Origin of the sequence: Hyphomonas sp. UBA4494 (assembly GCF_002388935.1) — a bacterium.
Taxonomy (GTDB): domain Bacteria; phylum Pseudomonadota; class Alphaproteobacteria; order Caulobacterales; family Hyphomonadaceae; genus Hyphomonas.
Genome location: NZ_DGNK01000042.1, coordinates 12,324 through 69,177, shown reverse-complemented (window position 1 = coordinate 69,177; position 56,854 = coordinate 12,324). Strand labels below are relative to the sequence as shown.

The window sequence follows — 56,854 nt, the reverse complement described above, 5'->3', positions numbered from 1 at the left end:
CGAGCATTGATGGAAAGCCAGTCGACCTTGAAGCACTCGATGCAAAGGCGATCCTCGTCGTGAATACAGCCTCCAAATGCGGCTACACCAAACAGTATGAGGGCCTTCAGGCACTGTATGAAGCGAAGCGAGCGGAAGGGCTCGTCATTCTAGGCATCCCTTCAAATGATTTCGGCGGGCAGGAACCCGGGACCGAGGAAGAGGTCCAGACGTTCTGCCAGCTGAATTTCGGCGTGACATTCCCGCTGACAAAGAAATACGCTGTGACGGGCGCTGATGAGCACCCATTCTATTTGAATGCCGTGGACATGCTTGGCGAGGCCGCGCAGCCGAAATGGAATTTCCATAAAATTCTCGTCGATGGCGACGGCACACCGCTCAAGGCCTACCCCTCTGCCACTACCCCATCGGATCCGGAACTCGTGGCAGATATCGAGGCGGCCCTCGGCGGATGACGCCTATCAGGCGCGCCACTTCACGACCGGAGTGATCCTGCCGGTACGGCAAGTTCGGGAATGGATCGCAGAAAGGCCCGCGCCTGCTCACCGGCTGCAGCACACGCTGTTTCAAGCTGCCCTCTATCCAGGCGCACTGCGCGAATACGTGCCCACGGGTGTCGTTGGAGATAGTAGTCGAGATTGTTCAAAAGCTCGAATTCAACTCGGTCTATCTGTTCGCTTTCGCTTGCTTCAAAGAAATACATTCGAGTTTGGGCCGCGCTCCAGCCCCGCTCGAAATGCGCGTGATAATGGCCCTCATCCTCGCCGAAACAATCGAAGCGGAGGACTTCGTCTTCGTGGATGAAAAGCGAAAACGCGGGCCCGCGCCCAATGGGCAGGACTTTCCAGAAGACGTGCAACTCTGCGTCTGGCGATATCGAGAATATTTTCAGATCGCGTCGGCTCGGAAATTTCGCGGTATAACGTTCGTGGAGACGGAACTTGCGGAGGCGCCGGGACAATTGCCGACCAGCATAGAACATCCGAGATGGAAGCATTCTGCGCGCCAAGGCATAAGTCGAACTTGCCATTTAAGGTACCCATCCCCAGCGACATTTTCACCAGATTGCTCTCGTGGCTTTCATTGAAGCCGAAAATGCACTGGCATTACAATAGAACGGCGACAACTTCTCGATTGCGCGCCCCGTTCGATGAAAAAATCTCCGCCAATCGCGTTTCGTGAACTCTTGACGAGTGAGGCCCGGACGCGCTTTGTGTTCGCACCTGCAAAAAAAAATCCATAGCGGAAGGAAACTCCATGTCTGAACAAGATCCCGTCGTCATCGTCGGTATGGGCCGCACGCCCATGGGTGGCCTGCTCGGCGACCTTGCCAGCCTGACTGCCAGTGAGTTGGGCGCCATTGCCATCGAGAAAGCTGTCAGCGAAGCAAAGCTGGCCCCCGGCGAGGCGAATGAAATCATCATGGGCAACTGCCTTCCCGCTGGCCAGGGCCAAGCTCCTGCCCGTCAGGCAGGTTTCAAATCCGGTCAGGACAAGGGCCTTGAAGCCACAACGATCAACAAGATGTGCGGCTCCGGCATGCAAGCTGCCGTCATGGGCCGCAATGCCATTCTGGCGGGCGACGCAAACATCGTGATCGCTGGCGGCATGGAATCCATGACCAACGCACCGCACCTGCTGAACGTCCGCAAGGGCCATAAATACGGCACCATGAACGCTCAGGACCATATGGCGCTCGACGGCTTGTCCGACGCCTACAAGGGCGGCCCCATGGGCGAATTCGCCGACATGATCGCGGGTGAGTACCAGTTCACACGCGAGCAACAGGATGCCTACGCGCTGGAAACGCTGTCGCGCGCACAGAACGCAACGAAAGAAGGCAAGTTCAAGCGCGAGATTGCCCCGGTCACCATCAAGACCCGCAAGGNNGGCCTGTGGGACGCCTTCAACGGCTACCACATGGGACAGACCGCCGAGAACGTCGCCGCCCGCTGGCAGATCACGCGCGACGAACAGGACACCTTCGCCGTCGCTTCGCAGAACAAGGCAGAAGCGGCGCAGAAGGGCGGCAAGTTCAAGGACGAAATCGCGTCCGTCACCATCAAGACCCGCAAGGGCGAAACGGTCGTCGACACTGATGAACTGCCTCGCACTGCGATGCCGGAAAAAATCCCGTCGCTGCGCCCGGCCTTCTCCAAGGACGGCACCGTTACCGCAGCCAATGCCTCAGCTATTTCAGATGGCGCAGCTGCGCTCGTCCTGATGCGCGAATCTGAAGCCAAGAAACGCGGTCTCAATCCGCTGGCCAAGATCGTGTCTTCGTCCAGCCACGCTCACGAGCCTGAATACTTCACGACCGCACCAGTGCCTGCCATGAAGAAAGCCTTGGAAAAGGCTGGCTGGAGCGTCGACGATGTCGAGCTTTGGGAAGTCAACGAAGCCTTCGCGGTCGTTCCAATGATCGCCATGAAGGAAATGGGCATCTCGCACGACAAGCTGAACGTGAATGGCGGTGCCTGCGCCATGGGTCACCCGATCGGCGCTTCCGGCGCTCGTTTGATCGTCACACTGCTCGCGGCCATGGAAGATCGTGGCCTGAAAAAAGGCATGGCCAGTCTCTGTATTGGTGGCGGCGAAGGCATCGCGATGGCGCTCGAACGCTACTAGGGGTCCGGCATGCTGGATGAAACCCGGATCCTCGACCATTTCACCGAACAGGCGAGATGGTGCGAGGATCTGGGCTCTCCTTTCACTGCGGCCCTGCTCCGGAAATTTGCCGAAGATTTTGAGGCCAATGGCCCGGTCGCGGATATCTGCGCCGACTGGACCGGCAATCCCCGCAAGGATGCCCTTGGCCTCAGGCTGGCCGGTGCCCTTCACCATGCCGTGCTAACCAACGCAGCACCTGCTCTTGCCGCGACTTATCCCGGCCATCTGGCGGAGTGGAAGATGGAGGCTGTCTGGGCCGAGGCCCAGCCTTGGCTTGCGGCGCACATCCCCGACATCCGCACCTTCATCAAGAGTCCCCCGCAGACCAATGAGACCCGCCGGTCGATTGCGCTCCTGCCCGGTTTTCTCGAACTTGCCGCAACCTACCGTATGCCCATGCACCTGCTTGAGCTCGGCGCGAGTGCGGGCCTCAACCAGAATTGGGATCGGTTCACCTATGATGGCGGAATCTGGCAACGACCGGGCGCGAGCGACGTCACGATATCCACGATCTGGAACGGACCCGAGCCCGCACATCTCGACGCCGCTCCAGTCATTGCTTCACGCGCCGCTTGCGACCTGAACCCGATTGACCTGACAAATGAGGCCGCCTTCCTGCGGCTCAAATCCTACACTTGGCCAGACCAGGCTGGACGACTGGCCCGTCTGGATGCGGCGGCAGAATTGGCCAGACATATGGGCGTTCGCGTGGAACAGGCGGATGCGGTTGACTGGCTCGCCCAGAAACTGACCAAACGCCCCTCAGAGGGCCTGACAGTCATTTATCACTCAGTCTTCCTTGTCTATCCGTCAAAAGAAGATGTTGCACGCATGAAGCGACTGATCGAAGAAGCGGGCGCAGCTACCACCGAGACTGCCCCCCTCGCCTGGCTTTGCTTTGAACCGGAATCCCTGTTTGGAGGAGACCGCGCGTCTCCGCGCATGCAGACCCGACTGCAAGTCTGGCCGGGTGGCGAACCCCGCATACTGAATGAGTCTGATGGACACGTCACATATGTGGACATGCCGTAAGACTATTCGGCAAATGCGTCTGCCAGTTCCCGAGCGAGCTTATTGACCGCCGCAACGCCCTCATCACTGAAACTGTTTGTGTTCACAATTACGACAAGACCTGCATCTGGCAGCAGGTAAACCGACGACAACCACATCGTATTCGACCCGTTATGGGCGAAGAGACGTCCATGCGGACACGGCGCTGAGACGCCCCACCCCAACGCATAGTCGGATCCCGCGGTTGGATATGGCGTAAGCAGTTTCTGCTCGGTCTCATCTGCTTCCAGAAAGCCGCTGACAAAGCGCGCATGCGCGGCCAACGGCACATGTAACGTGCCAGCGGGTGCCAGCGCGGCCGGGTTATCCGCTCCGCTGCCTGTGCCCTGGCCTTTCAAACCTCCGAACAGGCCTTTTGCGTGGCCTTCAATCCCCGTCGGCGGTGGTCCGAACCCCCAACCTTCATTCCGGGGTACAAGCGTGAACAGGAACAATGTCTCGTAATTCTCGTGCCCTAGCCGCAAGGCTATCCGGTCCAGTGCTGCCCCCGCAATCATGTAACCAAGATTGGAATAGGTAAATGTTCCCGTTTTGCCAGCAGGCGGCTTTGTCAAAAAACCTCGCGCCAAAGCAGTGCGCTGAGTTTCAACAGGACCATTGGAGCCGCGACTGGTCAGGAACCACATCATACCGGGATTGGCGGCAAGTCCGCTCCGGTGAGAAAGCAGATGCTCAATCGTCACATCGCCCCAGGCCGGATCCATCTCGTCGGCAAGGTCTGGCAACAACTCTGGCAGGGTCGCACCCCAACTCGCTTCACCCTGCTCTACGAGCCGACCGTAAAGCAGCGCGGTCAGCATCTTCGTGTTGGAGCCGATATGCCAGGCGTCGTCCTGCTCGACAGCATCCCGGCTGCCCTTCACGCGCTCTCCATCGACCGCGAGACCAAGAATGTCCCCATCGGCGTTGGCGATGACAGCCCCAAGAGCCACCAGCCCGGCATCTTCCCGAACCGTTTCGACCTTCTGTTGTAACTCCTCTGGCGATAGCGGTGCGGCCGATGATGGCAGCACCAGTACGGCAAGAAGTGAGAGGGATATCGCGGCGCGGATCATGGCATCCATAGTCCAGGCGCTAGCGTCATCGGTCAAGCAGAGGCAGGCTTCTTGATATCTTCAACCAGATCAAGCGGCAGGGCAGTCGTACGCTTTGCGACCCGGATCACGATACGTGATTGCACATCCGACACGAGGGCTGAGCCTAGCAGATTGTCCCGCAGGAAATTGTCATAAGCGTGCATGTCGGTCGTGATGATGTGGATCATGTAGTCGACCGCACCTGTAACCGTCATGCATTCGATGACTTCCGGCCAAGCCTGAACCATCTGTTCGAAAGCATCGAGATTTTCCCGGCTCGGAAGCGCCAGTTTGACGCTCGCCATGACTTCGAAATTCAGCCCGAGTGAGTTATTGTCCAGCAGGGTCACCCGGCCTGTAATGAAGCCGGCCTCTTCCATGCGCTTGATACGCCGCCAACAAGGCGATGAGGACAAGCCGACCCGGTCGGCAATTTCGGCGACAGACAAGCCGGCATCATGCTGGATGATGTCCAGTATTCGCGCATCTACAGCATCTAATTCTTGGGCCAATTTTGCTCGCTCTCTTAGGTTATCCGGTAAATTTTACCCCGGAATAGCAAAATTTGCGCAAGATAGGCAAGCAATTTCACGCGGTTTGACCAATAATCTGCCTAAACCCATCAGATAGGCATGCTATGCAACACCGCGAAGTCACGCTGGACGACAAATACGAGCTTGTCGAGGGAAAAGCCTTCATGACAGGGATTCAGGCGATTGTTCGCCTGCCACTTGATCGAAAACGCCTTGATCTGGGCATGGGCCTCAACACAGCCGGTTTCATCTCTGGATACCGCGGATCGCCGCTGGGCGGTTACGATCAACAGCTTCGCGCCGCTCAAAAATGGCTGGATTCCCATGACATCAAATTCTGGGAAGGTCTGAATGAAGACCTCGGTGCCACCGCTGTGTGGGGCAGCCAGCAGCTCGGCCTGTTCCCCGGCGCGAAGTATGATGGCCTGTTCGGCGTGTGGTACGGCAAGGCCCCTGGCGTAGACCGGACGGGCGATGTATTCAAACACGCCAACGCCGCTGGCGCCTCCGACCATGGCGGCGTACTCGCCATCATCGGCGACGACCATAATTGCAAGTCCTCCACCCTGCCCTCGCAATCAGAGTTCGCGATGGCCGACGCGGAGATCCCGGTACTGAACCCCGCCTCCATCCAGGACGTGCTGGACTACGGCATCCATGGCTGGGCCATGAGCCGCTTCTCCGGAGCATGGGCCGGACTGGTCGCTCTCGCAGACACAATGGATTCCGGCGCTGTGGTAAGCGTCGATCTTGACCGGTTCAGTTTTGTCTCTCCTGATTTCCAGCTGCCTGAAGACGGCGTTCATATGCGCCGTGGCGACAGCCCGCTCGATAAGGAGCGGCGCCTGCGTCAGGTGAAGCTGCCGGCTGCACAGGCCTATGTGCGCGCCAACAAGCTGGACAATGTCATCCTGCCTTCGCCGAAACCCCGTGTCGGTGTTGTCGTGACGGGCCAGGCTGCCCGCGACGTGTTCGAGGCGCTCGCGGCGCTCGGCCTGTCACCGCAGGATGCAGGACGCCTGGGTCTCTCCGTGTACAAAGTGGCCATGCCGTGGCCGCTTGAACCCGAAGGGATCCGGGCGTTCTGCAAAGGTCTGGAACGTGTGGTCGTGATCGAGCACAAACGCCCTCTGATCGAAGATCAGCTACGCTCGGTGCTCTACGATCTGCCGGATGGCCAACGTCCGACTGTAGAAGGCAAGCGCGATCGCGAGGGACGCCCCCTGCTCTCCGATATCGCCTCCATCTCCATCCCGGAAATGGCTGGCGCGCTGATGAAGATCCTTCCTGAAGGTTGGGATACCAGCCGCGCCAACGCCTATTTTGATCGGATTGGCCGGACTGGCGAAGCGGCGCGCATCAATGCCTCCGAAACCATTCGCACCCCGCATTATTGCTCCGGCTGCCCGCACAATTCCTCCACCGTTGTGCCGGAAGGCTCGCGCGCGCTGGCCGGGATCGGCTGTCACTATATGGCGAACTTCATGCCGGACCGCAAAACCGACATGACCAGCCAGATGGGCGGCGAAGGTATTGCCTGGGTTGGTCAGCACTGGGCGACTGAAGAAGGCCATGTCTTCGTCAATCTCGGCGACGGCACCTATTCCCATTCGGGCAGCCTCGCCATCCGCGCAGCGGTGACTTCCGACGCGAACATGACCTACAAGATTCTCTACAATGACGCTGTCGCCATGACCGGCGGCCAGACAGTCGAGTCTGGTCAGACCCCGGCCCAGATCGCGCAGCAGGTGGAAGCTGAAGGCGTGGAGACGATCGTGATCGTCACCGAAGACCCGACCCGCTATGCCAATGTGAAAGACCTGCCGCGCCGCGTGAAGATCTTTGATCGCGAAGAGCTGGACGAGGTTCAGGTGATGCTGCGCGCAACTCCGGGCGTCTCCGTCATGATCTACGATCAGATCTGCGCCACCGAAAAGCGCCGCCGGTCCAAGCGCGGCCTTCGTGCACCGGACCGTACGCGCGTCGTCATCAACACCGAAGTCTGCGAAGGCTGTGGCGACTGTTCGATCAAATCCAACTGCCTGTCAGTAGAGCCGGTCGAAACCGAACTCGGCCGCAAACGGCGCATCAACCAGTCGACCTGCAACACAGACCTCTCCTGCTTGCGCGGCTTCTGCCCGAGCTTTGTGACGATCCAGGATGGCGAACCTGCCTGGCAGGATCAGCCCCGTCCGGAGTTTGACGATGCAGGCCTGCCAATGCCGGAAACGCCCAGCCTCTCTGAGCCGTGGAACGTGCTGTTCACCGGCGTCGGCGGCACAGGCGTCACCACGGTCGCCGCCGTACTGGCCATGGCCGCGCATGTGGACGGCCATGCGGCCTCCAGCCTCGACATGACCGGCCTTGCCCAGAAGGGTGGTCCGGTGCTTAGCCACATTCGCTTTGCGCGTGAGCCGGAGCTGATTTCGACCGGCAAGGTTCCGCCTGCCAGCGCCGACCTCATCATTGCTTGCGATCTGGTCGTGGCGGCGGGGGGCGATGCACTGAACCTGATGGATGTTGGCCGCACGGCAGCCTATGCAAACTCCGACGTAACGCCAACCAGTGAATTCATCCGGGACCGGTCAAAACGGTTTGAAAGCGATCTCCTCGCCGCGCGCGTGAAACGGCAGGCCCGCGACTTCGCTGCCTTCGATGCCGAGGCCCTTGCGGTCGGTTATCTGCATGATGCGATCTATACGAACATGATCATGGTCGGTTTTGCCTGGCAGAAGGGGCAGGTGCCGATCAGCCTGCGCGCGCTCTACCGCGCGATCCGCCTGAACGGCACCAAGGTGGAAGACAACATGTCCGCCTTCAATATCGGCCGGATCGCTGCGGCGAACCCGGAACGACTCCTGCCCCAGCATGACCCACGCGGTCATATCGAAGAGAAGACGCTGGACGAGCTGATAGATGACCGGGCAGCGCGCCTCACCGCTTATCAGGATGCCGCCTATGCGGAGACCTATCGCAACATCGTCGCTCAGGTGCGCGCCGCAGAACATGGCGCTGGCCTCGGCGAGAATCTGAGTCGCGCAGCCGCCACCTATGCCTACAAGGTCATGGCCTACAAGGACGAGTATGAAGTGGCCCGTCTCTACACGGATGGGAAATTTGCTGAATACATTGCCAGCCAGTTCAAGGGCGGCAAACTCCGCCTGATGCTGGCCCCGCCCATTCTGTCAAAGACGGATGCAAACGGGCACGCCAAGAAGAAGCATTTTGGCCCGTGGATGTTCCAGGTCTTCAAGCTGATGGCGAAGTTCAAGGGCCTGCGCGGCACGAAGTTTGACCTGTTCGGCTACACGGCCGAGCGCCGGATGGAACGCCAACTGCGTGACGATTATCTCGCCGGCCTTTCCCGCATCGCGCAGGAACTGACCGCAAAGAATCATGAGCTCGCCGTGGCGCTCGCCGAAATCCCAGACGATATTCGCGGCTATGGCCATGTGAAGGAAGCTGCCGCCGAAGTCGCCAAGGCGAAAGAGGCAGACCTCTGGAAGGGCTGGCCGGACGGCAAGCTGCCCAAGGCAAAGACCACGCTGATCGCGGCGGCGGAGTAGACCCCTACTCTGCCGGCTCGACCTGCACGTCGATAATGGTGCCCTTCTTGCCGATTTTTTCGAGCGTCTTCTCGATATCGTCGGACTCGACGGTGCGCGTATAGGTCTTGGTGCCGCCGCCAAATTTCTTCACTTTCACCTTCAGTTTCACGTCCTCCTCTGGGCCGTCCAGCGCATCTCCGGTGACGTGCACGACCCCAGAGCCGACCGCATAGGCGCCCTTCGCGGTGCCCTCGACCACGTCGCCCGCCACGCTGACGGGCACGGTCACGATCTTGGTGGCAAGGCAGGCGGGCAGCGTGGCAAGCATGCCGGCGATCAGGATTAGGCGAATGGCAGGCATGGCAAAGGCTCCTCTGGCTCTGGCCAGACTAGAGCAGATGAATGTTTAAGCCGTGTTACGAAACGTGCAGACTAGTCCCGCGCCAGCGCCTCATCCATCAGGCGGGCCGTATTGGCGACGCCGTATAGCGCCGCGAAGCTGCCGAAGCGCGGGCCCTGGCTCTGGCCGAGCAGGACTTCATATAGCGCCTGGAACCATTCGCGCAGATTCTCGAACTCATGCTCCTTGCCGACCGAGAAGGTCAGCGTCTGCAGGTTTTCCGAGGTCGGCTCACCGTCAAACGCCTTGAGGCGCGCGGAGAGGTCTTCCATCGCCGCGCGTTCCTTGTCCGTCGGCGCACGATAGGTCTTCTGCGGCAGGACGAAGTCCTGATAATAGCTCATCGCATAGCCGGCGAGTTCATCGAGCAACCGGTTCTTCTCGGGTGAGGCGTCCGGCGCATATTGCGAGATGAAGCCCCAGAGCTGGCTCTTGTCTTCCGGGTTCGCCACCGCGACGAGGTTCAGCAGCAGCGCAAAGCTGACCGGCGTGGTCACGGCTGGCGGGTTGCCGGAATGGATGTGCCAGACCGGATTTTCCAATTGGCGCGCAGGCTCCTCACTTGGATACTTCTCAAGAAAAGTCAGGTATTCGTCCACAGCTTTCGGAATGACGTCGAAATAGAGCTTCTTCGCCACGCGCGGCTTCTGGAACTGGAACAGGCCGAGGCTTTCGTCGGGGGCATATTTCAACCAGTCCTCGACCGAGATGCCATTGCCCTTGGTCTTGGAGATCTTCTCTCCTTTTTCGTCGAGGAACATCTCATAGACATATTGCTCCGGCGGCCGCACGCCCAGGATGCGGGTGATCTTGGAATAGATCGGCGCATTCGCCTGATGGTCCTTGCCGAACATTTCAAAGTCCACGCCGAGCGCGGCCCAGCGCATACCGAAATCGGGCTTCCACTGCATCTTTACATGACCGCCGGTCACCGGCAGCGTGAATTCCTTGCCGGACGCATCCTCGAACGTGATGGTCCCCTTCTCTCCGTCTACGGCCTTCATCGGCACATAGAGCACTTCGCCCGTGTCCGGATGGATTGGCAGGAACGGGCTGTAGGTCGCCTGACGCTCCTCGCCCAGCGTGGGCAGCATCACATCCATGATGTCCTGATATCTCCGCGCAGCCTCCAGCAGCATGGCGTCGAACCGGCCGGACTTGTAACATTCCGTCGCCGACAGGAATTCATACTCGAATCCGAACTGGTCGAGGAAGGCACAGAGCCGCGCATTCATGTGCGCGCCATAGGAATCATGCGTGCCGAACGGGTCCGGCACAGCCGTCAGCGGCTGTTGCAGGTACGGCTCCAGCTTTTCCGGGTTCGGCACGGTCGGCGGCACTTTTCGCATCCCGTCCATGTCATCCGACACACAGCCCAGGCGCGTTGTGTACTTGCCGCCGGTCAGCACTTCAAAGGCGTGGCGCACCATCGTCGTGCGCACGACTTCGCCGAACGTGCCGATATGCGGCAGGCCTGACGGGCCATAGCCGGTCTCGAAGGTCACAGGGTCGCCAGCCTCACGCTGGCCGGCCTTGATCTGCTGCTCCACGCGCTGTTCCAGCTTGCGGGCAAGCTCGAACGGCCAGGCCTTAGCGGAATGGGCGAGCGTGGAGAGATCGGTCATCGGAAATGTCTGTCTTTACTGAGAAATGAAAGGTCCGCCGGACCTAGAGGCCGCAGGGGTTCCGGTCAAGCGGTGCGAACTTTCTTGTAAAGAATATTTGACATGTCAAAAATCTTTGACCATATGGGTCGTGTAAGAAATTTTTGACATGGAGACATCAAATGTCCTTTCACGAAAAATCGGCCTGGATCATGGGCCTGCTGCTCTCACTCACCGGATACTGGTACCTGTCGAGGGTCTGGGCCCTGTCGGATGCGCTGGGGGAAACCGCGCCGCCCGTCATCGGCCTGATCGCCGGGGCCACGATCATGCTGATCGTCGGGGCCGTGATCAGCCACATTATCATCGGCGTCATCAACCCGGACGAGGCCAGCGGCGATGAAGATGAGCGCGACAAGCAGGTGCTGCGCCGCGCGGGCAATATTGCCGGTTATGTGCTGGGCTTCGGCATCTTTGCTGGCCTGTGGAGCTATTACTTCCAGCGCGACGGCAATCTGTTGTTCCACATCGCGGTGGCCAGCCTGATCGCCTCGCAGGTGGCCGAATATGCCCTCACCATCCTGTTCTATCGCCGGGGCGTGTAAGCATGGCCAAACGCCCCCCTATCCTCAACCGCGTAAAGGCCCTGAGAGAGGCCCATGACGGGATGAGCCAGGCGGCCCTGGCAAAAGAGATCGGCGTGACGCGGCAAACCGTGATCGCCATCGAACAGGGCCGCTACTCCCCCTCCCTCGAAAGCGCCTTCCGCATCGCACGGGTCTTCGGCGTCGGCCTCGAAGACGCGTTCCAATGGGACGACACCGCCGAGGCCTGACCGCAGGCCCGGCGGCCATTCCGCATGTGCAACAAAGCGCAAAAACCGGATTGACAATCATTCGCATATTCGTGCAAATGGTTCTCATGATCATTTGTGTCTGCAACCGCATCAACTGCAAGAGCGTCCGCACCGCCGTCGACGCCGGGGCGCGCAGCCCCAAGGCCGTGCAGGCGCATCACGGGTGCAAGTTCCAGTGCGGAAAATGCAGCTGCTCCATCGGCGAAATCATCTCCGAAGAGATGGACCAACGCCCGGCCGCGCCAGCGCTCGTCGCCGCCGAATAGGCAGCTACTCCCTGAAATTGCAGGCCTTTGCGCGATCACCCGCCATGCACGCCTGATTCAAACCGTTCTCAGGCGCCGCTGCAACTGTGTCGCACTTTCATATGCAATTGTTTTTATTGGATTTTTTGTTGATCCCATGACACAATCACCCTAGGTGCTGGCCCGTACGAAATCCACAAAGCAGGAGCTCCCCATGAAAGGCGACCCGAAGGTCATCGAATTTCTGAACAAGTGTCTCAAGAACGAGCTGACGGCGATCAACCAGTATTTCCTGCATTCGCGCATGCTGCACGATTGGGGCGTCAGCAAGCTGGGCGATTATGAATACAAGGAATCCATCGAAGAGATGGAGCATGCCGATTGGCTGATCGAGCGCATCCTGTTCCTCGGCGGCCTGCCGAATCTCCAGGACCTCGGAAAGCTGCGTATCGGGGAATCAGTCTTCGAAATCCTCGAATGCGACCTGAAACTGGAAAACGACGCGATTCCGTTGCTCAAGGACGCGATGGAATATGCTGAGAGCGTCCGCGACTATGGCAGCCGCGACCTGTTCGGAAAGATCCTCAACAATGAGGAAGAGCATGTGGATTATCTTGAAACGCAGTTCGACCTGATCGAACGCATCGGAATCGAGCGGTATACAATGCTCCAGTCCGAAGCGAACGGCTCAAAGGCCCAGGACTAAACGGCTCAGGCGCTGCTCTCTTCGGGAGCAGCGCCGGCTTGCGCTTCGGCCGCCTCGACGCGGTCCTGAAGCTTCTGCAACTGACGCTCGCGCAGCTCGTCCGAAAAGGCACTGGCGAACACGCCTGCCGGCAGTGCGACCACGCCGATCCCCGCAATAGCAATTACAGACGCCGCAATCCGCCCCAGCGTGGTGACGGGATAGATGTCGCCATAGCCAACCGTGGTCAGCGTCGCGATGGACCACCAGATGGCGCGCGGGATGGAGCCAAACTCCTCACGCCCCTGCCCCACACCTTCGATGAAATAGAGCAGCACCGCCGCCACATAGACGAGCGCCAGCGCCATGGCGAGCGTGGTGAGAAGCTGCGTTCCCGCCCGCTTCATGGCCGCACCCAGCACGTCAAAAGCCGGCACGAAGCGCGCAATCTTGATCAGTCGGAACAGGCGGAAGACGCGCAATGCAATCAGCGGAATGCCCCCGCCAACCACCATCACGATCAGTTCCGGCAGAAAGGCCAGCAGGTCTGCGATGGAATAGAAGCGCGTAATGTAGCGAAGACGACCAACAAAGCCCGCATATTCCGGCCTGAGACCCGCAATGGCGACGCGCAGGACATATTCGACGGCAAAGATGATGACAACCGCAACATTGAACCAGTCAAATACCATCTTCCATTCGGGAATGGCCAACAGGTTCGGCTCGGTCTCGAGCGCCAGGAACAGGAAACTCGCCAGAACGAGGCTGATAATGATCCAGTTGGTAACCGAGATACCGGACTTGCGGGCTTCGGGCACCAGCTCATTATGCAACCAGCGATACAGCCCCATGCGAGTGCCCCTAAGAACGGTTCTTGTTGCCTAGCCTCTTAGCACGCCGCCTGTGCCCTTGGCGACAGAGGCTACCACCTTGTCCATCAGGGCCTGGATGTCTTCATCTTTCATCTTTTCCAGCGGCTGGACCGTCATTTCAAAGGCGACCGATTTCTGCCCTTCGGGCACTCCGGTGCCCTCATAAACATCGAACACGTCCACCTTCGAGATCAGCTTCTTGTCGGCGCCTTGGGCATGGCGCACCAGATCTGCAGACGCGACAGACTGATTCACCACAAAGGCGAGGTCACGGCGGATCGGCGTCAACTCGGCACGTTCGAAGACTGGCTTGGTCTTGGTGTTCTTTGCCTTCATCTGCGGCAGCGCATTGAGGTTCAGTTCGAAGCCAAACATCGGCCCATCGACACCCATCTGTTTCAGAACGCCCGGATGCAGCTGGCCGAAATGCGCCACCGTCACTTTCGGGCCGAGCTTCAAGCTGGCCGCCTGCCCCGGATGCCAGTGCGGTTGAGCGGGTGCGGCTACCTGAAAGCGCTCGCCCGGCTGGCCGAGCGCATCAAGCACTGCAAACAGGTCCGCTTTCGCGTCGAAGGAATCATATGGTTCAGGCGCACCTTGCCAGTGCCGCTCATTGAGCGGACGCACGAGCGCCGCCACGACGCTGCGCTGGTCTTTCGGGCCATCGCCCAGATAGATTGGCCCAGCCTCGAACAGGCGAACGCCGCGCTCGCCATGATTGGCAGCGCGCTGGGCGGCCTTGGCCAGATTTCCGAGCACGGATGGGCGCATATAGTCCAGGTCGCTTGCCACCGGATTGGCAACCGTCAGCGCGTCATTGATCTTGCCGAACAGCGCCGCGTCAGCTTTCGCCATGAAGCTCCAGCTGACAGTTTCCAGGAAACCCCGTGACGCCATCACCCGGCGGGCCGCGCGCACGCGGGCCTGCATCGGGGTGGTAATCGCTTTCACGCCGCCCTGGGGCGCTGGCAGGGACGCGGTTGGGAGCTGGTCAAACCCGACCAGGCGCGCAACTTCTTCCACGATGTCGGCCGATTGTTCCATGTCAAAGCGGAAGGTCGGCGGGCGAAGATACCAGGCATCGCCAGCATCCTCGATATTGAACTCAAGGTCTTTCAGCATGCGGCGCATGTCAGCGGGCTTGACGGTAAGCCCCGTCAGGCGCTCCACATCGGCCGGATAGAAAGTCACCTTGTTCGGATTGACCGGCGCTTCGCCCGCAACCTTCGGCTTGGAGACGACCCCGCCGCCATATTCCACGATCAAGGCGATGGCGAGGTTCAACCCGTCCAGGCAGCTGTGCGGATCCACGCCGCGCTCGAAGCGATAGCGCGCATCAGAGTGGATACCGGTCGCGCGGCCTGTGCGGGCCGTGCGCAGCGGGTCGAACCAGGCGCTTTCAAGGAATACATCCACAGTCTCGTCAGAGACTGCCGTGGATTGTCCGCCCATCACACCGCCCAGGCCGATGACGCCGCTGTCATCGGTGATGACGCACATCTCTTCGCCGACCTTGTAGGTCTTGCCATCCAGCGCGTCCAGCGTTTCGCCCTTGCGGCCAAGGCGGGCCACGACGGGGCCCGCCAGTTTGGCGGCATCGTAAGCATGCAACGGACGAGCCCGGTCAAGCGAGATGTAATTCGTCACATCCACCAGCAGGGATTTCGGCTGGATGCCCACCGCCTTCAGGCGCTGCTGCATCCAGTCTGGCGATGGACGGTTCTTGACGCCCACGATCACAGCTCCGGCGAAGACCGGGCACGCCTCAGGTGCCTCCAATCGGATTTCGACCGGACATTCCTTGTTGCCAATGACTTTCTTGACGTCCGCATGCAGGAAGCGTCCTGCCCCGGCCGCAGCCAGGTCACGGGCGATGCCCTGCACGCCCAGCCAGTCCGGCCGATTTGGCGTTACTTCGAAGTCGATCACCGGGTCATTAAGACCGAGCGCATCGGCAGCTGGCGTCCCAAGGGGAATGGAATCATCCAGATCAGCGATGCCGTCATGGTCCTCACCCGCTTCGATCTCCTTGGTGGAGCACATCATGCCATAGCTCTCGATGCCGCGGATCTTGCGCGGCTTCTTGTCGAGCGCGAAGTCGAGCCCCGGAATGAACGTGCCGAGCGGCGCATAGATCGCGGTCATGCCAGCCCGCGCATTTGGCGCACCACAGACAATCTGCTTCTCGCCATCTACCGTATCCACCGTGCACACGCGCAGCTTGTCAGCATCCGGATGAGGCTCAGCCGCCTTGACCTTGCAGACCGTAAACGCCGTCAGCTTCTCGCGCGGGTCTACAACCTCCTCCACCTCGAGGCCGGCCTGCAGCATGAGGGCCAGAATATCGTCCAGCGTCGCCTTGGTGGCGAGGTGGTCGTTCAGCCAGGACAGGGTGAATTTCATTGTCTATTCCACTTCCGAAATCGTTTCGGTGCCTGAAGCGCGCGGCGCGTTTGCCACTGCTTCAAAAAGGTCTACCTCACTGCGTTCGCAGCGTTTAACGCGTTCCGCGCGGCCCATCGTGCGCCCCATACCCAGGCCCCGGGTTATCCAGCATCTATCGAAAACCGAGCAGTAGCAGATCTCGGCGTCCAGCTGGCTCCACTCTGCGGCAACGGCGCCAAGTTGATCGCCCGAAATATCGTCACGAGACCAGTCGACCCTGAGCGGCTCCACGTTGGAACCTGGTGCTATGGCCCGGCCGATGAGGCTCGTCCAGGAAAGGTCATAACCGGACGGGAAACGGTCAACATAAAGGTTGAGGCTCGCGACCGGCTCACCATTCCTGAGCATGCGGACCTGCTCGATCAGGGCTGGACCGACGCCGCTATTGGAAACACGGATACCCATAGAGGCTGTGTCGACACTCGTTGAAACAAATCCGTCGATCTGGATCACGGGATAGACAGCACCATGCTGCTGCGCGCGCATGACCCGGCCCTGGTCCCAGGCGATGAAGACGGCAATTGCACTGGTCAGCACCGCGCAGATCGCAATCAGCATTTCCACTTTATTGCCGGTACCCATGCCCCCTGCTCCCTAGCTCAAGCCGCCACTGACGGACGGTGTCGACCAGGGCGCGAAGCCGTAATGGCGAGTCCATTGCGGGTCGGCTTCGAAGTATGGGCGAAGGTCCGGCATGCCATATTTCAGCATGGCGAGGCGGTCGACGCCCATACCGAAGGCGAAGCCCTGATATTCGTTCGGATCAATCCCGCAATTGCGCAGCACATTCGGATGCACCATGCCACTGCCGAGAATCTCCATCCAGCTGTCGCCTGCGCCAATCTCGATCGTCTCGCCCTTGCGGGTATATTTGACGTCCATTTCTGCCGACGGCTCAGTGAACGGGAAGAAGTGCGGACGGAAGCGCGCCTCGACATCATCCACTTCGAAGAACGCCTTCACGAAATCGATCAGGCAGCCCTTGAGGTGGCCCATATGAATGTTCTTCTCGATGACGAGGCCTTCGACCTGATGGAACATCGGCGTGTGCGTCGCGTCCCAGTCATTCCGGTAGACCCGGCCCGGCACGAGAATGCGGATCGGTGGCTTCTGGCTCATCATGGTGCGGATTTGCACGGGAGATGTGTGCGTGCGCAGCACTTTCGGCGCATCGCCTTCCAGCGCATGCATGAAGAAGGTGTCGTGCGTCTCGCGCGCCGGATGGCCTTCGGGGAAGTTCAGCGCGGTGAAATTGTGCCAGTCGTCTTCAATGTCCGGGCCTTCGGCCACCGTGAAGCCCATGTCGCCGAAGACGGCGGCGACTTCTTCGAACACCTGCATGACCGGATGCAACGCGCCGGCCTTCGGGCCCGGCGCCGCTGGTAGGGACAGGTCAACCGTTTCGCTGGCCAACTGAGCCTCCAGCGCGGCCGCTTCCAGCGCCTCCTTGCGGGCGCGGACGGCGGCATCGACGCGGTTCTTCAGCGCATTCAGCTTCGGGCCATTTTCCTTGCGCTCTTCCGGGCTCATTTTGCCCAGCGAACTCATCAGGCCGGACACGCGGCCCTTCTTGCCCAGTTCGGCCACGCGCACATCATCCAGCGTAGCCAGGTCGCCTGCCGCTTCAATCGCCGCAAGGGCCTCTTTTTCAATCGTACTGATATCGGACACGGGGGTCGCTTCCCTTTGCTGTTCCAGCGGGCTTTTTAGGCGCTTCGCGCCCGCATGCAAACGCCCTTAAAGAAAAAGCCCGGCTTTGAGGGCCGGGCTTTGTCACTTGTGCCTTGCGGGCAGGTTAAGCGAGGGCAGCCTTGGCCTGTTTGACCAAGGCGCCAAATGCTTCCGGCTCGCGGATGGCGATGTCGGACATGACCTTGCGGTCAACTTCGATACCGGCTTTGGTCAGGCCGTTGATGAACTGGGAATAGTTCATTTCGTCGTCGTGGATTCGCACAGCGGCATTAATGCGCTGGATCCAGAGCGAGCGGAACTTCCGCTTTTTGACCTTACGACCGACATAAGCGTACTGACCGGCTTCCCAGACGGACTGGTGCGCGATGCGGAACGTATTCTTGCGGCGGTTACGGAAACCCTTTGCCTGCTTCAGAATCTTCTTGTGGCGGGCGTGGGCGGGAACTTTGTTACGTGAACGGGGCATCTTAGGCCTCCTAAATCAAGATCTTGAAGGATACGGGCCTAGAGGCCGTAAGGCAGGAATTTCTTCACAACGCGAGCAACATCAGCGTGAGAAGCGACTTTCGTGCCGCGGTTCTGACGAATGTACTTCGAATTGTGGCTCATCAGGCGGTGACGCTTACCAGCGACGCCGTGCTTGAGCTTTCCGGTTGCCGTGATCTTGAACCGCTTTGCAGCGGCCTTTTTGGTCTTCATCTTCGGCATTTCATCTCTCCTGTCGTCGAGCTCACACCGTATAGGCGGCCCAGGGTTCATGAGCTGGAGGGCATGCCGTTCGCCCAAACCGCTCGGAAGAGGCGGCTTATGACGGATCAGGGGCAGAGAATCAAGAGGCCGACATGCTGTTACTGCAGGCGATTTCGCACCGCACGGCGGCGTGCTTCGCGTTCGGCTCGCCGCTTTGGCATTTTGAGGCCTACCCAAGCCCGCCAGACAAGGAAAGGCAAAGCAAGCAGACCTAAAAGCAAGACGATATCCATAGGCTTTCCCCTGCCTGAAAGCGTAACTCCGAAATGCGGAAAACTCAAACGGGTCCAGGACCGTGCGGCTATTGCCCTTGCGCCCTCGCCTGAATAAAGTCGCAAATTGTTATAAAGTTTCAGGGGCTGTTTTCATGCGCACGCTACTTCTCGCCGCCTGCATGGCGATCTTTGTCATGCCAAGTATAGCTGAAGACGCCGGGAACGGGCCGAAAGACGCGCCTGAGGTGCCGGAGGCGCGGGTCTTCACCTCTGACCATTCGCTCCGGCTCGGCAGCAAGATGGTGAAGTACGAGACCGTCGCGAGCGAGACCTATCTGCGCGACGACAAGGACGAGCCAACCGCCTCAGTCTTCTCGGTCTCCTATATCGATACCAGCACGACCAGCGCCGCCCAGCGCCCGGTCACTTTCGTCTTTAATGGCGGGCCCGGATCAGCTTCGCTCTGGCTACACATGGGCGCGTTCGGTCCGAAACAGGTGATTACCCCGTCCGATGCGTCCGATGTCGGTGCGCCGCCCTACACAATTCGCGACAACCAGAACTCCCTGCTTGATGTCACCGACCTCGTCTTCATTGATCCTGTCGGCACCGGCTATTCGCGCCCACTCGGCGAGACCGAGGGCAAGGAATTCTATGGCGTGAATGAAGACGCCGAGAGCATCGCCGAATTCATCCGCATCTGGCTGACCGAGAATGGCCGCTGGAACAGCCCGAAATACCTGGCTGGCGAAAGCTACGGCACCACCCGCGCTGCAGCGCTGACCGAAAAGCTGCAAGGCGGCTGGAACGGCATCGGTCTCAATGGCGTGATCCTGATTTCGGCCATCCTTGATTTCCAGACTGCGCGCTTTGCGCCTGGCAATGACACGGCCCATCTCGCCTTCTTCCCGACCGAGGCCGCCACCGCCTGGCATCATGACAAAGCCAACAAGGCAAAGTGGAATAATGATTTCGATGCCTTCATCGAAGACGCCCGCACCTATGCCACCGACACTCTGGCCCCTGCCCTGATCCGTGGCTCAACGCTGAGCGAGGCCGACGAGGCCCGGATCGCCGGCGAAATGAGCGATTTCATCGGGCTCTCAGCGGAATGGATCCGCCTTGCCAATCTCCGCGTTGATCCAGCTCGCTTCCGCAAGGAGTTGCTGCGCCGAGAAGGCTTCACGGTTGGCCGTTTTGATAGCCGGTACCGGGGCGTCGACAGTGAAGGTACGGCCGACACGCCCGAAAACGACCCGTCCGGCTATGGCATGGATGTCGCCTATGTCGCTGCGATCAATGACTATCTGACCCGCGAGCTGAATGTGGACTTCACCCGCCCGTACAAGGTGTTGACGGGAGAACCCGGCTCGCAATGGAACTGGGATGTGAACCAGCGCGGCTGGCCATCCTATGTGAATGTCACGCCATGGCTCGGCAAAGGCATGCGCGAAAATCCTGATCTGCGCGTGCTGCTCGCCTCGGGATGGTACGATTTGGCAACGCCCTTCTTCGGCGCGGAAATGTCCCTGCACAAGAACGGTGTCGTGCTCGACCGGGTCCAGTTCGATTATTACGATTCCGGTCACATGATGTACCTGGCCGAAAGCGACGGAAAGAAACTCTCCGACGATGTACGCGCCTTCATCGAAGCGGGTCAGTAAATGCTTGGCGGCGGGGATGCAGATAAAGCTTTCCCCCGCCGTTTGACTGTCGCTGCTGCAGAAGTGGGGCCGTGAACTCGACAGGGACCCACAGGCAATAATCTGTGAAGGTCATCCCGGGGCGCAAATTCTCCGGGATGGGGACCTGACGAGTCCCGGCAGGCGGAAGAGACAGGGTCGCAACCTGCTCTGCTCCTGAACGCCCCTTCCCTGCGGCCTTGTCTCTCCGCACGCCACACACAAAAAAACCGGAGGGCGCAGGGCCCGTCCGGCTTATTGTGCTGGAGTCAGCAGCGCTGGCTTTAGCGCGGTGCGAGCACCATGGTCATCTGACGGCCTTCGAGCTTCGGCTCGAGTTCAACCTTTGCCATTTCATCGAAATCGTCGCGGACGCGTTTCAGCAATTCCATGCCGAGATGCTGGTGGGCCATTTCGCGACCACGGAAGCGCAGGGTCACTTTCACCTTGTCGCCACCTTCGAAAAAGCGCGTCATCGCTTTCGTCTTCACGCCATAATCATGGGTGTCGATATTCGGGCGCATCTTGATTTCTTTGAGTTCTGAAGACTTCTGCTTCTTCTTCGCAGCCGCCTTCTTCTTGCGTTCTTCGAAGCGGAGCTTGCCATAGTCTAGAATCTTGACGACGGGGACTTCCTGGTTCGGTGAAACCTCCACCAGGTCCATGCCTGCTTCGCGGGCCGCGTCCATGGCAGCCATAATGGGTATCACGCCCTGCTTTTCACCATTCTCATCAATCAAGAGAACCTTGGCGGCGCGGATGTCGTCATTGATACGTGGGCCAGCGGATTTCTGTGGTCCACCGGTGTCTGGTCTGCGAGCTATGGCGAATCTCCTTTGTCGCTATTTCGGTAAGCTTCAATATGCCTGTAAATGCAGGCATCTTCAAGGCGGACGGGCATTCTATACTTCCGCGATCCCGTCAAGATGGCAGCACACCCAAAGCCCGAACCGATTGCCAGACATCGTCGACGCTCAACTCGGCCAGCGTGGGCGCTGAATTGATAATGATGGTCGTGTCGCCGCGCGGGGCCGCATGGTCAGGATTGCTCTCGGTCAGCGCGAACAGAGCAACGCCCGGCGCGCCGGCAATCGCCGCCATATGCATCGGGCCGGTATCATTCCCGACCACAAACAGCGCCTTTTCCGCCAGGGTCACGATCTGGAACAGATCGGTGCGCGTGGTCAGACTCTTTGTGCGCGGCTCCTTACGCACGATGTCATGCGCCAGGGGGCCCTCATCCTTGCCGCCAATAATAACCGGCGTAATGCCTGCATCGGCCACCCGTTTTGCCAATTCCGCATAGTTTTCAACGGGCCATCGCTTGGCCTCCCGATGGGCCGAGGCGCCCGGGATCAACAACATGTAAGGCTCTTCAAGGCTGAAATAGGCTGGCTGCAATCGCGGTGCGTCGCGCAGTTTTGGCCGCACCCAGGAAAGATCTGGCTTTGGCGCGGAATTGCCCAGCCAGCGGCCGCCCGGTGCCACGCCAGCCACTTCGAGCTGTTCTGCCAGTCGGTCAATCGAATGCATGGTGGCGCGCTCGCCATTGTCGTGGAAAAACGCCGCCTTTTCATGATGGCCCGACCAGAGCGGCGCCTTGCCGGTCTTGCTCAGTGCGGTGAAATAATTCTTCGTGCGTCCGCTGGTCTGGAAATCATAGATGATGTCGTATTTGGCTTTACGGATACGGGTAATCAGCGCAGCCGTTGCCTTCATGCTATCCGGCCGCCCGTCGGTCTCCACCGCGTCCACATAAGGGCAAAGTTCGGCAAATTCCTTGAAGAATGGCGTGGTCAGCAACGTGATGCGCGCCTTCGGGTGCATCTCGCGCACTGCTTTCATCGCGCCCAATGCCAGCACAAAATCGCCCAGTGCGCTGAGTTTGATGACCAGCACATTGAGGGCTTTTGCGCCCGGATTGACGGGACTTGCCGGTTTGACCGGTTTTGCCATGCGAGCCTCGATTTCCCCTACTCCAGCAAGGTCTTATAGACTCCCAGTGTCGCCGCCTGAAGCCCCTGCTTTGAGAAATGCTGTCGAACATGTGCCTGTCCCGCCCGGCCCATGCCATCGCGCGCCAGTGGACCGACCGACAACAGGGCCCGAATAGCGCCTGCAAGCGCCTGTGCATTGCCCGGCTCCACCCGTGCGCCCGTCTCGCCTTCGATCACGGTTTCCCGCCCGCCGCCATGGTCAGGCACGATCACCGGACGCGCCATGGCCGAGGCTTCGGCGGCCACACGCCCGAACGCTTCGGGTCGCACCGATGGCGCCAGCACGATATCGCTTGCCAGATAGGCCGCGGGCATATCGGTAATGTGTTCAGACATGATGACACCCCGGTCCAGCCCGTGCGCCACCACAGCGTGCTCCAGCCGCGTAACATAAGCATTACGCCCCTGCGCGTCGCCCGCCAGCACGAGCACCAGCTTGTCGCGCTCATCCGATGCCAGCATGGCCAGCGCCTCGATAGCAATGAGTTGCCCTTTCCATTCGGTCAAGCGTCCCGGCAATAGCAATATCTTCCGCGGATCATCCGCAAGTCCGAGCGCCTCGCGAATGGCTTTCACCCGCGCGACCGGCACAGTGGTCGGATCAAACGCCTCCAGGTCGACACCCCGCGGAATGGTCACCACGCGTTCGAATGGCACACCATGCTCCGTTTTCACATGCTCGGCGATCCAGTTGGAGTTGGCGATCACGATGTCGCCCTGCGCCATGACCGAATTGTAGCGCTTTTTGAGTTTGGTCTTGCCCGAATAGGCCCCGTGATAGGTGGTCACAAACGGCACATCCATCGCTTTGGCGGCCCAATAGGCGCTCCAGGCTGGCGCGCGCGACCGGGCATGGACCAAGTCTACCCCTTCGCGCGCGATCATGCGTTTCAGTTTGCCTTCATTCCGTTTCAGCGTGATCGGATTCTTGGATTTGGCGTCCATCCGGAACAACTCACCGCCCAGGGCCTCGAAGGCAGCTTCCTGGCGACCGCCCCTGCTGGCCAGCAGAGCCCTTCCGCCAGCCTGTATGATGGCTTCGGTGACTTCGAGCACGGTACGCTCCACCCCACCAGCCGACAATTCAGGGGCCACCTGGAGAATGGTCTTGCCAGTCAAATCCGGAAAATCGGGCAAGTCGTAATCCCTCCACTCGCTTGACAGGCGAGACAGATGACGGAACGGGAGAGGAATGACAACGACCTATTTCACCTCTCCCGAGGGTCGCCGCCTCGCTCATCGCGCCTCGGCCCCGACCCATTCGCCCCTCACGTTTGTCTGGCTGTCGGGATTCAAATCCGACATGAGCGGCACCAAGGTGACCGAACTCGAGGCCTGGGCCACCGGGGCCGGGCACGGCTTCCTCGCCTTTGACTATTCCGGGCATGGCCAGTCCGATGGCGCCTTCGAGGACGGCACCATCTCGGCCTGGCGCGCGGACGCGCTCGCCGCCATTGACGTACACAGCACCGGGCCGATCGTGCTTGTCGGCTCCAGTATGGGCGGCTGGATGGCCCTGCTCGCCGCTCTCGCCCGCCCTGCCCGCGTGGCGGGTCTTGTCCTGATCGCTCCCGCACCGGACTTTACCGAAAAGCTGATGTGGCCGGAATTCTCCGCCGAAGCGCAGTCAGAGATCATGGAACAGGGCTTCACACAGCGGCCCTCGGACTATGATGAGCCCTACACCATCACTCGCGCCCTGATCGAGGATGGCCGAACCTGGCAGATCCTTGACGCGCCCATCGAGCTCGACATCCCCGTCCGCATCCTGCAGGGCATGCAGGACGCCGACGTGCCGTGGAAGCATGCGGAACGACTCGTCGACACGATCACGAGCGAGGATCTCGTCTTTACCCTGATCAAGGATGGCGATCATCGCCTGTCCCGCGAACAGGACATCGCGCGACTGAAGACGACCTGCGCCGAAATCGCCACTGCAACGCGTCCCTGACCTTTCCGCGAGTTAATCGGAACGATGGCCCCGGCCAGTCATTGATCTTGTGCAGGACGGGATGTTCCGTCCGCCCGCGCTCCCCCACCAAAGGTCGCAGCGCGGTGACCACACCAGATCAAGGAGACATGTTATATGTCAAATCAACGCGCCCAAGGTCGGAAAATGGCAATTCTCGCTGCAGATGGATTCGAGGAAATCGAACTCACCAGCCCGAAGGAAGCTATTGAGGCAGCTGGCGGCGAAACGATGATCGTTTCGACAGAGAAGGGTTTCATCCACGCCAATCAACACCGCGAACATGGCGACAAATACCAGGTCGACTTGTCCCTCGACGATGCGAAGGCAGAGGATTTCGACGCGCTGCTCATTCCCGGCGGCCTGTTCAGCCCGGATGCGCTACGCACCAATGACAAGGCGAAGTCTTTTGTGTCGGACTTCTTCACCCAGAAGAAACCGGTCTTTTCGATCTGCCACGGCCCACAGGTTCTTATCTCGGCCAATCTCGTGAATGGCCGCGAAGTCACCGGCTTCCCGGCGATCCAGCAGGACCTCAAGAATGCCGGCGGCATTGTGAAGGATCAATCCGTCGTCGTCGATGGCGGCCTCGTGACTTCCCGCTCCCCGGATGACCTTGGCGACTTCAACGCCAAGATCGTTGAAGAGATTTGCGAAGGCAAACACGAGCGCCAGCGCGATTCCGTAACGGCATAGTCAAGAGAAGAAAATATCCCCTGCAACTGCCCCCTCCTCACGGAGGGGGCTTTTTCGTGCGTGAGGCTAGAGCCGGGAGCCGTCCAGTTCGATATCGGAATGGCGCCAGACAATCGCGAACGTCTTCTCTACCTCTTCGGCTGCTTCGGTCTTGCCCTGGCTTTCCAACGCCTTGACGAGACCCGACATGGACCACCCATTTCTCGGATACTCTTCAAGGTCTTTGCGATACACGCTTTCGGCCTCGGCGAACTTGCCCGCGGCAATGTAAGCCTCTCCGAGCGACTGCCGGGTCGGATAATACCAGAAGGGCGGCTCCATATAGGGCAGCGAATCCTGCGCGGTGACGGCCGCCGCAAAATGCGGGATCGCCTGTTCAGGGTTGCCCTCTGCCATGGCGATTTCCCCTTGCAGGAGCGCATCGGCAATGCCGAGCAACACGCTTGCCGGATAGTCCGCCGTATCGAGGAAGCTGATCTGGACACTGTCTTTCAGACCGGCCAGCACAGCCCGGTCACCTGAAGCGCTTGTCACATCGCCCGAACGAGCCGCCGCTACGCCCCGGGCGTAACGCCAGATGGCATTTGAGTAATCAAGCGACTCCGGCGGCGCATCGGACGCAAGAATGTCATCCCATTGGCCGAACTGGACCTGAGCCAGAATCGGAATGGTCTTGAAGAATTCCACGGTCGGGAATTGCTCAATCTGCTCCAGCCTCACATTGTCTGCAACCTTTTGCGCGGCGTCGATGGCCATATCGCGTTGACCTGACATGCTGGCCGCCGCCCACAGGAAGTGGATATTATGGGGATAGTACATCGCCGGATAAAATCCCTGCGCGTTGCATTGGGCGATATAGGCTTCATCCACGGAGGCCGCCGTGATGTTCGCCTTTGCGGCATCATCATAACGCCCGACACGCCAGTAGATGTGCGCCGGCATATGTACGAGATGGCCAGACCCCGGCACCAGATCGGCGAGCTGGTCGGCCGCGTCCTCCGCACGGCCCGGATCCTGGGAAGCCTCGACCGCATGAATATAGAGGTGCAACGCCAGAGGATGCTCCGGCGACCGCTCAATAATGCCTTCCAGAGATTCGATCACCTTCACCGTGTCCGGCTTCGGCGCGCCATCAGCCGACCAGTAATCCCACGGCATCGTGTTCATCCAGGCTTCGGCATACATTGCCGCGGCATCATCATCCGCCGGATTTGAGTCCACATAGTCGCCCATCGCTTGTGCATAGGCGACATCCAGCGGCTCACGCGACGTGGACGGATCACCATTGTAACGCGCAGCCATGGCAACGATCAGCGCCTTCTCCTGCTCCGTCGCACCACCTGACAATTCCTGAGCCCTGACAATTGCCGCGAAAGCCGACTGCCGGTCTGCGTCCGACATCACGGCCTTGCCCTTGCTGGTCACATTGATGTTGGGGCCGGTGGCCATCGCCTCGCCCCAGAAGCACATGGCGCAGGTCGGGTCGAGCGTCTGAGCCGCCCGGAAAGAGCGGATGCTTTCGGCATGGTTGAAGCCAAATGCCAGCACCATGCCCTGATCGAAATATTTCTGCGCATACGGATTCGACGTGGTGATGGGGCGATGAAAATCCCCCATGCCGTCGAACAATGGCGCGCCAGCTTTCTCTGTGATCTCGGCCAAGCTCATCTCGGCGTCAGCCGCAGATGCGGTTTCAGCCGCTACCGGCTCCTCCGCGCTTCCAAACTTGTCAGTATACGCGCAGCCTGATAACGCGATCAGGCTTGCCGCGAGCAGCAAATATCTTGAAGTCATTTTTGTCCCTCATGTGGCCAGAAGCTGACGAACATTCGTCACGGCCACACCCTGAGAGGGAGCCTACCACAATCCCGCGAAAGTGGAGGAAAACATCAAAAAATTTTCAATCCGTTCCGCATTCTGCAGTCAATACAGCAGATAACCCCTCTCGATAGGTCGGATGTACCGGCCGCCAGCCGAGCGCCGCTTTCGCGCGCGCATTGGAGACCCGCTTGCATTCGGCATAGAAACTGCGCGCCATCGGGCTGAGGTCTGCCTCGTCGAACGGGACTTCCGGCGGCGGCGCAATGCCGAGGAGGGTCGCCGCAAACGCCGTCACATCCTGCGGTGGCGCGGGCTGATCATCACACAAATGGAAAATTCCATGCAGATGCGGTCGCAGGACCAACGCCTCCAATCCGCTGGCAATGTCGTCTACATGCGCACGGGAGAAGACCTGCCCCGGCTTCACCGCACGATGTGCCCTCCCATCTCTCAGCTTCTGAAAGGGCGAGCGACCGGGCCCGTAAATGCCCGGCAGGCGCACAATCCGCGCCGCGCCATCGGTCGCGTCCATCCACTGCCGCTCTGCCAGCACACGCGCCTTTGCCCGGTCGGACCCCGGATTAACGGGGCTCCATTCCATCGCCCAACCACCGCCAAGATCACCATAGACCCCAGTAGTAGACAGATAGGTCATGCTCGCGGCGCCCGGCTCCGAATAGGTCGCGACACGCGCCGCCGGGCATCCGCCCTCATCCGGCGGCAAGGTCACCAGCCAATGGGCGCCGTCTGGAATATCCGGCAGCCCCTGCCCGGACCAGACCTGTGCGGCAATACCTTCGGCCCGCAGGGTCGCCGCCTTGTCCTCGCTTCGCACGGTGCCAGAGACCTGTATTCCCTTTGCTTTCAGCCGTCTGGCCAAGTGCAGGGCACTATAACCAAGCCCAAAAACAAAAAGCAGAGATGTCGTATCTGTCATTTGCGCTGGTCGCTCCTGTCGGGTCTAAGACCCGTGTACAGTTTCCGGAGCGCTTGATCCATGTCCATCCTTGCCCTGGCCATCGCAACACTGGCGATGACGCAGTCCTCAAGCGCCACTATTGAGGCGCGCGAAGCCGACCGGCTCGAAGCCTGCGTCGCCAAGATCGAAGTGGATGCCGAGGAAGCCTATGAGGATGGGCTTGCCTGGATCTATCAGGGCAACCGGCCGGGCGCGCGCCAGTGTACGGCCATGGCGCTGATCGCGCTTGGCCGTCCAGATGAAGGTGCGGCGCGCTTGGAACAGCTCGCCAATTCGGTCGATGGCGGGTCGGTCGAGCAGCGCGCCGAATATCTCACCCAGTCCGGCAACGCCTGGCTTCAGGCTGGCGCGCCGGAGGCAGCCATCGTGACCTTCACCAATGCGCTGAAACTGAAACCCGGCATCCCTGATCTGCTCGTGGATCGGGCTAGCGCCCATCTGATGCTGGAAGATTGGGCCGAAGCCAAGGAAGATCTTGACCGCGCCATCACGCTCGCGCCGAACATGAGCATCGCTCGCCAGCTGCGTGCCGAGGCCCACCTCAACCTCGACCAGTTGAATCTCGCCATGGCGGATATCGACGCCGCAATGGCTGCCGACCCGGAAAATATCGACACGCTCGTTCTGCGCGGCCGCGTCCGCGAAGCCATTCGCCTGTCGAAAGTACGCGTGCTGAGCCCTGAAATCATCGACTGACAAGAGCGAGAGCGTGCGGATTACTCCTCGACTGGAATGTCCAGCAGGCCCTGCGCTTTCATCCAGCTGATGAACTGATCAAACCAGCCATCAGCCGTCACACCGCGCTTGTACGATCCGAACCCATGCCCGCCGCTTGCATAATAGTGCAGCTCTACGGCTCCCCCACCATCTTTCCAGGATTCAACAAGACCAAAACCCTGATCTCCAAACAGGGAATCATCGGCCGCCAACGCCGCGAACATGGGCGGGACTTCTCCTGAAATATCGACCGGCGTCATGGGCCCATAAATATAGCCGATAAAATCCGGACGCGGCGCGTCGCCGTCTTTCAACGTGATACCGAGTGTTGTCATGGCCCCGGCTGAAAAGCCGAGCATACCGATCCGCGACGGATCGATCCCCCACACCTCGCTGCGGGCTTCGACAAGTTCCAACGCGGCCTGTGCATCGACGACCGCTACAGATAGTCCTTCGCGAATGTCGATTGGCACCGTCTCAGGGGTTGGGGCGAACATGCGATCCATGTGTACGGAGAATTCGTCTTCCGGCACCGGCGTTTCCATCACTCGATACTTCAGCACAAACGCCGCAATACCCCGGTCCGCCAACCATTGCGCGATCGGATAGCCTTCATTGTCGATGGACACGAACTGAAACCCGCCGCCCGGCACCACGATGACTGCCGCACCGGTCGCGACTTCTTCATCTGGCAGGACCGGCAAGAGTGTCGGCTGAGTGACATTCCGCACCCATCTTTCGGTCCCGACATCTGTCCAGATTTCCCCGCCATCCGCGCCGGGTGCATATCCGCCATGAAGAGGAATAGCACCCTCATCAATTTGCGCAGGCACACGGACCATGTCCGAACTCTGAGCAAAGGCACTGACCGGCAGCAGGAAAGCCGTCAGGGCCAACCAATATGTTCTTAACATGATTTCGTCCCTCGAAAATACGAAGACTAACTGTACCGCGTCTGGAGCATCTGCCAAACCGCCCGCAGGCCGCAAGGCGCGCCCCCTTCCGGACGACCATATTTGCCGAGCCGCCAGGCCCAGACATCAAAGTGCATCCAGCTCTTGGCGTCGACAAACTCCTTCAGGAACAGGCCCGCCGTAATGGACCCGGCAAATCGCCCGCCCGAATTGACGAGGTCGGCAATCGGGCTCTTCAGATCCGCGAGATAAGGGTCCCAGAGCGGCATGCGCCAGACCGGGTCGCCGGATGCCTTGGCACCCGCTTCCATTGCGTCCGCCATGTCCTCGTCATCGGTGTAGAAAGGTGCAAGATCCGGCCCCAGCGCCACGCGCGCGGCGCCCGTCAATGTAGCGAAATCGATCAGCAGGTCCGGCTCTTCCTCACAGGCCCGCGCAAGTGCGTCCGCAAGGATCAAACGTCCCTCGGCATCTGTATTGTCGATCTCGACCGTCAGGCCCTTGCGACTGGACAGCACATCGCCCGGTCGGAAAGAATTGCCGGCCACGGCATTTTCCACCGAAGGCACGTAGAGCTTCAAATGAACCGGCAAATTCGCGCTCATGATCAGTTGCGACAGCGCAATCACGTGCGCCGAGCCACCCATATCCTTCTTCATGATCCGCATGCCCGATCCAGGCTTGAGATCCAGTCCACCGGAATCGAATGTCACCCCCTTCCCCACAAGGGCAAGGCTTGGATGGGACGGGTCGCCCCATTCCAGCTCCATGAAGCGTGGCTCGAACGTCGCGGCCCGGCCAACCGCATGCACCATCGGATAGTTCGCCTCCAGAAGTGCATCCCCGACAATTGTGGTGAGTTTCGCGCCAAAGCGTTCCGCAAGGTTTGAAATCGTGGCCTGAATGTCCTGCGGGCCCATATCGGCGGCAGGCGTGTTGACCAGATCGCGCAGGAGCGCGCAGGCATCCGCCTCGCGGCTCAGCGCGTCGGCATCTTCGTCTGCCGGAATCACCAGCTGAGGCGGCGTCGCCTTGTCTTTGAGATATCGGTCGAACCGGTACGCACCGTCTGCCCAACCGGCCGCAACCGAGCTGAACGCCATGCCACCTGCCTCGGCTATGCGATACGATCCTTTTGGCAGTTTTGCCGACAGGCCAGCCACAGCCAGCGCATCCTGGCCCTTGCCCAGTCCATACAGCACCCGGGCAAGACCGCCTGCCTCCCCCGGCACCAGAACGACTTGCCCTGTTGCGCCTGTAAAAGTCTGCCCTTCAGCAATGGCACGTGCGGAGGGGAACGGATCGTTCTCCAGTGATTTGAAGGCTTTGGAAGTGTAGAGGAAGACGTCAACGGCGCCCTTCGGGTCGGCGGTGAAGCTCTTGTGCATGGAATTCAGCCCTTTCAGGGGGAAGAGTTAATGGAATCTGCTGAGGCGTTAACTGATCCTTGACGCCATTCAGTCCAGACTCGCTGGCAGTGTCTCAGATACAAACCCGGAGCCTGCTCATGTCCAGAGCCAAAACGTCACTGACTGCGCTGATCCTCGCGCTGGGCGCCTGCGCATCTGCCCCAGACCCTGAAGCAGAGGCCCAGGCAGAGATGGCCCGCGCAATTGAAGATGCGATGAAACCCGCCACCCCGGAAGAGATTGAAGCGGCAAACAATTCAGATCCGCTGACCAAGGCCAATTTCTGGGCCAATGAGCACACCAAGGATCCCAAGAATCTGGACGTGGCGATGACGTTCGTCTCTGCGCTACGCGGCATCGGCTCGAATGAGCGCGCGATCGAAGTCCTTTCTCAGACCCTGGTCATGCATCCGGAAAATCCGGATCTGCTGATGGCACTCGGCAAGGTATTTTCCGCCGAGGGCAACCTGAACGGCGCCGCGCGTGCCTTTGAAAAAGCCGCCATTGTAGCACCTCAACGCCCCGACACATGGTCAGCCTTCGGCATCACGCTGGACAAGATGGAACGCCACGGCATGGCGCAGGCCGCCTATGACAAGGCGCTGGCATTGGAACCGACTCGCACTGTGACACTCGCGAACTACGGCCTGTCTCTGGCACTCGCCGGAGACTTGCCGGGCGCCGAGGCGAAACTGAGACTGGCCGCCGACCAGCCCGATGCTGATTTGCGCGTGACCGAAAACCTCGCCCTGGTACTGGGACTGCAAGGCCGGTACGAGGAAATGGCTGAGGTCAGCAGCCGCTATGCGCCCGAGAGCATCGTAAAGAAGAATACCGCCCTGCTACAGGAAATGGTCCAACCAGTCCGGTCGTGGGATGCGCTGCAAGAGGCGCCCGAGGCCGTGGAGCCCCCTGCTCCTGCAAAGACGACCCAACCAAAAGCCAGTGTCACCAAACCCGTCAAATCAGAGACTCTCGCCTTGGCAGGCCCATCGTCTGAAGCGGAGAGCGACGATAGCGCCCCTGCTCCGGCTGCAACCGGCCTGCGGTTGCGCAGAACGCCTGGCTGACGAAACCATCCCTTCAGAAACGAAACGCGCCCGCCGGACCAGCCAGCGAGCGCGCTTCACTGAAGTCACCCGGACCTCAGCCCCAGTTCGTATCCGACTGCTCGATCGATGGCACTGACGCCTCGTCGCTGGCTTGCGAAGCCTTGAACCCGATATAAGCCGGGCCAAGCACCACGAGGAAAAGCACGGGCAGGAAGAACAGGATCATTGGCACGGTCAGCTGAGCTGGAAGGGCTGCTGCCTTCTTCTCCGCCTGCGCCATGCGCATGTCCCGGTTTTCCTTCGCCATCACACGGAGCGCATCGCCCAGCGGTGTACCGTAGCGTTCGGCTTGGCCCAACGCCATACAGACTGCCTTGATACCTTCATTGCCGGTTCGCTTGGCGAGGTTTTCATAGGCTTGGCGACGTTCGGGCAAATAGGATAGCTCCGCAACCGTCAGGCCAAATTCCTCAGCAAGTTCGGAAGATGCCGAGCCGACTTCCTGACTGACCTTGGAAAAGCCGAGTTCGATGGACATGCCTGCTTCCACGCAGATCAACAGCATATCAAGCGCATCCGGAAATGCCCGCATGATGGATTGCTGACGCTTCTGGGCGACATTGGAAATATAGATATTGGGGGCGTAGAAACCGGCCGCCGCGCCAAACAGCAATGAGCCATATTTCAAGACTGGTGCAAAGCCATGATCGTTCACGAAAAAGATGTAGAAGAACATCAGCAACGCGCCGACAAACGGCATGGTCATCCGTGCAAAGTAGAATGCCGACAATGGCCCAGGGCCGCGAAGGCCCGCTTTGGCAAGATTGTTGACGATGTTGGGATCTTCCAGCGCCTTCGCTAGGTTCAGTTTCGACGAAATGTTTCCGACAACAGAATCGTCCTTTCGACGAAGACCTTTGGGATTGTCCAGAGCTGCGCGGCTCTGCTTGCGCAGCTTTTCCCGCTGATCGGTGACCGCCTTCAGGCGCGTCTCAAGCTTGTCGGTCTGCAAGTAGGGGAGCAACACGGATATGACCGTACCAAAGACAGCGAGCGCGATCAGCAGGGCTGCGATCGCGTCAGGCTTGGCCAGTGATGCAAGAATGTCCGTCATCTCTGTCCCTTACAAATCGAAATTGATCATCTTGCGCATGACCAGGATGCCCATGGACATCATCACCACACCGATGGTTAGAAACAGATGACCCGTATCCGTCGTGAACAACTGCATGATGTAGGCGGGTGTCGTCATGTAGACGAGAGAGCCCACGACAAAGGGCAACGCCCCAATGATCATGGCCGATGCCTTGGCTTCGGACGACATGGCCTTGACCTTCTCGCGCATCATCTTGCGAGCACGAATGACGCTCGACAGGTTGCCTAGGGCCTCAGACAGGTTGCCCCCAGCCTTCGACTGGATCATCAGGACGATCATGAAAAAGTTCACTTCCTGAAGCGGCACGCGCTTGTAGAAAGTGTTCAGCGACCGCTCCAGCCCTGCCCCCATGGACAGGTTGTCGGTCAACATGGCGAATTCCGAACGCAGGGGTTCAGGTGATTCCTTGGAAATGATTCGAACGCACTCGTTCAGCGGCAGACCGGATTTCACACCCCGCACAATGATGTCCAGCGCGTCCGCAAACTGGTTGATCATTTTCTTGTTTCGCCCATTGGTAGCCATGCCGAGCAAAATCCGCGGCAAGCCGACGGCGCCGAAGAAGAAGGCACCTCCGACCAGCGCTGGCCGGCTCTTGAACGAAATGCCGCTGATCACGAGCCCGTCGAAGCCGAGGATATAGACTGTGCCGCCGAGCGCCATGCCGAGCACAAGTGAGAAAATCCAGAAGGCGGAAACAGGCACATCCAGCCCTGCCTGCGTCAGGCGAGAGCTGAGATTCTGTGGACGAATGGACTTGCGACGCTCCTTGTCCTGCTTGCGCATCGTATCCAGCATTTCCTGAGTCTTCTGCCGACGCTTCGCATTTTCGTCCATTGCCTTGTCGCGCTTGCTCGCGCCGGATCCACCCGTGCCAATCGCCCTGGCCCGCTTGCGCGCGGCGTCGGATTTGTCACCGGTCAAGGCGATGCCAAGACCAGCAATTGTCAGAAAAGCGAGCCCGCCGATGACGTAGATCAACATGTTTGCGTCCATGCGTCAGGACCCCAATGCATCGAGCGCTGCGGCCAGGTCGCGCTCCATATTGTAATAAGAAGCACGCTCCCAGAAGCGCGGACGGCCAACACCTGTGCCTCTATGCGTGCCAAGTACCTTGCCGTCTTCGTCTTCGCCGTCGATCTCGTATTTCAGGACATCCTGCAACACGATCGTTTCGCCTTCGAGGCCCATGACTTCGGTGATATTCATGATACGACGCGAGCCATCCCGCAGGCGTGACGCCTGAACGACCACGTCGATTGAACCAACAATCATTTCCCGGATTGTTTTGGCTGGCAGCGAAAAGCCACCCATCGTAATCATGGATTCAACACGGCTGAGGGCTTCGCGCGGGCTGTTCGCGTGCAGCGTACCCATCGAGCCGTCATGGCCGGTGTTCATGGCCTGCAACAGATCGAAGGCTTCGGGTCCACGCACCTCGCCCACAATGATCCGTTCAGGACGCATACGCAGACAGTTCTTGACCAGTTCGCGCATCGTGATCTCGCCGGAGCCTTCGATATTGGGCGGGCGGGTTTCCAGGCGCACCACATGTGGCTGCTGCAACTGAAGCTCTGCCGAGTCTTCGCATGTAATTACGCGCTCAGTCGGATCGATAAAGCCGGTCAGACAGTTCAACAGCGTGGTCTTCCCGGAACCGGTACCGCCCGAGATCAGGATGTTACAGCGCGAATGTCCGATGATACGCAGAAGTTCTGCGCCTGGCTCTGAAATGGACCCGAAGTTCACAAGATCCTGCAGGCGCAGCTTGTCCTTTTTGAACTTACGAATTGTGAGCGTTGGCCCATCAATCGCCAGCGGCGGGGCAATCACGTTCACACGTGAGCCGTCCAGAAGGCGGGCGTCACAGATCGGGGAAGAGTCATCTACGCGGCGGCCGACCTGGCTCACAATGCGCTGACAAATATTCATCAGCTGGGCATTGTCACGAAACCGGATATTGGTGCGTTCAATCTTGCCGTTGACCTCGATATAGGTCGTATCGGCACCGTTCACCATGATATCGGCGATATCATCGCGCGCCAGCAATGGCTCCAGCGGGCCGTACCCCAGAACGTCGTTACAAATGTCGTCGAGCAGTTGTTCCTGCTCGGAAATCGACATTACAACATTCTTGATACTGATAATCTCGACGACGATGTCGCGGATCTCTTCACGCGCGCTTTCGGCATCCAGCTGAGCGAGTTGCGACAGGTCGATCGTGTCGATCAACGCATTGAAGATGGTCATCTTCGTCGCATAATACTGGTCTGACTGCTGGTTCACCTTGCGAACCGGTTCCGGCTTGGCTTCCGGCGCCTGCACGCGCACGGGTTTGGAACCACCCGCCGACGGAGGTTTCGGCGCGCCCTTCACCGGCACCGGGTCGGGCACAGGTGGCTTTTTGGGCGTCGGCTTCGGCTTCACCTCAGCCGCCGGGGCCGGCTTTGGAGCTGGCGCTGGTGCTGTTAGTTGCGCGCTTGAGGCAGGTCGTTTTCCAAAGGCCATATGAAATTCCCCCTAGGGGTCACTTTCCCAGCAATTTCTTAAGGAACGACTTCTCCTGAGGCTCCACCGCCCGGCCTGTCAGCGTGGATGCCAGATGGTCGATCGCCTGCGCCGACTTCGACGCCGGATCCGTTTCAGAGATCATCTGACCGTTATTCGCTGCAGTACCGAAAAGTTCAGGATCGAAAGGCAGGATAACGTCTGGCTCTACACCAATGGCGGCCGCAAAATCCTTGACCGGAATTTCCGGTCGCTTTGGCACTCCGCTCATATTCAGGACGAGGCGCGGTGGGTGGTCGTTCGGCCGCTTCGCCTTGAGCTGGTCAATCATGTTCTTGCCATTCCGAAGCGATGCGAGATCTGGCTGGCAGACCACAATCACTTCATCGGATCCAATCAATGTGCTGAGCATCCAGCTTGACCACATGTGTGGCAAGTCAAGCACCAGATAGGGCACATTGCGCCGTACACCCTCGATCACAGTCGTGTAGGCTTCGTCCGGGATATCCATAATCTGGTTGATCGTCGCAGGCGCTGTAAACAGGGACAGGCGGTCTGTCGGCTTGGCCAACAAACGTTCAATAACGGATTCGTCGGCGCGCTCCGGTGCGAGCAACGCATCAGCCACCGTTTGAGGTGTCTCCTGATTGAAGTCCAGAGCCGTCGTTCCGAAGGAAAGGTCCAGGTCCACGAGCGTGGTATTGACCTTGACGTTTTCAGCAAGCGCCCAAGACAAATTGTGCGCGATTGTCGAGGCCCCTACTCCGCCCTTTGCGCCCACAACAGAGATCTGCTTTCCGACAAATGGCGAGTCCGGGTTGACGAACAACTCACCGATTGAACGGATGATCTGCAAGGGCTGGAACGGCGGCACCAGATATTCACTCACGCCGCGCGCAATGAGCTGTCGATACAGCATGATATCGTTGACGGCACCGATCACCATGACTTTGACAGTCTCGTCGCAATGCTCAGCAAGCGCATCGATTTCACGAACAACCTGACCAGCCGATTCCGACGATTCAATCATCAGCAGATTGGGAGTCGGATTCTCGCTCATGTACGCAATGGCCGCGGGAATGCCGCCGGGGATGCATTCGACCGTAGCTCGGCCCATACGTCGGTCTTGCGCGCTGACTTCCAGCAGACCGCGTGTTTCCTCGCGCTCATAGAACAGCTTGATGGATATGGCGGGCAACATGACGTCGCCACCGCTCGGCTCTGAATGTCCGAGGCCATGCGTATCATTGTCTGCAGTCAGGCCCATGGGTGCGCCTTCGGCAACAGCCTGGTCCACGCTGTCGTCAACCTCATTGAGGTCGATATCAGACGGTGTGTGGTCGGACATCGAATCTTCGGAAAAGACGTCCTCGAAATCGTCGTCGAACAATGCGTTTTCGTTTGACATTATCTACTAAGTCCTTCTCGTCCCCACTAGTTGCCGACCGCAGTCGACACAGAACCTGACTCGGCATCGCTCCGCTCGGCGCCGGTTGACTCGCCCTCGCGGAACTTTCCAAGGATTGTGCTTCGGCGTACGGGATCGCCCTCATCCAAAGCGCGCTGGCCCAGCAAGTCGCCGGGATCCGATATCATCGCCGCAAGATTGGTCCGGATTGAGCAGCCAAGAGTAGGCAACTCATTGTTGGATGAAATGTCTGCCATGTTCAGGGAGGCGAGCGACGGGCAATCCGGCGCAATCGCATCATAGGCCTGATAAGCAAGGATCATCGGTTCCGACACAGTCGATTCTGCACCATGGCTGCTGCCCGAGATCTCTTCGTACTCCACGCCATTTTCCCACGCGATTTCGCGGGCTTCAGCAACGGCGGATACCGCGAGCTGGGGATTGGATGACGATTCCGGCAGCGACATGATCAGCGGGCCGTGGCCAACCGATCGGTAGCTGGCCACAAAGTTCTGGATGCGAGCCTTGTCACTCAGGCTCAGCTGGCTGGCCTCCGGGTGAATGTCGATCTCAAGAAATTCCGTGCGCTTTGCAACAGTAATTGGATTGCGATCAAGCGGCGTACCCTGAAGATATGATGCCGGCACGGCTGTCGGTGCCGCGCTGGAACAACCCGTCACGGTCAGGGCGCCGAGCGCCGCGGCAAGAGCAAGAGGTGAAGTCAATAGCCTGGTCATCCTGGGTCCCCTACTCCTCAATAAATCCAACGGGTGCACGATAGTCGGAAGCGTCTACCTTTGCGCCGTTCTTGCCATATTGCTCATTGATCTTTCCGAAGAAGATGGTCTTGGCGTCCGACGCATTGGCGAAGCCATCTGCCGGTGTCCGCAACTGATCCTTGGACGTTGGGTCCACCAGATACGGAGTGACGATCACGACCAGCTCGGTCTCTTCCTGAATGAAGTCACGTGATTGGAACAAAGCCCCAAGGATCGGCAACTTCTTCAGGCCTGGAACTTGGTCAAGGCTCTGACGTGACCGTGTCTGGATGAGACCTGCCATCATCATGGAGCCGCCGGACGGAAGTTCAATCGTCGATTCAGCGCGCCGCACTGACAAGGCTGGCAGCGTCACGCCCTCCACTGTCACAACATTGCCGGAATCATCAATCGTCGTTGTGCTGGTTCCCTGAAAGGCACCTTCTGACGAGAGCTCTGATACTTCAGTCGACACTTTCAGCGAAATACGCCCTTCAGACAGCACGACCGGTGTGAAGCCAAGACCGACACCATAGGGTTTGAACTCGACGGTAATGCGTCCGTTATTGTCTTGACCGACAGGAACCGGGAACTCACCCCCGGCAAGGAATTTCGCGGCTTCACCAGACATGGCAACAATATTCGGTTCGGCCAGCGTGCGCACGACGCCGATCCGTTCCAACGCGTTGATTTCGGCCCCGATACTCGATTGCAGATCCGTGCCGACATAGTTCTGGTAACCGATCGTACCACCGAACCCGCCAAGGCTCTGTCCCTGAACCGGATAGCTCAGTGAACTGCCGATATCACCATTGAAAGAATAAGGCAGGCCCGGCGCAAGTGCGGTGGTTCCGGAATCCACCGGTACACCGCTTCCATTATCCACAAATAGCTGCCGCTCCACCAATGCAGCCAGATCTCCGAAACCCGGCGATCCGGTCAAATTGATGCCCAACTGCTTGACGGCATTGCGCTGCATCTCGACGATGCGCACTTCCAGAAGCACCTGATCTTTCGCAGCGATGCTGATCATGTTGATGACTTGCGTGTTTTCGCCAGCCTGCACATAGGCAGAGACGAGACGCTCAACCGCATTGGATGCGCTCAAACTGTCTGCCGAACCGGTCAGAACCACGCTGCCATTCATGCCCTCAATACGCACACGGGCGCCGGGCACATGGCGTGCCACGAGCTGCTCCAGCGATGCCATGTCCATCTCGACCCCGATTTCGAGATTGAGGATCTGATTGCCGGCACTGTCGAATACGAACGCGTTGGTCTGTCCAAAGCTCACGCCCCGGAAGATGATACGTTTCGCTGTCTGCACGACCGCGTCGGCAATGTCTGGATTGGTGATGACGACATCGGCGGCCGGAGTGTCGAGTTCGACAATCATCGACTTGTTCAGGCCGAGTGTGACCTGTTGGCTGTATTCCGATTGACCCGGATGCGTGATCCGTGTCCCGAAACTATCTGATTGGGCTTGCGCCACCGGAACGAGCGCAATGGCTGATGCCAACGCTGCAAAACCCGGTAAAATCCTGGACAATTTCATATTCAGCTTCCCCCCGGCCCGGCATTTGATGCTTTGCCGTTCCGATAAATCAGAATGCCACCATTGCTGTTGCCGCCATTCTCAAGCATGTCGATCCGCGCTGCCCGGTCATAGCTATCCCCAACATCCGACCAGGGACGCAGGGAGAGCGAAAGCGCGCCTTTGCGCTGCGAGAGCGCAATCAGTTCGGCTTCCTTGCTGTCCACTTCCAGCGTGGCCGTATTGCCCACTTGAGAGGCGCCGCCTTCATCATATGTCAGGTAGACCTGGTCGATCGCCAGTACACGCACGTTCTGAATAATGGTTTCGGTGGCAGTCTGCGGCACCATTTCGCCATTCATCTGCATCGTGGCTTGATATGTCAGGATCACATCCACCCGATCATTCGGCAAAATAAAGCCGCCGGATGCCGATTCTGTAGATATTTCGACGGACATGGCGCGCATGCCGGGCTCAATCAGCGCGGCCATCGTGCCCGTATCACCCTTCTTCACCAGCTTGCGAGGCAGGATCGGCTCATTCTCGAATATGGGCACCCGCACGACACTGCCGGCCAGCTCCTCTATCGCCTCCGGTGAATCGGTCTCCGTGCGATAGCCAGCAACAATACTCTTTTCCGGCCAATCCGCCCATTCCAGATCATCCACGGTCACGAGGTCACCGATATCCAGGTCACGGCGTGCAACAAGCACTTTCGTCTCGGACACTTCGCGCGTTTCGACCACGGTCTGCTGCTCAGTCTGGATCGTCGGCGCAGGTGCCTGCGCGAGATTACGGACAAGGAAAGCCGCCGCAATTGCGGCAACCGCAGCGCCGATCAGGATGATTAGACGAATTGGCGACATGAGGCCCCACTCCTCTGGAAACAAGACTCCGCGGACTGCCCTGAGGGATTCAGAGTGGTCCGGTCAAAGGCGACCTTTTCACAAGGCCACTAAAGCATCGTTAACTGAAAAGACTGATCCGGCTTAAGACATCGGTAAGAAATGGCGACTGCGAACCGGCGGCAAAAACCCCCGCAGCGATCGCGACACCATAGGGAACGCCTGCCTTTTCCTCGAATGGTGCGCGAACAGCTCCCGGAACCACTTCAACCGGCATGGTCTTGCGAACCAGAATGATGAGGATTGCGCATGCGCCACCCGCCACAGCCATCACGAACAAGAATGTGATGCTGGCACTCGGCCCGACCCAAAGCATCACGGCAGGGATCATCTTGGCGTCCCCTCCCCCAACGATATTGAACGCGAACAAGCCGAACGCGATCAGGAAGGCACACAAGGCAGTAATAAGGTGTCCCCCGATGATTTCCATCGGAACGCCTGAAACGAACGCTGCCGGCACGAACAACACTGCGAGCGTCACGTTCAACCAGTTCGGAATCGTCAGGCGATTCACATCATGAAGCGCTGCAAAAACGCACAAGGCCAGGAACAGGCCGGCAATCATGGCCAGGATCATTGAGGGCTTCCTTCAAGTCTGTTGCGAAGCATGCTGACCCAAAAGTTTGAAGGAAGTTTTTATGCCTCGCCGCATGATCAGAAAAAAAGAAGCCGCCAGGTTTCCCCGGCGGCTCCATTTATATAGCAAGACTAAATAAGTCTTGGTCTTAGGCTGCGTTCATGTCGTCGGCAACGCCCTGGAACTTTTCGTTCACAGAATTACCGAGGGCGGTAGCACCGCCGATGATAGCAACAGCGATAAGCGCAGCGATCAGACCGTATTCAATGGCCGTAGCGCCGGACTCGTCTTTCAGAAAACGTGCAAACATTGGAAACTCCCATCATGCAATTGTTATTGCCCCGGCAATAATCCTCTACCCGGAACATGACTGACACTACCGGTTCATTCTCAATATCGCGTGAAAGAAAACAGAAAATCCGTGAAGGCAAAACAGGGTTTCGTTTACCTTCTTAGTACCTGCAACTATTGGGCTTTTGGTGATTCGGAATTTGCCCGACTTGTCCCATATAATGACTATAGCAGCGAAATCTCGTCAGAGCGGGCCACCTATTAGGAAACGTGCAACCTTATTGGAAGAATGTGCGCGGGCTGAATTAAGTCTGGAGACAGCAAGATGAATCTGTTCGCGAAAATCTGCACACTGCCGGTTGCCGCTGCGCTTGTATCCCAAATCGCAGTCGCGGGCCCTCTGTCGGTAGAGGTGAACAAAACCATACCGGTTCACTTGCGCAGTGCAGCTGCCAGCGTCGTCCTGGGCAATCAGACAATCGCAGACGTTGCGGTCCATGATGAGAAGCTCATCTTCATTACAGGCAAGACGTTTGGCACCACCAATTTGCTGATTTTCGACAAATCTGGCCGCCAGATCTATTCCACGGACATCCTTGTTGTCGCGAATGAAGCGAATGTGGTGACGATCAACCGGTCAGGATCCAACTATACATATGACTGTGCACCTACCTGCCGCTCAACCCTCAGCGTTGGCGATGCTCCGGAGCACTTCGAACAGTATATCGATCAGCAAACGGGCGTGAAGGCACTGTCCGACAGCAATTGATTGACGGTTCGTACCGTTTCTCTGACCCGAATACATAAAATTCGACAGATTCGCGAAACTGGCTGATCACCCACATCTGGTAGACACCTCACCTGATCAAATGGGTCTGTGTGGGTGACGACAATGACATTACAACTTGGCATTCTTGCGCCACGACTGCGCAGCAAGTTCAAGGCATGGTGTGAAAACCGGCGCGGTGCGACCGCCGTCGAGTTTGCGCTCGTATCCGTCCCTTTCTTCTTCCTGATCTTCGGCCTGCTGGAAATCTGCCTGATATTCATCATGTCCACAGTACTCGAACATGCGCTGGCGGAAGCCTCCAGAAAGATCCGTACCGGACAGGCCCAGGACAACAGCTTCACAAAAGTCGAGTTCCGGAACGAAGTCTGCTCAAAGTTCTACAATCTGCTCAATTGCGATGATCGCCTCTATATTGACGTGCGCTCGCTCGACAAGTTCAGCCTCGCCGACCTGACCACGCCGTTGGCCGGTGACGGTGAAATTGATGATACCGACTTCAAATATGATCCCGGCTCGGCCAATGATATTGTGGCTGTGCGTGTCTATTATGAGTGGTCCCTCATGACCCCGTGGGTATCGACACCTTTGTCCAACCTTCCAAACAATCGCCACCTGCTTCAGGCCAATGCGGTGTTCCGCAACGAGCCTTTCGGAGATTGATGACCATGACCAAGAAATCCCTGCTCTCTCGACTCAATCCCCGTCTCAAATGGCGCGGTGTGCGCGGCATTCGCTATAATGAGGAAGGCGTCTCTGCGGTCGAATTTGCGTTGATCGCACCGATCCTGATTTTCATCTATCTGGGCGCGGTCGAGCTGAGCCTGCTGATGCGGGTGGATCGCCGCGTCACATCAACCACCGCGAGCCTTGGCGACCTAACCGCACGTCTCGCAACGGTGACCGACGAAGACATGGAAGAAATGTTTGCCGCCGCAGAAGTCATGATGCAGCCATATGAGGCACAGAGCGCCACCATGCGGATCACCAGCATCGTCGACAGTGGAGACGGCAAGGCCGTTGTCGCATGGTCAGACGCCTACAAGATGACCGCCTATTCCAAAGGCGCGACGGTCACGGTCCCAAGCGGGATCATCTCGTCGCCAGGATCGATCATCTTGTCCGAAGTCGTCTATGAGTATGACAGCAAGATTGGTGGCTTCCTCAACACAACGATGACGATCGACGATGAATTCTATCTCCGTCCTCGCCGTGTCGACGCGATTGCCCGCGTGACCCTCGGAACAGGCGACTCTTTCGGCCCGACCAGCTAGGCCCCCTGCCCTCTATTCAGCAGGTGTCTTGGACACTTTCACGGTTGTCAGTACGGCAAAGCCGCAAAAGAACAGAAGCGCGATGGCAGACATGCCGACCCGCTGGCTGTTCGACCATGTTGTGAACAATTCGATCAGCAAGGGCCCGATCCAGACGGTGACGGTGCCCGCAATCGCATAAAGCCCGAAGAACTCCCCCCGCATATGCGTTGGTGCAATGTGAACCAGCATCGACCGGCTCGACGAAATGTTCGCCGTAGCGAACACGCCGATCAGCGCCCCGTTCAGCAGGTAGGTGACGTCAGACAGGCTGGAGAAAACAGGTGCCTGCCACAGTTCGCGGTTCTCGATCAGGCCGAACAGGATGGAATCCCGCGTCACGGACAAGCCAAAGAACAAGATGATGACGATTGCCATAAGCTCCATCAGGAGCGCGTTCTTCGGGCCGAGCTTTGAGTCGAACCAGCCGCCCGCCACACCGCCAATCGCCGCCCAGATCGAGGCCCAGATTGCGTAGACGGTCAGCTCGACAATGCCCCAGCCGAGGAACAGGCTGACATAGACGGCCGCCAGTGCCAGCAGGGCAAACATGCCATCAGCATAAATGGTACGCGCAATCAGGAATTTGAACGCCTCGCGATATTCAGCAGCCTTGCGCACGGTGCGGATAACCCCTGCAGCCCCTTCTTTTACCGATGGGAAAAGCGGGGTCCCCTTCACACCCGTATCTTTGGCGTAAAGGAAGAACGGAACGATCATCACGACCAGCCATACCGCGCAGATCGGTCCGGCAATGCGGAAATGCTGGTACTGTGCGGTATCAATACCGAACAGGGGCTCCGCGAATGGCCAGTTCAGCATATCTGGCAGGGCAAACATGAAGACGATTGCAACGAACAACAGCGTCGCCGCCGCATTGCCGAGTGCCAAACCAAAGCCCGACACGGCCGGGAGGGCGCTTGGCCGGGCGGCGTCGGGAAGCATGGAGTTATGCGTCACCTCACTGAATGTGTAGGTGACATAGGCTGCGATGAGGATGGCGATGATTGTGCCGGTGGAAAATCCGGATTCGCCAGGCACGGCCCACCAAAGCAGGAAGCTGAGCACAGACAGGACACCGAGGAACAGAATCAGGAGCGGCTTGCGCCTCAGGCCCCGGTCGAATGCCGCTCCGAGGAAGGGGGCCGTCAGCGCCGCAATCGCGCCCGCCCATTTCGACAGGGACGCCACCACAGCCTGTCCTTTCGCACCAGCAACCTGCCGAGCGGTTTCCGGGTCCATCCCCTCCAGCTCTCCGCTGGCCAATATGTCCGCGCCAATGATGTCGCGGGCGAAATAGGGCGCAAACACATAGATGATAATGAGGATGTAATAAGGATTGCGCGCCCATTCGAACCAGGCCCACGCAAAGCCCGTCTTGCCGAGCGCTCCGCCCTCCCCGGCCGTGTGCGCGCCTTGCGCAGCTACAATTGCAGCTTCTTCGTCCTGGCCGGGCGAAATGGATGTCTCGGTCATGCGGTATCCTCCCAAGTGCCGCTTGCCGGCATCTGTCGACTAGCGTGCACATTCGGAAAGAAAGTGAAAGCGGTTTTGCCGCTGTCGCAACGTCAGGCCGACAGCTTTTCCGCCAATTCGGCCGCGTACTTGGTGATGTCTCCCGCGCCGAGACAAACCACCATCGCGCCGGGCTCAGCCAGGGCTTTCAATGTCTCTGGCAACGCCTCCATGGACGGCATCGTTGCAGCACCGCGATGGCCATTGCGGACTATGCTGGCGACAAGGGTCTCATGGTTGAACCCGTCAATCGGGCTCTCGCCCGCCTCATAGACGGGTGCGACCAACACATGGTCAGCCTGATCGAAACAGCGGGAGAAATCCTCGAACAGGTCACGCAGACGCGTATAGCGGTGCGGTTGGCAAACAGCGATCAGCTGGCCTTGCCCCTGCATGGCGCGGGCAGCCTTCAATACGGCCGAAATCTCTACCGGGTGATGACCATAATCATCAATGATGCGGACGGGCGGCTGACCTGCGACCGGCACCCATTCGCCAACTTGTGTGAACCGGCGCTTCACCCCACCAAATCCGCCCATGGAGTTGCGGATCTGGTCGTCCGTGGCGCCTAGCTCCAGCGCGACCGCAACGGCGGCCAGCGCGTTCTGGACATTGTGCTCGCCCGCCATTGGCAGGGTCAGGTCCGTGATCATCCGCGGCTGAGCAGAGCCCGGACGGCGCAACGCGACATCGAAATGCGCGCCCGACAGATCGGTTTTCAGATTGATGGCGCGGACATCGGCCTGGCGGTTGAAGCCATAGGTGATGCGGCGCCGGTCCGTAACGCGCGCAGCCAATCCCTGCACTTCAGGATGGTCCGTGCACAGGACGGCAAAGCCATAGAAAGGCAAATTCTCGACAAAAGTATCAAACGCCTCGCGGAGTTTCTCCATGGAGCCGTAATGGTCCATGTGTTCGGCGTCGATATTGGTTACCACGGCGCAGGTTGGGTGCAGCTTGGCAAAAGTGCCGTCGCTTTCGTCGCTCTCGACCACCATCCAGTCGCTCTCGCCTGCCTTGTAGTTCGACCCATACGCATGGATGATCCCGCCATTGATGACGGTCGGGTCGATATTTGCGCCATCCAGCAGCGCCGCGACCATCGAGGTCGTCGTCGTCTTGCCATGTGTGCCCGCAATGCAGACCGTATATTTCAGCCGCGTGATCTCGGCCAGCATGTTAGCCCGGCGCACGACCGGAATACCTGTGGCGCGCGCCGCATCAACCTCTGGATTGCCAGACTTGATCGCGGTGGAGATGATGACCGTGCCAGCCCCCTCCACATTCTCGGCAGCGTGCCCGATGAAGATCTTCGCGCCCCGATCGCGCAGGCGCTGGATATTGTCGGACTCGCGTATGTCAGAGCCCTGCACCTGATAGCCCATCGTGATCATGACATCGGCGATGCCAGACATGCCGATGCCGCCAATGCCGACAATATGCGCGGGACCAAGATCAAACGGAGTGGGAGAAGTCATGCAGGATCGTCCAAATGAGGAAACGGGAACGCTTAGCGATACCGTGACGCGGGAGCGCGAAGCAAGGACTGCTTGCGCATGACGCATTCATGAAATCCGAGGCGTTTTTCTTGAATGGGCATCGTGCGATCCCAAAATGACTGTAATGAGGCACAATTCGGGTGCTTCGTTGCGAGGGGAACCGCACTCATGAAAATGCATCTGGCCCAGCTCAATGTCGGCCACCTCGTCGCGCCGACGGATGATCCGCGCGTGAAAGATTTCATGGACAATCTCGATTTCATCAACGGGATCGGCAAATCCATGCCCGGTTTCGTCTGGATGATGGAAGGATCGGGTGAGCCCGGCCAGGGCAATACGGAAGCCAAGATCGATGGCGATCCGCAGTTCGTTGCCAATCTGACCGTCTGGGAAGACGTACAAAGCCTCGAAACCTTTGTTTGGGGCACGATCCACCGGAAATTCTACGAACGCCGCGCTGAATGGTTCGAGATGATGCGCGAGATGCATTTCGTCATGTGGTGGGTGCCAGAGGGTCACGAGCCGACACTGGACGAAGCACTGGAACGACTGGCCCGCCGCCAGCAAGATGGCGACACGGATGAAGCCTTCGGATGGGAATGGTTGCGTGAAGCCGAATTGCACAAGACGCACGCCTGCGCCCCCCGTGTAGCCTAAAGCTCAGCGACTCGTTCGGCCATGTCTGCCAGTTCTTTGGCGGCATTGACCTTGGCAGACGCCTTCGCGGCTGCCGCCCGTGCGCGCAGATCGTCGGCATCCTGCAGACGGGCCGTTATCAGCGCGCCCAGCAATTGCGGATAGAGATTGCTCTCCAGCACCATGTCGGCGGCGCCAATCTCCGTCAGGGCCTCGGCATTGGCGGCCTGATGATCATCCATGGCAATCGCCAGCGGAATCAGGATGGACGGCCGACCGACCGCGGCAATCTCCGATACTGTGCCGGCGCCCGACCGTGCGATGACGAGATGCGCCTGTGACAGCTTCTGCGGCATGTCCGAGAAGAACGGCGACAACTCGGCTTCAATCTTCACACGCCGATACATGTTATCGACAAAGGCATACTGTTCCTGACGCACCTGCTGGATGATGCGAAGCCGCGCCTGCAGCGGGGGCGGCACGAAATCAACAATCGCCGTCGGGATCGTTTCACCGATGATCTTGGACCCCTGACTTCCGCCCGTAATCAGGATGGTCAGCATATCGTCCGTGGAGGGATAGGGATCCTCCCGCCGCGCCAGTATGGCCTCACGCACCGGATTGCCCACGGCCAGATGCGCGCTCCAGGAGGGTAGCCTGTCGAGCCGCTCGAACCCGCTGGCCACCAGTTTGGCCTGCCGGGCAAAACGGCGGTTCACTCGCCCGAGCACCGCATTCTGCTCATGGATGATGATCGGCACCTTCATGCGGCGCGCCGCAGCCAGCGCCGGGAAGGCCGGATAGCCACCAAAGCCTGCGATCAGGCTGGGCCGGGTTTCACGGATCAGGGTTTTCGCACGAGATATGCCCGCATTGATCTTGACGGCCGTCGCCGGCAGAGTCCACGGCTTGCGGAGATTGGGGGAAGAGGCCTGAATCTGTTCCAGCCAGTCTGCCGGAAAGTCCTTGGCATATTTTGCGCCGCGCTTGTCAGAGATCAGGCCAACCTTCCAGCCTCTTGCAATCATCTCGTCTGCAAAGGCTCTGGCGGGGAACATGTGCCCCCCTGTGCCACCTGCTGCGATGACGACAAGCTTGTCTCTGTCTTCAGCCATACCGGCCCCTTGTGCGCGTACCTTGTCCGCGCACAAGTGCCAGCGCAAGGCCCAGTGTCAATCCCGTCCCGATCATGGACGAGCCACCATAGGACACAAATGGCAGTGTCATGCCCTTTGGCGGGATAAGGGCCAGATTTACGGCAATGTTTATGGCAGCCTGAAGGCCGAATAGCGTGAAGAGTCCGGCAGCCGCAGCGCGCGCATAGCCATCTTCCACACGTGAACTGGCACGGAAGCCCCGCAGGATCAGCAATACGAAAACCGCCATCAGCATCAGCGCCGCGATCAAGCCAAACTCCTCGACCATGACCGCATAGATGAAATCAGTGTGCGCGTCCGGCAGATGGATCTTCACTTGCCCCTCCCCGGGGCCGACACCGAACAATCCCCCCCGGCCGATGGCTTCGGCGGCACGGTCAATCTGGTACGTATCGGCAGAGTCTGGATTGATGAAGCTGTTCACTCGGTAGCGGACATGCGGCAGCAAGGCATAAAGCGACGCCGACAAGCTGACCCCGCCAACCGCGAACCCTGCCGCCCATCTCCACGGCAGGCCACTGACATAGAAGGTCACGACGAAGGCCGCACTCAGCAACACCGACTGTCCGACATCCGGTTGCAACAATAACAGGCCGAGCGTGACCGCATAGAACAGGAAGGCAATGATCGCCCAAGGTCCGGTCGGATACAGCTCTCGCTGCGCCAGCAACCAACCGCTCAGGACAATCAAGGCAGGCTTCACCATCTCGCTCGGCTGCAGGGAAAACCCGGCAAACCGCAACCAGCGCTGCGCGCCCTTGGCTTCGTGTCCCCAAACGAGAATGAAGAACATCAGGGCAAGGCTGACGATAAAGACCAGCGTTGCAAATCGCCGCGCCCAGGTCCGGTCCAGCATGCTGACCACCACCATGATGGTCGCGCCCAAACCGGCAAAGCAGACCTGACGGAACACAAAGAAGTATTCATCCGCATAGCCAATACGCGCCGCCGCAGTCGGCCCCGCCGCAAGCGACATGAGCAAGCCAATGGCAATCAGGAAAAACGCACCGCCGAAGAGCCCCCAATCGAGCGTCCGCCGCCACTCGGTCAGCCAGGACATGTCCGAGCGTGCGAGCAATGGGGCGGATGCTACGTAGGTCAAGCCAACTCCTTCAACTCCTGCGGCATCATTGACTGGACGATGCTCCGGAACACATCTCCGCGATGTTCAAAGTCGCGGAACTGGTCGAAACTTGCACAGGCAGGTGAAAGAAGAATGACCGGATTTTCGTCTCCGACCACTTTTGCATCACGAAATGCAGCCTGAACTGCATTTTCGAGCGTGCCGCATGTTTGCAGGGCCACCTTTCCCTTCAGCGTTGCGGCGAAGGTTTCTTCAGAGTCCCCGATCAGATAGGCCTTCGTGATGTTCGGGAACAGCGGCGCCAATGGCTGGATGCCCTCAGCCTTCGAAACACCGCCTGCAATCCAGTATGCTTTCTTGTAGGCTTTCAACGCCTGTTCGGCGGCTTCGGCATTGGTCGCCTTGGAGTCATTGACGAATTTCACGCCATCAATCTCGCCAACCATTTCGAGTCGGTGGGCAAGACCCGGGAAGGTGCGAATACCATCCATGATGGTCTGTGGGTCGAGGCCCAGCGCCCGGCAGGCGGCATAGGCTGCCGCGGCATTCTGGTGGTTGTGACGGCCCGGCAGCGCCATGCAGTCGGAGAGGTTGCCAACGAACTGCGCCTGACCGCTATTGCTGTCATAGAGTCGTCCGTCCACGGCGCTGACTCCCCGGCCGAGCGCATAGGTGGATGAAGCCTGGACCACACGGGCCGGGCCATTTGCCGACAGGCCGATGGCGATGGACTGGGTGATCACATCGTCAAAGCCAATGATCGCAACATCTTTCTCGGTCTGGTTCTGGAAGATGCGCATTTTCGCAGCCTGGTACCCGTCCATGCCGCCATGGCGATCCAGGTGATCCGGCGTGATGTTGAGCAGCACGGCGACATCGCAATGCAGGCTCTTCACCAGGTCCAGCTGGTAGGAAGAGAGCTCCAGAACATAGGTTGCGTTGGCGTGCAGTGGGGCAAGGTCCAGCACGCCTGTGCCGATATTGCCTCCGATGCGCGCATCACGGCCCGCATGTTTCAGGATATGCCCGATCAACGCGGTTGTGGTCGACTTCCCGTTCGTGCCGGTGATGGCCACGATCTTCGGACGGCCACGCTCTGGCAGGGCCTGCACAGCGCGGGCGAACAATTCCATGTCGCCGACGACCGGCACATTGGTCATTTCCGCCATCCGCACAATCCGGTGCGGCTGCGGGAATTTGTATGGCACGCCGGGGGAAAGGACGAGCGCGGCAAAGGTCTGCCAGTCGCGCTTGTTGATGTCTGACAGGGTCAGGCCAGCGGCCTCCGCCTTTGCGCGGGTCTCTTCATTGTCATCCCACGCATGAACACGCGCGCCCCCGGCCTTGAGGGCCTTGGCAGCCGAGAGGCCTGTCCGGCCAAGGCCGAACACTGCAACATCTCTTCCAGCATATTCAGTAATCGGAATCATGAGTCTCGGCTTACCTCAGCTTCAGCGTTGCGAGGCCCGCGAGGGCGAACAGGACGGACAGGATCCAGAAGCGCGCCACAACGCGCGTTTCTGGCCAGTTTTTCTTCTGGAAATGGTGGTGCAGCGGCGCCATGAGGAAGATGCGCTTGCCCTCCCCCGTCAGCTTGCGGGTGACCTTGAACCAGCCGACCTGTATCATCACAGACACCGCTTCCATCACGAACAGACCGCCAATGATAACCAGCGCAAATTCGTGCTTGGCCGCCACCGCAACGACACCCAGCATTCCTCCAAGCCCGAGCGATCCGGTGTCACCCATGAAGACCTTGGCCGGATAGGCATTGTACCAGAGGAAGCCCATGCCCGCGCCGATCATGGAGGCGAGCAACACGGTCAGCTCGCCGGTGCCCGGCGTGAACTGGATGCCGAGATAGTCGGCGAAGACGAAGTTACCTGTCAGGTAAGCAATCAGGGCATAGGAGGCAGCCGCGAAACTCATCGGCACAATGGCGAGGCCATCCAGACCGTCGGTGAAGTTCACCGCATTCGCGCTGCCGACAACCACGATCATGCCAAACAGGATGAAGAAGCCGCCAAGCGGGAAGAAATAGTCATTTACGAAGGGCACAGCCACGCCGCCGGAAAAGGCCGGGTCGGCAGGCTCGACGCTTGTTTCGGGTGCCAGGCTGGCAATGGTCTCAGCCAATCCGTTCAGCGGGCCCCATTCGGCATGACCCGCTGGCGTGTGCGCGCCGTGCAGGCCCATGATGAACGCACAGGCAATCGCCGCTATGCCAAAGCCCGCGAGCAGGCGCACGCTCGCCGGAACGCCATCCGCGCTCTGCTTGGAAACCTTGGCAAGATCGTCCAGGAAGCCAAGAACGGCGTAAGACAGCGTCACGAACAGTGTGACCCAGATGTATGGGTTCGTCAGGTTGCCCCAGAGCAAGACGCCGACCACCAGGCCCAGCCAGATCAGGAAACCGCCCATCGTCGGCGTGCCCTGCTTCGACAGCTGCGCTTCCAGCGACAAGTCGCGGATCGGCTGGCCCTTACCCTGCCGGGCACGGAGGAAGTTGATGATTGCGTCTCCGAACAGGACGGTCACAAGGAACGCCGTCACCACGGCCGCGCCGGACCGGAATGTGATGTAGTTCAGAACGTTAAATATACCGCTGTCTGCGGCCAGCCATTCGTATAGCATCACCCAACCTCTGCGGCGCCTTCTGCCCCGCGTTCCATCTTACCCATTGCCGAGTCGCTCCATTGGCGAATTCGGTCAGCTAGTTTCGCCATCCCGGACGCATTCGACCCCTTGATCAAGAGCACATCTCCATCTCGGAGCGCATTTTGCAGAGGATTCCACAGCTCTTCCCAATTGCGAGTCCAGGTCTGCTCCAACTGCGGCGGAAGTGCGTCCGAAAGATGAGTCATTTTGTCGCCTGCCAGGAAAATGGCAGCTGGCCCAGTATCCGCCACCGGATCCGCAAGCGCGGCATGTTCAGCATCCGACGTTTCGCCAATTTCGAGCATTTCGCCGAGCGCAATCAGCCGACGTCCACTGCCCCGACGGGACAGCGCAGCCAATGAGGCCTTCATGCTGGCAGGGTTTGCATTGTAGGCATCATCGATCAGCGTAATGTGTCCACCCTGTGGCAGGGTGAGCTGTTCGGCTGTCCCCCGACCGGGAGGTGGCGTGTAACCCGAAAGTGCTTCGGCGCAGTCCTCGACCGACAGACCGGACTGGCTGGCGGCCAGAACCGCCGCTGCCGCATTCATGGCCCAATGCTCACCAACCGCATTGATCGTGACAAGCACCGGCTTGCCGACAATGTCGAGCTGGATCCGGCTCTCATTGCCGTCTGTCTCATACCCGACGACACGCGCCGTCGCATTGGCGCTCCGGCCAAAACTCTCGAGATTTCCGGTCGGGCAGAAGCGCCGCGCGCGTCCGGCAAGATAGTCAAAGAATTCGTCATCGGCTGGCAGGATAAATGTCCCACCGGCCTCCATGCCGGTAAAGATATCTGCCTTCTCATGCGCGACTGCACTGAGAGAGCCGAGCCCTTCAAGATGCGCCCCCGCAATACAGGTCACGATGCCGGTATGCGGACGAACCATCTGGCTGCGCGGCGCGATCTCGCCAGGAGTCGACATGCCAATCTCGAAAACGGCGCGCGTGGTGTCTTCCGGCATCCGCGCCAGAGTCAGCGGCACACCCCAATGATTGTTGAAACTCTTCACATTCCAGTGCGCCGGGCCGAAGGCGCGATAGATCTGTGCCAGCATTTCCTTGACGCTCGTCTTGCCGGCTGAACCGGTCACGGCCGTGCGATGCGCGCCACAGCGGACCCGCGCGGCCACACCCATCTGCTCCAGCGCTTCCTGCACATCATCCACAACGAGCTTAGGTCCCTGCCCGACCTGACGCGACACGAGTGCGCCCGCCGCGCCCGCAGCAAAGGCCGCCTCGACGAAATCATGCCCATCGCGCTGGTCCGTCAGCGCCACGAACAGGTCGCCCGGCTTCAGGCTGCGTGTGTCGATCGACACTGAACCCGTCACAGAGAACGGATCCGTCGCCCTGCCACCCGTAATGAGCGCGATATCGGAAGAGATCCAGAGCGGCGCGTTCATCCGGCGCCGCCTTTCAGCGCATCCAGCGCCGTGTCCTGATCTGAGAACGGGATGATATCCGCGCCAATGATCTGGCCGGTCTCGTGGCCCTTGCCAGCGATCACCAGCGTGTCGCCTTTTTTCAGTTCGGCGATGATCGTCCGGATCGCCTCTCCGCGATCACCAATCTCGCGCGCATTCGGCGCCATTTCGAGAATGGCATGCCGGATCATGTCCGGGTCTTCAGAGCGCGGGTTGTCGTCGGTGACGATCACATCGTCGGCCTGACGCGTTGCGATCTCGCCCATCAGCGGGCGCTTCTTGGCATCGCGGTCACCGCCGCACCCAAAGATGACTTTCAGTCGGCCAGCTGTATGCGGACGAACGGCGCGGAGCAACACGTCAAGCCCGTCCGGCGTGTGGGCATAATCGACAAACACGCCCGCGCCTGCCTCGGTCTTGCCGACCAGTTCGAGACGCCCCTTAACGGGCTTCAGCTTGGACAGGCCGTCCATCACCGCGTCGACGTCCATGCCAAGCGACAAGCAGATCGCCGCCGCCGCCAGCGCATTCAACGCCTGGAACTCGCCGATCAGCGGCAGCTCGAAAGGCTTCAATTCGCCATCGCGCCAGAACAGGTTGAGCACCTGCCCGGTCGCGCGCGGCATGATTTCGTCGATCCAGAGATCCTCGCCGCGCCAGCCGAAGGACACGACCTGCAGGCCATGATCGGTTGCGGCCTTCTCGAAGACCTCACGATGGTCGCTGTCGGCGTTCACGATGGCTGGCATGCCCTGTCCGCCAAAGTCGCGGAACAGGCGCAGTTTGGCGTCGAGGTATTCTTCCATCGTGGCGTGATAGTCGAGATGGTCCTGGGTAAAGTTCAGGAAAGCAACAGCCGACAAATCCACACCATCAAGGCGATGTTGCTCAAGGCCGTGGCTGGACGCCTCCATCGCACAATGGGTGACCCCTTGCCCGGCCAGTTCGTGGAGGGTCTCGTGAATGGTAACCGGATCAGGTGTCGTATGGCCGACATCAATCTTGCCCTTCGGGCCAATGGCACCAAGCGTGCCCATCGAGGCAGCCGACAGGTTTGCATTCGCCCAGATCTGGCGACAGAAATCCACCGTCGAGGATTTGCCATTCGTACCTGTCACGGCAGCGATCGTTTTCGGCTGCGCGACATGGAAGCGCTTCGCGGCGAGGGCCAGCGCGCGGCGCGGCTCATCCGCGATCACATGCGCTGCGCCATCCACGGCAACGCCGCCTTCGGACAGGATCGCCGCAGCGCCTTTTTCGATTGCCTGCGGAATATAGTCCCGACCATCCGATACGGTGCCTTTCAGCGCCGCGAACAGATAGCCCGGCGCTACCCGACGGCTGTCAGCCGTCATGCCTTTGATTTCGATGTCTCCCTGCTCGACGAGCGGGAACAGGTCTTTCAGTTTGGTCACAAGGAACTCCTCTTCTCCTGGCCGGAGCGGAGGGCTGCGCCCGCCGGGCGAATATCCTCGAACCGTGGCGCAAGACCCAGAAGCGGCGCGACACGTTCTATCATTCGTCCCGCCGCCGGAGCCGCATTGTAGGCCGCCGTGGCGCCGGCCCCTGATCCGGCCTTCGGATCATCGAGGGTCACGATCAGGGCATATTGGGGGCGATCATAGGGAAAGACAGCCGCAAAGCTCGTGACATTGTGGTCATCATCATAGCCGCCAGGGATCGGCTTCTCCGCCGTGCCGGTTTTTCCCGCAACGCGATACCCGGCAACTTCGGCATTCTTGCCGGTGCCGGCGACGACCGCTTCGCGCATCATCACGTTCACCATTTCTGCCGTCAGAGCAGACATCACTCTTACAGGCGCAGGGCGATCCCGATTGTTCATGATCAGGGTCGGCTGAACCCGCTCACCCCCATTCGCAAAGGTCGAAAAGGCAGCCAGGAAAGACATGGGCGATACAGCAATGCCATGCCCATAGGACACGGTAGCAGAATAGAGATCGTCAAACCGCTCGGGCAGGATTGGCGCCGAGCTGCCCGCCAGTTCGATCTTCACCCGCTCCATCAGACCGGCGCGGGTCAGGAAATCCTGCTGGCGCCGCGGCCCCAGCTTCTCGTTGATCCGGACCGTGCCGATATTGGAGCTCTGGGAAATGATGTGTGTGATGTCGGCATCGCCATGGAATGGGTGGTCATCCTCAATCCGGAAACCGCGAATTTCCAGCGGGCGGCGCACATCAAACAATTCGGTCGGGTGCACTACGCCGGCTTCGAGCGCCGCGGCGACCGTGAAGGGCTTGAAGATGGATCCGAGTTCGTAGACCGCCCCGGTCGCACGATTGAGGCGGGACGGATCCGACATCGGAATATCGACTGACCGGTTCGGGTCAAATGGCGGCCAGCTGGCCATGGCGCGCACTTCGCCGGTTTGCGCATCCAGCAGGATCGCGGCGCCGCCTTCAGCTTCATGCTCGGCAGCGGCGATTGACAGCTCAGCCTCGACCGCTGCCTGCACGCCATTATCGATAGTCAGGCGGACCGGCTCTCCACCGGCGGCCAGACGTTCATTCTGGCTATACTCAATGCCGCCTGCGCCGAGGCCATCCACATTCGTGTAGCCCAGCAAATGTCCGGCCAAGGTGCCGCGTGGATAGGCCCGGCGGCTCTCTTCCTCGAAACGCAACCCTTCAAGGCCCAGGTCAAACACGGCCTTGCGCTGGCGCGGGGTCAGGCCGCGCTCTACCCAGACAAACTCACGGGTCTGATCTGACAGGCGCCGGGTCATCTCCGCCACGTCGAGATCCGGCAGGACCGTCGCGAGCGCTTCGGACACTTCGCCGCCATCCCAGATCAGTTTCGGATTGGCGACAAGCGAGTAGGCGGAGACGGATGTGGCGAGCAGTTCGCCATTGCGATCAACAATATCGGCCCGCACGATACGCTCGGCCTTCTGACCTGCCGCATGCGCAGGTGCCGCCCCGCCCGCAAGGGACAGGTAGCCGGCCTTGCCAGCCAGAACGACAAACAGCGCACTGACCGCGAGGCCAGCAAGCCGTGTCCGGTTCCGGGAGGCTTCGCTCACTCGTGCACCTCCCCGTTCTCGGTGGATGCAGGCGCCGGGACGCTCAGGCTGTTGGGCTTGCCAACCAGTGCATCCAGATCCCCCTCGGAAGCCATCTGCTCCGGCTTGGGCGGTGCCATACCCAGTTCGGTGCGGGCATATTCCTCAATCCATTCGCGGCGGCTCATGTGCGACAGCTCGGTTTCCAGCAGCGCCTTTTCCTGGCGCGCCTCCTCGATCTGCGCCTCAACCGCCATCAGCTCAGCCGCGGTGTCCTTGGCGCCATATTTGGCACGATAGAGGCTGACAATCAGCAGGCCGACAACGACCAATCCAAACAGAAATGCGCGGCGGCTCATAGGGCATCCTCCAGGTCTGACAGGGGCGGCAGATTCATGCCGTCGCTGGCCTCTTCTTCGATGGCGGGTGCGCTGGTACGGATTGCGGCCCGCAACTTGGCGGAGCGTGCGCGCGGATTGCCTTCAACTTCGTTATCAGACGGCAGAACCGCCTTGGAAACAGCCAGCTCGAACGTGGAGTCGGGGCCTTTCTGCGCAACCGGCAAATGACGCGATCCGCCGCCCATCTTGCCGGCACGGTTCTTCAACCACTGTTTCACCATACGGTCTTCCAGCGAGTGGAAGGCCACGATCACGAGACGGCCGCCCGGACGCAGCAGGCGTTCGGCAGCGTGCAGCGCACGGGCCAACTCTCCCAGCTC

General features: G+C 59.5%; 53 protein-coding genes and 3 pseudogenes (2 of these 56 only partly in view). 18 read left to right on the top strand and 38 right to left on the bottom strand.

Annotated elements, in window-relative coordinates:
* Positions 1 to 455: the 3' portion of a glutathione peroxidase gene (locus B2P82_RS16015; protein WP_233347836.1), read on the top strand. It extends 19 nt beyond the left edge of the window; 455 of the gene's 474 nt are visible here — the last part of the coding sequence; its start codon lies off the left edge, out of view; it ends in the stop codon at positions 453 to 455.
* A gap of 20 nt (positions 456 to 475) precedes the next feature.
* On the opposite strand, the gene B2P82_RS16010 is transcribed toward B2P82_RS16015, so the two are convergent.
* The gene (locus B2P82_RS16010) at positions 476 to 1,030 is read right to left on the bottom strand and encodes a hypothetical protein (RefSeq protein ID WP_290498016.1); all 555 of its coding nucleotides are present in this window, start codon (positions 1,028 to 1,030) and stop codon (positions 476 to 478) included.
* A 227-nt stretch (positions 1,031 to 1,257) separates the two neighbouring features.
* Between B2P82_RS16010 and B2P82_RS17110 the strand changes: the two are divergent.
* The 3 genes and pseudogenes from B2P82_RS17110 to B2P82_RS16000 form a co-directional block, all read left to right on the top strand.
* A pseudogene (locus B2P82_RS17110) lies at positions 1,258 to 1,875 on the top strand (thiolase family protein); the annotation flags it as partial.
* Between the two features lie 15 nt (positions 1,876 to 1,890).
* A pseudogene (locus B2P82_RS17105) lies at positions 1,891 to 2,628 on the top strand (thiolase family protein); the annotation flags it as partial.
* 9 nt (positions 2,629 to 2,637) lie between these two features.
* On the top strand, positions 2,638 to 3,702 hold the full coding sequence (locus tag B2P82_RS16000; RefSeq protein WP_290498012.1) for a DUF2332 domain-containing protein: 1,065 nt from the start codon (positions 2,638 to 2,640) through the stop codon (positions 3,700 to 3,702).
* Positions 3,703 to 3,704: 2 nt separating this feature from the next.
* On the opposite strand, the gene B2P82_RS15995 is transcribed toward B2P82_RS16000, so the two are convergent.
* Complete coding sequence (locus B2P82_RS15995; RefSeq protein ID WP_290498010.1) at positions 3,705 to 4,832, bottom strand: serine hydrolase domain-containing protein; 1,128 nt, start codon at positions 4,830 to 4,832, stop codon at positions 3,705 to 3,707.
* Positions 4,829 to 5,329 carry an Lrp/AsnC family transcriptional regulator gene (locus B2P82_RS15990; RefSeq protein WP_034816488.1) on the bottom strand — a complete coding sequence of 167 codons (501 nt, stop codon included), beginning with the start codon at positions 5,327 to 5,329 and terminating at the stop codon, positions 4,829 to 4,831. The genes B2P82_RS15995 and B2P82_RS15990 overlap by 4 nt, the downstream gene beginning before the upstream one ends.
* Before the next feature lie 125 nt (positions 5,330 to 5,454).
* On the opposite strand from B2P82_RS15990, the gene B2P82_RS15985 reads away from it, so the two are divergent.
* Positions 5,455 to 8,916, top strand: a complete 3,462-nt coding sequence (locus B2P82_RS15985) for an indolepyruvate ferredoxin oxidoreductase family protein (RefSeq protein WP_290498008.1) — start codon at positions 5,455 to 5,457, stop codon at positions 8,914 to 8,916.
* 4 nt (positions 8,917 to 8,920) lie between these two features.
* Here the strand turns inward: B2P82_RS15985 and B2P82_RS15980 are convergent, their stop codons facing one another.
* Both B2P82_RS15980 and B2P82_RS15975 read right to left on the bottom strand, forming a co-directional pair.
* Positions 8,921 to 9,259, bottom strand: a complete 339-nt coding sequence (locus B2P82_RS15980) for a hypothetical protein (protein WP_206992182.1) — start codon at positions 9,257 to 9,259, stop codon at positions 8,921 to 8,923.
* Positions 9,260 to 9,330: 71 nt separating this feature from the next.
* Positions 9,331 to 10,923, bottom strand: coding sequence for a lysine--tRNA ligase (locus tag B2P82_RS15975; RefSeq protein ID WP_290498006.1), 1,593 nt, complete (start codon positions 10,921 to 10,923; stop codon positions 9,331 to 9,333).
* A gap of 161 nt (positions 10,924 to 11,084) precedes the next feature.
* Here B2P82_RS15975 and B2P82_RS15970 point away from each other — a divergent pair, with 161 nt between their 5' ends.
* The 4 genes from B2P82_RS15970 (at position 11,085) to bfr (ending at position 12,709) form a co-directional block, all read left to right on the top strand.
* Complete coding sequence (locus B2P82_RS15970; protein WP_290498004.1) at positions 11,085 to 11,507, top strand: hypothetical protein; 423 nt, start codon at positions 11,085 to 11,087, stop codon at positions 11,505 to 11,507.
* A 2-nt stretch (positions 11,508 to 11,509) separates the two neighbouring features.
* Positions 11,510 to 11,737: a helix-turn-helix transcriptional regulator gene (locus tag B2P82_RS15965; RefSeq protein ID WP_290498003.1), complete on the top strand. Its 228-nt coding sequence runs from the start codon at positions 11,510 to 11,512 to the stop codon at positions 11,735 to 11,737.
* Positions 11,713 to 12,024, top strand: coding sequence for a (2Fe-2S)-binding protein (locus B2P82_RS15960; RefSeq protein ID WP_290498001.1), 312 nt, complete (start codon positions 11,713 to 11,715; stop codon positions 12,022 to 12,024). The genes B2P82_RS15965 and B2P82_RS15960 overlap by 25 nt, the downstream gene beginning before the upstream one ends.
* 193 nt (positions 12,025 to 12,217) lie before the next feature.
* Positions 12,218 to 12,709 (top strand): bacterioferritin, encoded by a 492-nt coding sequence (gene bfr / locus B2P82_RS15955; RefSeq protein ID WP_034816470.1) that lies wholly within the window; start codon positions 12,218 to 12,220, stop codon positions 12,707 to 12,709.
* 5 nt (positions 12,710 to 12,714) lie between these two features.
* On the opposite strand, the gene B2P82_RS15950 is transcribed toward bfr, so the two are convergent.
* The 6 genes from B2P82_RS15950 to rpmI all read right to left on the bottom strand — a co-directional run bounded on the left by B2P82_RS15950 (position 12,715) and on the right by rpmI (position 18,405).
* Positions 12,715 to 13,539, bottom strand: coding sequence for an ion transporter (locus B2P82_RS15950; protein WP_290497999.1), 825 nt, complete (start codon positions 13,537 to 13,539; stop codon positions 12,715 to 12,717).
* A 30-nt stretch (positions 13,540 to 13,569) separates the two neighbouring features.
* The gene (gene pheT / locus B2P82_RS15945) at positions 13,570 to 15,963 is read right to left on the bottom strand and encodes a phenylalanine--tRNA ligase subunit beta (RefSeq protein ID WP_290497998.1); all 2,394 of its coding nucleotides are present in this window, start codon (positions 15,961 to 15,963) and stop codon (positions 13,570 to 13,572) included.
* Positions 15,964 to 15,966: 3 nt separating this feature from the next.
* The gene (locus B2P82_RS15940; RefSeq protein ID WP_290497996.1) at positions 15,967 to 16,587 is read right to left on the bottom strand and encodes a hypothetical protein; all 621 of its coding nucleotides are present in this window, start codon (positions 16,585 to 16,587) and stop codon (positions 15,967 to 15,969) included.
* Positions 16,588 to 16,599: 12 nt separating this feature from the next.
* Entirely contained in the window at positions 16,600 to 17,676 is a 1,077-nt protein-coding gene (gene pheS, locus B2P82_RS15935; RefSeq protein WP_290497995.1) for a phenylalanine--tRNA ligase subunit alpha, read from the bottom strand.
* 124 nt (positions 17,677 to 17,800) lie between these two features.
* Positions 17,801 to 18,163, bottom strand: a complete 363-nt coding sequence (rplT, locus tag B2P82_RS15930) for a 50S ribosomal protein L20 (protein WP_034816464.1) — start codon at positions 18,161 to 18,163, stop codon at positions 17,801 to 17,803.
* Between the two features lie 38 nt (positions 18,164 to 18,201).
* On the bottom strand, positions 18,202 to 18,405 hold the full coding sequence (rpmI, locus tag B2P82_RS15925) for a 50S ribosomal protein L35 (RefSeq protein WP_034816462.1): 204 nt from the start codon (positions 18,403 to 18,405) through the stop codon (positions 18,202 to 18,204).
* Positions 18,406 to 18,814: 409 nt separating this feature from the next.
* Between rpmI and B2P82_RS15920 the strand changes: the two genes are divergently transcribed.
* Positions 18,815 to 20,326 carry a S10 family peptidase gene (locus B2P82_RS15920; RefSeq protein ID WP_290497994.1) on the top strand — a complete coding sequence of 504 codons (1,512 nt, stop codon included), beginning with the start codon at positions 18,815 to 18,817 and terminating at the stop codon, positions 20,324 to 20,326.
* A 302-nt stretch (positions 20,327 to 20,628) separates the two neighbouring features.
* Here the strand turns inward: B2P82_RS15920 and infC are convergent, their stop codons facing one another.
* The 3 genes from infC to B2P82_RS15905 form a co-directional block, all read right to left on the bottom strand.
* Entirely contained in the window at positions 20,629 to 21,168 is a 540-nt protein-coding gene (gene infC / locus B2P82_RS15915) for a translation initiation factor IF-3 (protein WP_349679760.1), read from the bottom strand.
* Between the two features lie 97 nt (positions 21,169 to 21,265).
* On the bottom strand, positions 21,266 to 22,300 hold the full coding sequence (locus B2P82_RS15910; RefSeq protein ID WP_051607964.1) for a glycosyltransferase family 9 protein: 1,035 nt from the start codon (positions 22,298 to 22,300) through the stop codon (positions 21,266 to 21,268).
* Between the two features lie 17 nt (positions 22,301 to 22,317).
* Positions 22,318 to 23,478, bottom strand: coding sequence for a glycosyltransferase family 4 protein (locus B2P82_RS15905; RefSeq protein WP_290497991.1), 1,161 nt, complete (start codon positions 23,476 to 23,478; stop codon positions 22,318 to 22,320).
* A 55-nt stretch (positions 23,479 to 23,533) separates the two neighbouring features.
* Here B2P82_RS15905 and B2P82_RS15900 point away from each other — a divergent pair, with 55 nt between their 5' ends.
* Both B2P82_RS15900 and B2P82_RS15895 read left to right on the top strand, forming a co-directional pair.
* The gene (locus B2P82_RS15900; protein WP_290497990.1) at positions 23,534 to 24,292 is read left to right on the top strand and encodes an alpha/beta hydrolase; all 759 of its coding nucleotides are present in this window, start codon (positions 23,534 to 23,536) and stop codon (positions 24,290 to 24,292) included.
* 135 nt (positions 24,293 to 24,427) lie between these two features.
* Positions 24,428 to 25,006 (top strand): type 1 glutamine amidotransferase domain-containing protein, encoded by a 579-nt coding sequence (locus B2P82_RS15895; protein WP_290497989.1) that lies wholly within the window; start codon positions 24,428 to 24,430, stop codon positions 25,004 to 25,006.
* A gap of 66 nt (positions 25,007 to 25,072) precedes the next feature.
* Here the strand turns inward: B2P82_RS15895 and B2P82_RS15890 are convergent, their stop codons facing one another.
* Positions 25,073 to 26,800 carry a tetratricopeptide repeat protein gene (locus B2P82_RS15890; protein ID WP_290497986.1) on the bottom strand — a complete coding sequence of 576 codons (1,728 nt, stop codon included), beginning with the start codon at positions 26,798 to 26,800 and terminating at the stop codon, positions 25,073 to 25,075.
* A 106-nt stretch (positions 26,801 to 26,906) separates the two neighbouring features.
* Positions 26,907 to 27,764 (bottom strand): SDR family oxidoreductase, encoded by an 858-nt coding sequence (locus tag B2P82_RS15885; RefSeq protein ID WP_290497980.1) that lies wholly within the window; start codon positions 27,762 to 27,764, stop codon positions 26,907 to 26,909.
* 60 nt (positions 27,765 to 27,824) lie between these two features.
* Here B2P82_RS15885 and B2P82_RS15880 point away from each other — a divergent pair, with 60 nt between their 5' ends.
* On the top strand, positions 27,825 to 28,502 hold the full coding sequence (locus tag B2P82_RS15880; protein WP_206992169.1) for a tetratricopeptide repeat protein: 678 nt from the start codon (positions 27,825 to 27,827) through the stop codon (positions 28,500 to 28,502).
* A gap of 20 nt (positions 28,503 to 28,522) precedes the next feature.
* Here B2P82_RS15880 and B2P82_RS15875 read toward each other — a convergent pair whose 3' ends face one another.
* Positions 28,523 to 29,437, bottom strand: a complete 915-nt coding sequence (locus B2P82_RS15875; protein WP_290497978.1) for an alpha/beta hydrolase — start codon at positions 29,435 to 29,437, stop codon at positions 28,523 to 28,525.
* 26 nt (positions 29,438 to 29,463) lie between these two features.
* The gene (locus B2P82_RS15870; protein WP_290497977.1) at positions 29,464 to 30,825 is read right to left on the bottom strand and encodes a leucyl aminopeptidase family protein; all 1,362 of its coding nucleotides are present in this window, start codon (positions 30,823 to 30,825) and stop codon (positions 29,464 to 29,466) included.
* Between the two features lie 119 nt (positions 30,826 to 30,944).
* Here B2P82_RS15870 and B2P82_RS15865 point away from each other — a divergent pair, with 119 nt between their 5' ends.
* Positions 30,945 to 31,916 carry a tetratricopeptide repeat protein gene (locus tag B2P82_RS15865; RefSeq protein ID WP_206992166.1) on the top strand — a complete coding sequence of 324 codons (972 nt, stop codon included), beginning with the start codon at positions 30,945 to 30,947 and terminating at the stop codon, positions 31,914 to 31,916.
* A 76-nt stretch (positions 31,917 to 31,992) separates the two neighbouring features.
* Here B2P82_RS15865 and B2P82_RS15860 read toward each other — a convergent pair whose 3' ends face one another.
* The 9 genes from B2P82_RS15860 to B2P82_RS15820 form a co-directional block, all read right to left on the bottom strand.
* A complete protein-coding gene (locus tag B2P82_RS15860) occupies positions 31,993 to 33,012 on the bottom strand; it encodes a type II secretion system F family protein (RefSeq protein ID WP_206992165.1) in 1,020 nt (339 codons plus the stop codon).
* Between the two features lie 9 nt (positions 33,013 to 33,021).
* Positions 33,022 to 34,038: a type II secretion system F family protein gene (locus tag B2P82_RS15855; RefSeq protein WP_290497971.1), complete on the bottom strand. Its 1,017-nt coding sequence runs from the start codon at positions 34,036 to 34,038 to the stop codon at positions 33,022 to 33,024.
* Positions 34,039 to 34,053: 15 nt separating this feature from the next.
* Entirely contained in the window at positions 34,054 to 35,562 is a 1,509-nt protein-coding gene (locus tag B2P82_RS15850) for a TadA family conjugal transfer-associated ATPase (RefSeq protein WP_414652057.1), read from the bottom strand.
* A gap of 19 nt (positions 35,563 to 35,581) precedes the next feature.
* Positions 35,582 to 36,970 (bottom strand): CpaE/TadZ family protein, encoded by a 1,389-nt coding sequence (locus tag B2P82_RS15845; protein WP_290497968.1) that lies wholly within the window; start codon positions 36,968 to 36,970, stop codon positions 35,582 to 35,584.
* A 26-nt stretch (positions 36,971 to 36,996) separates the two neighbouring features.
* Positions 36,997 to 37,707, bottom strand: coding sequence for a CpaD family pilus assembly protein (locus B2P82_RS15840; RefSeq protein ID WP_051607962.1), 711 nt, complete (start codon positions 37,705 to 37,707; stop codon positions 36,997 to 36,999).
* A 10-nt stretch (positions 37,708 to 37,717) separates the two neighbouring features.
* Entirely contained in the window at positions 37,718 to 39,283 is a 1,566-nt protein-coding gene (locus B2P82_RS15835; protein ID WP_051607961.1) for a type II and III secretion system protein family protein, read from the bottom strand.
* 2 nt (positions 39,284 to 39,285) lie between these two features.
* The gene (gene cpaB, locus B2P82_RS15830) at positions 39,286 to 40,128 is read right to left on the bottom strand and encodes a Flp pilus assembly protein CpaB (RefSeq protein ID WP_051607960.1); all 843 of its coding nucleotides are present in this window, start codon (positions 40,126 to 40,128) and stop codon (positions 39,286 to 39,288) included.
* A 100-nt stretch (positions 40,129 to 40,228) separates the two neighbouring features.
* Positions 40,229 to 40,744: an A24 family peptidase gene (locus tag B2P82_RS15825; RefSeq protein ID WP_290497966.1), complete on the bottom strand. Its 516-nt coding sequence runs from the start codon at positions 40,742 to 40,744 to the stop codon at positions 40,229 to 40,231.
* A gap of 148 nt (positions 40,745 to 40,892) precedes the next feature.
* Positions 40,893 to 41,054, bottom strand: a complete 162-nt coding sequence (locus tag B2P82_RS15820) for a Flp family type IVb pilin (protein WP_084333459.1) — start codon at positions 41,052 to 41,054, stop codon at positions 40,893 to 40,895.
* A 306-nt stretch (positions 41,055 to 41,360) separates the two neighbouring features.
* Between B2P82_RS15820 and B2P82_RS15815 the strand changes: the two genes are divergently transcribed.
* The 3 genes from B2P82_RS15815 to B2P82_RS15805 all read left to right on the top strand — a co-directional run bounded on the left by B2P82_RS15815 (position 41,361) and on the right by B2P82_RS15805 (position 43,096).
* A complete protein-coding gene (locus B2P82_RS15815) occupies positions 41,361 to 41,804 on the top strand; it encodes a pilus assembly protein N-terminal domain-containing protein (protein WP_051607959.1) in 444 nt (147 codons plus the stop codon).
* A 123-nt stretch (positions 41,805 to 41,927) separates the two neighbouring features.
* Entirely contained in the window at positions 41,928 to 42,485 is a 558-nt protein-coding gene (locus B2P82_RS15810; RefSeq protein WP_034816417.1) for a TadE/TadG family type IV pilus assembly protein, read from the top strand.
* A gap of 5 nt (positions 42,486 to 42,490) precedes the next feature.
* Positions 42,491 to 43,096, top strand: coding sequence for a TadE/TadG family type IV pilus assembly protein (locus tag B2P82_RS15805; protein ID WP_233347828.1), 606 nt, complete (start codon positions 42,491 to 42,493; stop codon positions 43,094 to 43,096).
* 12 nt (positions 43,097 to 43,108) lie between these two features.
* On the opposite strand, the gene B2P82_RS15800 is transcribed toward B2P82_RS15805, so the two are convergent.
* Both B2P82_RS15800 and murC read right to left on the bottom strand, forming a co-directional pair.
* Positions 43,109 to 44,611, bottom strand: a complete 1,503-nt coding sequence (locus tag B2P82_RS15800) for an MFS transporter (RefSeq protein WP_290497964.1) — start codon at positions 44,609 to 44,611, stop codon at positions 43,109 to 43,111.
* Between the two features lie 92 nt (positions 44,612 to 44,703).
* A complete protein-coding gene (murC, locus tag B2P82_RS15795) occupies positions 44,704 to 46,128 on the bottom strand; it encodes a UDP-N-acetylmuramate--L-alanine ligase (protein WP_290497962.1) in 1,425 nt (474 codons plus the stop codon).
* A gap of 189 nt (positions 46,129 to 46,317) precedes the next feature.
* On the opposite strand from murC, the gene B2P82_RS15790 reads away from it, so the two are divergent.
* Entirely contained in the window at positions 46,318 to 46,806 is a 489-nt protein-coding gene (locus B2P82_RS15790; RefSeq protein ID WP_206992157.1) for a DUF3291 domain-containing protein, read from the top strand.
* Here the strand turns inward: B2P82_RS15790 and murG are convergent.
* From murG to rsmH, 9 genes and pseudogenes are all read right to left on the bottom strand, one after another.
* Positions 46,803 to 47,900, bottom strand: coding sequence for an undecaprenyldiphospho-muramoylpentapeptide beta-N-acetylglucosaminyltransferase (gene murG / locus B2P82_RS15785; protein WP_290497960.1), 1,098 nt, complete (start codon positions 47,898 to 47,900; stop codon positions 46,803 to 46,805). The genes B2P82_RS15790 and murG overlap by 4 nt on opposite strands.
* Positions 47,893 to 49,002: an FtsW/RodA/SpoVE family cell cycle protein gene (locus B2P82_RS15780; protein ID WP_414652058.1), complete on the bottom strand. Its 1,110-nt coding sequence runs from the start codon at positions 49,000 to 49,002 to the stop codon at positions 47,893 to 47,895. Before B2P82_RS15780 ends, murG begins: the two co-directional genes overlap by 8 nt.
* Positions 49,003 to 49,040: 38 nt before the next feature.
* The gene (gene murD, locus B2P82_RS15775; RefSeq protein WP_206992155.1) at positions 49,041 to 50,456 is read right to left on the bottom strand and encodes a UDP-N-acetylmuramoyl-L-alanine--D-glutamate ligase; all 1,416 of its coding nucleotides are present in this window, start codon (positions 50,454 to 50,456) and stop codon (positions 49,041 to 49,043) included.
* 10 nt (positions 50,457 to 50,466) lie between these two features.
* Complete coding sequence (mraY, locus tag B2P82_RS15770; protein WP_290480483.1) at positions 50,467 to 51,660, bottom strand: phospho-N-acetylmuramoyl-pentapeptide-transferase; 1,194 nt, start codon at positions 51,658 to 51,660, stop codon at positions 50,467 to 50,469.
* Positions 51,660 to 53,093 carry a UDP-N-acetylmuramoyl-tripeptide--D-alanyl-D-alanine ligase gene (locus B2P82_RS15765; protein WP_290497957.1) on the bottom strand — a complete coding sequence of 478 codons (1,434 nt, stop codon included), beginning with the start codon at positions 53,091 to 53,093 and terminating at the stop codon, positions 51,660 to 51,662. Before B2P82_RS15765 ends, mraY begins: the two co-directional genes overlap by 1 nt.
* The gene (locus tag B2P82_RS15760) at positions 53,090 to 54,529 is read right to left on the bottom strand and encodes a UDP-N-acetylmuramoyl-L-alanyl-D-glutamate--2,6-diaminopimelate ligase (protein ID WP_290497956.1); all 1,440 of its coding nucleotides are present in this window, start codon (positions 54,527 to 54,529) and stop codon (positions 53,090 to 53,092) included. Before B2P82_RS15760 ends, B2P82_RS15765 begins: the two co-directional genes overlap by 4 nt.
* The gene (locus B2P82_RS15755; RefSeq protein WP_290497954.1) at positions 54,526 to 56,154 is read right to left on the bottom strand and encodes a peptidoglycan D,D-transpeptidase FtsI family protein; all 1,629 of its coding nucleotides are present in this window, start codon (positions 56,152 to 56,154) and stop codon (positions 54,526 to 54,528) included. Before B2P82_RS15755 ends, B2P82_RS15760 begins: the two co-directional genes overlap by 4 nt.
* Complete coding sequence (gene ftsL / locus B2P82_RS15750; RefSeq protein WP_290497952.1) at positions 56,151 to 56,492, bottom strand: cell division protein FtsL; 342 nt, start codon at positions 56,490 to 56,492, stop codon at positions 56,151 to 56,153. The genes B2P82_RS15755 and ftsL overlap by 4 nt, the downstream gene beginning before the upstream one ends.
* Positions 56,489 to 56,854: pseudogene (gene rsmH / locus B2P82_RS17000) on the bottom strand (16S rRNA (cytosine(1402)-N(4))-methyltransferase RsmH); it runs 632 nt beyond the window's last position. The gene ftsL and the pseudogene rsmH overlap by 4 nt, the downstream one beginning before the upstream one ends.

Bases quoted from the DNA above. Each gene is read 5' to 3' on its own strand.
- B2P82_RS15790 (WP_206992157.1), top strand. From the start codon at position 46,318: ATGAAAATGCATCTGGCCCAGCTCAATGTCGGCCACCTCGTCGCGCCG.
- B2P82_RS15825 (WP_290497966.1), bottom strand. From the start codon at position 40,744: ATGATCCTGGCCATGATTGCCGGCCTGTTCCTGGCCTTGTGCGTTTTT.
- mraY (WP_290480483.1), bottom strand. From the start codon at position 51,660: ATGCTATACGAATGGCTGGCCGCAGACAGCGGTATATTTAACGTTCTG.
- bfr (WP_034816470.1), top strand. From the start codon at position 12,218: ATGAAAGGCGACCCGAAGGTCATCGAATTTCTGAACAAGTGTCTCAAG.
- B2P82_RS15815 (WP_051607959.1), top strand. From the start codon at position 41,361: ATGAATCTGTTCGCGAAAATCTGCACACTGCCGGTTGCCGCTGCGCTT.
- B2P82_RS15975 (WP_290498006.1), bottom strand. From the start codon at position 10,923: ATGACCGATCTCTCCACGCTCGCCCATTCCGCTAAGGCCTGGCCGTTC.
- B2P82_RS15805 (WP_233347828.1), top strand. From the start codon at position 42,491: ATGACCAAGAAATCCCTGCTCTCTCGACTCAATCCCCGTCTCAAATGG.
- B2P82_RS15780 (WP_414652058.1), bottom strand. From the start codon at position 49,002: ATGTCCTGGCTGACCGAGTGGCGGCGGACGCTCGATTGGGGGCTCTTC.
- B2P82_RS15845 (WP_290497968.1), bottom strand. From the start codon at position 36,970: ATGTCAAACGAAAACGCATTGTTCGACGACGATTTCGAGGACGTCTTT.
- murG (WP_290497960.1), bottom strand. From the start codon at position 47,900: ATGGCTGAAGACAGAGACAAGCTTGTCGTCATCGCAGCAGGTGGCACA.
- murC (WP_290497962.1), bottom strand. From the start codon at position 46,128: ATGACTTCTCCCACTCCGTTTGATCTTGGTCCCGCGCATATTGTCGGC.
- B2P82_RS15810 (WP_034816417.1), top strand. From the start codon at position 41,928: ATGACATTACAACTTGGCATTCTTGCGCCACGACTGCGCAGCAAGTTC.
- pheT (WP_290497998.1), bottom strand. From the start codon at position 15,963: ATGAAATTCACCCTGTCCTGGCTGAACGACCACCTCGCCACCAAGGCG.
- B2P82_RS15840 (WP_051607962.1), bottom strand. From the start codon at position 37,707: ATGACCAGGCTATTGACTTCACCTCTTGCTCTTGCCGCGGCGCTCGGC.
- B2P82_RS15950 (WP_290497999.1), bottom strand. From the start codon at position 13,539: ATGGGGCTGTATCGCTGGTTGCATAATGAGCTGGTGCCCGAAGCCCGC.
- B2P82_RS15880 (WP_206992169.1), top strand. From the start codon at position 27,825: ATGTCCATCCTTGCCCTGGCCATCGCAACACTGGCGATGACGCAGTCC.
- B2P82_RS15910 (WP_051607964.1), bottom strand. From the start codon at position 22,300: ATGGCAAAACCGGTCAAACCGGCAAGTCCCGTCAATCCGGGCGCAAAA.
- B2P82_RS16010 (WP_290498016.1), bottom strand. From the start codon at position 1,030: ATGGCAAGTTCGACTTATGCCTTGGCGCGCAGAATGCTTCCATCTCGG.
- B2P82_RS15970 (WP_290498004.1), top strand. From the start codon at position 11,085: ATGTCCTTTCACGAAAAATCGGCCTGGATCATGGGCCTGCTGCTCTCA.
- B2P82_RS15920 (WP_290497994.1), top strand. From the start codon at position 18,815: ATGCGCACGCTACTTCTCGCCGCCTGCATGGCGATCTTTGTCATGCCA.
- B2P82_RS15765 (WP_290497957.1), bottom strand. From the start codon at position 53,093: ATGAACGCGCCGCTCTGGATCTCTTCCGATATCGCGCTCATTACGGGT.
- B2P82_RS15855 (WP_290497971.1), bottom strand. From the start codon at position 34,038: ATGTTGATCTACGTCATCGGCGGGCTCGCTTTTCTGACAATTGCTGGT.
- B2P82_RS15870 (WP_290497977.1), bottom strand. From the start codon at position 30,825: ATGCACAAGAGCTTCACCGCCGACCCGAAGGGCGCCGTTGACGTCTTC.
- B2P82_RS15895 (WP_290497989.1), top strand. From the start codon at position 24,428: ATGTCAAATCAACGCGCCCAAGGTCGGAAAATGGCAATTCTCGCTGCA.
- rpmI (WP_034816462.1), bottom strand. From the start codon at position 18,405: ATGCCGAAGATGAAGACCAAAAAGGCCGCTGCAAAGCGGTTCAAGATC.
- B2P82_RS15850 (WP_414652057.1), bottom strand. From the start codon at position 35,562: ATGGCCTTTGGAAAACGACCTGCCTCAAGCGCGCAACTAACAGCACCA.
- B2P82_RS15820 (WP_084333459.1), bottom strand. From the start codon at position 41,054: ATGTTTGCACGTTTTCTGAAAGACGAGTCCGGCGCTACGGCCATTGAA.
- B2P82_RS15890 (WP_290497986.1), bottom strand. From the start codon at position 26,800: ATGACTTCAAGATATTTGCTGCTCGCGGCAAGCCTGATCGCGTTATCA.
- B2P82_RS15900 (WP_290497990.1), top strand. From the start codon at position 23,534: ATGACAACGACCTATTTCACCTCTCCCGAGGGTCGCCGCCTCGCTCAT.
- B2P82_RS15965 (WP_290498003.1), top strand. From the start codon at position 11,510: ATGGCCAAACGCCCCCCTATCCTCAACCGCGTAAAGGCCCTGAGAGAG.
- B2P82_RS15885 (WP_290497980.1), bottom strand. From the start codon at position 27,764: ATGACAGATACGACATCTCTGCTTTTTGTTTTTGGGCTTGGTTATAGT.
- B2P82_RS15835 (WP_051607961.1), bottom strand. From the start codon at position 39,283: ATGAAATTGTCCAGGATTTTACCGGGTTTTGCAGCGTTGGCATCAGCC.
- B2P82_RS15960 (WP_290498001.1), top strand. From the start codon at position 11,713: ATGGGACGACACCGCCGAGGCCTGACCGCAGGCCCGGCGGCCATTCCG.
- rplT (WP_034816464.1), bottom strand. From the start codon at position 18,163: ATGCCCCGTTCACGTAACAAAGTTCCCGCCCACGCCCGCCACAAGAAG.
- B2P82_RS15980 (WP_206992182.1), bottom strand. From the start codon at position 9,259: ATGCCTGCCATTCGCCTAATCCTGATCGCCGGCATGCTTGCCACGCTG.
- B2P82_RS15800 (WP_290497964.1), bottom strand. From the start codon at position 44,611: ATGACCGAGACATCCATTTCGCCCGGCCAGGACGAAGAAGCTGCAATT.
- B2P82_RS15875 (WP_290497978.1), bottom strand. From the start codon at position 29,437: ATGTTAAGAACATATTGGTTGGCCCTGACGGCTTTCCTGCTGCCGGTC.
- B2P82_RS15940 (WP_290497996.1), bottom strand. From the start codon at position 16,587: ATGGGTACCGGCAATAAAGTGGAAATGCTGATTGCGATCTGCGCGGTG.
- B2P82_RS16000 (WP_290498012.1), top strand. From the start codon at position 2,638: ATGCTGGATGAAACCCGGATCCTCGACCATTTCACCGAACAGGCGAGA.
- B2P82_RS15860 (WP_206992165.1), bottom strand. From the start codon at position 33,012: ATGACGGACATTCTTGCATCACTGGCCAAGCCTGACGCGATCGCAGCC.
- murD (WP_206992155.1), bottom strand. From the start codon at position 50,456: ATGATTCCGATTACTGAATATGCTGGAAGAGATGTTGCAGTGTTCGGC.
- ftsL (WP_290497952.1), bottom strand. From the start codon at position 56,492: ATGAGCCGCCGCGCATTTCTGTTTGGATTGGTCGTTGTCGGCCTGCTG.
- B2P82_RS15985 (WP_290498008.1), top strand. From the start codon at position 5,455: ATGCAACACCGCGAAGTCACGCTGGACGACAAATACGAGCTTGTCGAG.
- B2P82_RS15865 (WP_206992166.1), top strand. From the start codon at position 30,945: ATGTCCAGAGCCAAAACGTCACTGACTGCGCTGATCCTCGCGCTGGGC.
- cpaB (WP_051607960.1), bottom strand. From the start codon at position 40,128: ATGTCGCCAATTCGTCTAATCATCCTGATCGGCGCTGCGGTTGCCGCA.